At 72.0% G+C, this 57,671-nt stretch carries 45 protein-coding genes and 3 pseudogenes (1 of these 48 only partly in view); 15 read left to right on the top strand and 33 right to left on the bottom strand.

Features of this window, described 5'->3' with window-relative positions; genetic code table 11:
- Positions 1 to 290: 290 nt before the first annotated feature.
- Both ACZ69I_RS30290 and ACZ69I_RS30285 read right to left on the bottom strand, forming a co-directional pair.
- Positions 291 to 1,979 carry a PucR family transcriptional regulator gene (locus ACZ69I_RS30290; RefSeq protein ID WP_470835763.1) on the bottom strand — a complete coding sequence of 563 codons (1,689 nt, stop codon included), beginning with the start codon at positions 1,977 to 1,979 and terminating at the stop codon, positions 291 to 293.
- Positions 1,980 to 2,221: 242 nt separating this feature from the next.
- A complete protein-coding gene (locus ACZ69I_RS30285) occupies positions 2,222 to 4,375 on the bottom strand; it encodes an ATP-binding protein (protein ID WP_470835762.1) in 2,154 nt (717 codons plus the stop codon).
- 323 nt (positions 4,376 to 4,698) lie between these two features.
- On the opposite strand from ACZ69I_RS30285, the gene gabT reads away from it, so the two are divergent.
- The gene (gene gabT / locus ACZ69I_RS30280; RefSeq protein ID WP_467671925.1) at positions 4,699 to 6,033 is read left to right on the top strand and encodes a 4-aminobutyrate--2-oxoglutarate transaminase; all 1,335 of its coding nucleotides are present in this window, start codon (positions 4,699 to 4,701) and stop codon (positions 6,031 to 6,033) included.
- Positions 6,034 to 6,593: 560 nt separating this feature from the next.
- Here gabT and ACZ69I_RS30275 read toward each other — a convergent pair.
- Positions 6,594 to 7,625: an Lrp/AsnC family transcriptional regulator gene (locus ACZ69I_RS30275; protein WP_470835760.1), complete on the bottom strand. Its 1,032-nt coding sequence runs from the start codon at positions 7,623 to 7,625 to the stop codon at positions 6,594 to 6,596.
- Between the two features lie 153 nt (positions 7,626 to 7,778).
- Between ACZ69I_RS30275 and ACZ69I_RS30270 the strand changes: the two genes are divergently transcribed.
- Together ACZ69I_RS30270 and ACZ69I_RS30265 are read left to right on the top strand one after the other, a co-directional pair.
- On the top strand, positions 7,779 to 10,967 hold the full coding sequence (locus ACZ69I_RS30270) for an amidohydrolase family protein (RefSeq protein WP_470835758.1): 3,189 nt from the start codon (positions 7,779 to 7,781) through the stop codon (positions 10,965 to 10,967).
- A 147-nt stretch (positions 10,968 to 11,114) separates the two neighbouring features.
- Positions 11,115 to 11,825: a phosphatase PAP2 family protein gene (locus tag ACZ69I_RS30265; protein ID WP_470835756.1), complete on the top strand. Its 711-nt coding sequence runs from the start codon at positions 11,115 to 11,117 to the stop codon at positions 11,823 to 11,825.
- On the opposite strand, the pseudogene ACZ69I_RS30260 reads toward ACZ69I_RS30265, so the two are convergent.
- From ACZ69I_RS30260 to ACZ69I_RS30225, 8 genes and pseudogenes are all read right to left on the bottom strand, one after another.
- Positions 11,779 to 12,792: pseudogene (locus ACZ69I_RS30260) on the bottom strand (chitinase); the annotation flags it as partial. The gene ACZ69I_RS30265 and the pseudogene ACZ69I_RS30260 sit on opposite strands and share 47 nt — an antisense overlap.
- Before the next feature lie 289 nt (positions 12,793 to 13,081).
- Positions 13,082 to 13,570, bottom strand: coding sequence for a bifunctional DNA primase/polymerase (locus ACZ69I_RS30255; protein WP_470835755.1), 489 nt, complete (start codon positions 13,568 to 13,570; stop codon positions 13,082 to 13,084).
- A 246-nt stretch (positions 13,571 to 13,816) separates the two neighbouring features.
- On the bottom strand, positions 13,817 to 15,235 hold the full coding sequence (locus ACZ69I_RS30250; protein ID WP_470835754.1) for an NAD(P)/FAD-dependent oxidoreductase: 1,419 nt from the start codon (positions 15,233 to 15,235) through the stop codon (positions 13,817 to 13,819).
- Between the two features lie 30 nt (positions 15,236 to 15,265).
- Positions 15,266 to 16,069 (bottom strand): ABC transporter permease, encoded by an 804-nt coding sequence (locus ACZ69I_RS30245; protein WP_467671913.1) that lies wholly within the window; start codon positions 16,067 to 16,069, stop codon positions 15,266 to 15,268.
- On the bottom strand, positions 16,069 to 17,013 hold the full coding sequence (locus tag ACZ69I_RS30240) for an ABC transporter permease (RefSeq protein ID WP_470835752.1): 945 nt from the start codon (positions 17,011 to 17,013) through the stop codon (positions 16,069 to 16,071). The genes ACZ69I_RS30245 and ACZ69I_RS30240 overlap by 1 nt, the downstream gene beginning before the upstream one ends.
- On the bottom strand, positions 17,010 to 18,179 hold the full coding sequence (locus ACZ69I_RS30235) for an ABC transporter ATP-binding protein (RefSeq protein ID WP_470835751.1): 1,170 nt from the start codon (positions 18,177 to 18,179) through the stop codon (positions 17,010 to 17,012). Before ACZ69I_RS30235 ends, ACZ69I_RS30240 begins: the two co-directional genes overlap by 4 nt.
- Before the next feature lie 118 nt (positions 18,180 to 18,297).
- Positions 18,298 to 19,548: a polyamine ABC transporter substrate-binding protein gene (locus ACZ69I_RS30230; protein WP_467671906.1), complete on the bottom strand. Its 1,251-nt coding sequence runs from the start codon at positions 19,546 to 19,548 to the stop codon at positions 18,298 to 18,300.
- A gap of 62 nt (positions 19,549 to 19,610) precedes the next feature.
- Positions 19,611 to 21,113 carry a gamma-aminobutyraldehyde dehydrogenase gene (locus ACZ69I_RS30225; protein WP_470835749.1) on the bottom strand — a complete coding sequence of 501 codons (1,503 nt, stop codon included), beginning with the start codon at positions 21,111 to 21,113 and terminating at the stop codon, positions 19,611 to 19,613.
- A 177-nt stretch (positions 21,114 to 21,290) separates the two neighbouring features.
- Here ACZ69I_RS30225 and ACZ69I_RS30220 point away from each other — a divergent pair, with 177 nt between their 5' ends.
- Complete coding sequence (locus ACZ69I_RS30220) at positions 21,291 to 21,869, top strand: NADAR family protein (protein ID WP_470835748.1); 579 nt, start codon at positions 21,291 to 21,293, stop codon at positions 21,867 to 21,869.
- Here ACZ69I_RS30220 and ACZ69I_RS30215 read toward each other — a convergent pair.
- Positions 21,866 to 23,170 (bottom strand): MFS transporter, encoded by a 1,305-nt coding sequence (locus tag ACZ69I_RS30215; protein WP_470835746.1) that lies wholly within the window; start codon positions 23,168 to 23,170, stop codon positions 21,866 to 21,868. The genes ACZ69I_RS30220 and ACZ69I_RS30215 overlap by 4 nt on opposite strands.
- Before the next feature lie 64 nt (positions 23,171 to 23,234).
- Here ACZ69I_RS30215 and ACZ69I_RS30210 point away from each other — a divergent pair, with 64 nt between their 5' ends.
- A complete protein-coding gene (locus tag ACZ69I_RS30210; RefSeq protein WP_470835744.1) occupies positions 23,235 to 24,554 on the top strand; it encodes an aminotransferase class I/II-fold pyridoxal phosphate-dependent enzyme in 1,320 nt (439 codons plus the stop codon).
- Positions 24,555 to 24,595: 41 nt separating this feature from the next.
- Here ACZ69I_RS30210 and ACZ69I_RS30205 read toward each other — a convergent pair whose 3' ends face one another.
- Positions 24,596 to 25,105, bottom strand: a complete 510-nt coding sequence (locus ACZ69I_RS30205; RefSeq protein WP_470835743.1) for a DUF4190 domain-containing protein — start codon at positions 25,103 to 25,105, stop codon at positions 24,596 to 24,598.
- Positions 25,106 to 25,427: 322 nt separating this feature from the next.
- On the opposite strand from ACZ69I_RS30205, the pseudogene ACZ69I_RS30200 reads away from it, so the two are divergent.
- From ACZ69I_RS30200 to ACZ69I_RS30190, 3 genes and pseudogenes are all read left to right on the top strand, one after another.
- A pseudogene (locus ACZ69I_RS30200) lies at positions 25,428 to 26,551 on the top strand (adenosine deaminase); the annotation flags it as partial.
- A 20-nt stretch (positions 26,552 to 26,571) separates the two neighbouring features.
- Positions 26,572 to 27,252, top strand: coding sequence for a glycerophosphodiester phosphodiesterase (locus tag ACZ69I_RS30195; protein WP_470835742.1), 681 nt, complete (start codon positions 26,572 to 26,574; stop codon positions 27,250 to 27,252).
- Positions 27,253 to 27,275: 23 nt separating this feature from the next.
- The gene (locus ACZ69I_RS30190) at positions 27,276 to 28,196 is read left to right on the top strand and encodes a DUF72 domain-containing protein (protein ID WP_470835741.1); all 921 of its coding nucleotides are present in this window, start codon (positions 27,276 to 27,278) and stop codon (positions 28,194 to 28,196) included.
- Here the strand turns inward: ACZ69I_RS30190 and ACZ69I_RS30185 are convergent.
- The 3 genes from ACZ69I_RS30185 to ACZ69I_RS30175 all read right to left on the bottom strand — a co-directional run bounded on the left by ACZ69I_RS30185 (position 28,138) and on the right by ACZ69I_RS30175 (position 33,792).
- Positions 28,138 to 29,301 (bottom strand): polyamine ABC transporter substrate-binding protein, encoded by a 1,164-nt coding sequence (locus tag ACZ69I_RS30185; RefSeq protein WP_470835739.1) that lies wholly within the window; start codon positions 29,299 to 29,301, stop codon positions 28,138 to 28,140. The two genes, ACZ69I_RS30190 and ACZ69I_RS30185, sit on opposite strands and share 59 nt — an antisense overlap.
- Before the next feature lie 168 nt (positions 29,302 to 29,469).
- Positions 29,470 to 32,070 carry an MXAN_6230/SCO0854 family RING domain-containing protein gene (locus ACZ69I_RS30180; protein WP_470835738.1) on the bottom strand — a complete coding sequence of 867 codons (2,601 nt, stop codon included), beginning with the start codon at positions 32,068 to 32,070 and terminating at the stop codon, positions 29,470 to 29,472.
- Between the two features lie 282 nt (positions 32,071 to 32,352).
- Positions 32,353 to 33,792: a gamma-aminobutyraldehyde dehydrogenase gene (locus tag ACZ69I_RS30175; RefSeq protein ID WP_467671886.1), complete on the bottom strand. Its 1,440-nt coding sequence runs from the start codon at positions 33,790 to 33,792 to the stop codon at positions 32,353 to 32,355.
- A 165-nt stretch (positions 33,793 to 33,957) separates the two neighbouring features.
- On the opposite strand from ACZ69I_RS30175, the gene ACZ69I_RS30170 reads away from it, so the two are divergent.
- The 6 genes and pseudogenes from ACZ69I_RS30170 (at position 33,958) to ACZ69I_RS30145 (ending at position 40,129) form a co-directional block, all read left to right on the top strand.
- Entirely contained in the window at positions 33,958 to 34,503 is a 546-nt protein-coding gene (locus ACZ69I_RS30170) for an Lrp/AsnC family transcriptional regulator (protein ID WP_467671884.1), read from the top strand.
- Complete coding sequence (locus ACZ69I_RS30165; protein ID WP_467671882.1) at positions 34,488 to 35,867, top strand: aspartate aminotransferase family protein; 1,380 nt, start codon at positions 34,488 to 34,490, stop codon at positions 35,865 to 35,867. The genes ACZ69I_RS30170 and ACZ69I_RS30165 overlap by 16 nt, the downstream gene beginning before the upstream one ends.
- Positions 35,868 to 36,064: 197 nt before the next feature.
- Positions 36,065 to 36,758, top strand: a pseudogene (locus ACZ69I_RS30160) (ABC transporter ATP-binding protein); the annotation flags it as partial.
- A 475-nt stretch (positions 36,759 to 37,233) separates the two neighbouring features.
- The gene (locus ACZ69I_RS30155; protein WP_470835735.1) at positions 37,234 to 38,412 is read left to right on the top strand and encodes a hypothetical protein; all 1,179 of its coding nucleotides are present in this window, start codon (positions 37,234 to 37,236) and stop codon (positions 38,410 to 38,412) included.
- 99 nt (positions 38,413 to 38,511) lie between these two features.
- On the top strand, positions 38,512 to 38,916 hold the full coding sequence (locus tag ACZ69I_RS30150; protein ID WP_470835734.1) for a VOC family protein: 405 nt from the start codon (positions 38,512 to 38,514) through the stop codon (positions 38,914 to 38,916).
- A 70-nt stretch (positions 38,917 to 38,986) separates the two neighbouring features.
- Positions 38,987 to 40,129 (top strand): LOG family protein, encoded by a 1,143-nt coding sequence (locus tag ACZ69I_RS30145; RefSeq protein ID WP_470835732.1) that lies wholly within the window; start codon positions 38,987 to 38,989, stop codon positions 40,127 to 40,129.
- A gap of 14 nt (positions 40,130 to 40,143) precedes the next feature.
- Here the strand turns inward: ACZ69I_RS30145 and ACZ69I_RS30140 are convergent, their stop codons facing one another.
- The 9 genes from ACZ69I_RS30140 to rpsB form a co-directional block, all read right to left on the bottom strand.
- Positions 40,144 to 41,178, bottom strand: a complete 1,035-nt coding sequence (locus ACZ69I_RS30140) for an ABC transporter ATP-binding protein (RefSeq protein ID WP_467671875.1) — start codon at positions 41,176 to 41,178, stop codon at positions 40,144 to 40,146.
- Positions 41,178 to 42,869 (bottom strand): ABC transporter permease, encoded by a 1,692-nt coding sequence (locus ACZ69I_RS30135; RefSeq protein ID WP_470835797.1) that lies wholly within the window; start codon positions 42,867 to 42,869, stop codon positions 41,178 to 41,180. Before ACZ69I_RS30135 ends, ACZ69I_RS30140 begins: the two co-directional genes overlap by 1 nt.
- On the bottom strand, positions 42,845 to 43,930 hold the full coding sequence (locus ACZ69I_RS30130; RefSeq protein WP_470835731.1) for a thiamine ABC transporter substrate-binding protein: 1,086 nt from the start codon (positions 43,928 to 43,930) through the stop codon (positions 42,845 to 42,847). The genes ACZ69I_RS30135 and ACZ69I_RS30130 overlap by 25 nt, the downstream gene beginning before the upstream one ends.
- Positions 43,931 to 44,178: 248 nt before the next feature.
- Complete coding sequence (gene rlmN / locus ACZ69I_RS30125; protein WP_467671869.1) at positions 44,179 to 45,285, bottom strand: dual-specificity RNA methyltransferase RlmN; 1,107 nt, start codon at positions 45,283 to 45,285, stop codon at positions 44,179 to 44,181.
- 103 nt (positions 45,286 to 45,388) lie between these two features.
- On the bottom strand, positions 45,389 to 46,498 hold the full coding sequence (locus ACZ69I_RS30120; protein ID WP_467671867.1) for a phosphatidate cytidylyltransferase: 1,110 nt from the start codon (positions 46,496 to 46,498) through the stop codon (positions 45,389 to 45,391).
- Positions 46,499 to 46,530: 32 nt separating this feature from the next.
- Complete coding sequence (gene frr, locus ACZ69I_RS30115) at positions 46,531 to 47,088, bottom strand: ribosome recycling factor (RefSeq protein WP_361720724.1); 558 nt, start codon at positions 47,086 to 47,088, stop codon at positions 46,531 to 46,533.
- 156 nt (positions 47,089 to 47,244) lie between these two features.
- Positions 47,245 to 48,006, bottom strand: a complete 762-nt coding sequence (pyrH, locus tag ACZ69I_RS30110) for a UMP kinase (protein WP_361720721.1) — start codon at positions 48,004 to 48,006, stop codon at positions 47,245 to 47,247.
- Between the two features lie 185 nt (positions 48,007 to 48,191).
- Complete coding sequence (gene tsf, locus ACZ69I_RS30105; RefSeq protein ID WP_389716522.1) at positions 48,192 to 49,028, bottom strand: translation elongation factor Ts; 837 nt, start codon at positions 49,026 to 49,028, stop codon at positions 48,192 to 48,194.
- Between the two features lie 101 nt (positions 49,029 to 49,129).
- Positions 49,130 to 50,059: a 30S ribosomal protein S2 gene (gene rpsB / locus ACZ69I_RS30100; RefSeq protein WP_470835730.1), complete on the bottom strand. Its 930-nt coding sequence runs from the start codon at positions 50,057 to 50,059 to the stop codon at positions 49,130 to 49,132.
- A gap of 428 nt (positions 50,060 to 50,487) precedes the next feature.
- Between rpsB and ACZ69I_RS30095 the strand changes: the two genes are divergently transcribed.
- Positions 50,488 to 51,057: a M23 family metallopeptidase gene (locus ACZ69I_RS30095; RefSeq protein WP_470835729.1), complete on the top strand. Its 570-nt coding sequence runs from the start codon at positions 50,488 to 50,490 to the stop codon at positions 51,055 to 51,057.
- Between the two features lie 111 nt (positions 51,058 to 51,168).
- Here the strand turns inward: ACZ69I_RS30095 and ACZ69I_RS30090 are convergent, their stop codons facing one another.
- The 8 genes from ACZ69I_RS30090 to lepB all read right to left on the bottom strand — a co-directional run.
- Entirely contained in the window at positions 51,169 to 51,726 is a 558-nt protein-coding gene (locus ACZ69I_RS30090; protein WP_467671860.1) for a TetR/AcrR family transcriptional regulator, read from the bottom strand.
- Between the two features lie 104 nt (positions 51,727 to 51,830).
- Complete coding sequence (gene whiG / locus ACZ69I_RS30085) at positions 51,831 to 52,673, bottom strand: RNA polymerase sigma factor WhiG (RefSeq protein ID WP_361720710.1); 843 nt, start codon at positions 52,671 to 52,673, stop codon at positions 51,831 to 51,833.
- A gap of 415 nt (positions 52,674 to 53,088) precedes the next feature.
- Positions 53,089 to 54,249 (bottom strand): DNA-processing protein DprA, encoded by a 1,161-nt coding sequence (dprA, locus tag ACZ69I_RS30080; RefSeq protein WP_470835728.1) that lies wholly within the window; start codon positions 54,247 to 54,249, stop codon positions 53,089 to 53,091.
- Positions 54,246 to 55,865 (bottom strand): YifB family Mg chelatase-like AAA ATPase, encoded by a 1,620-nt coding sequence (locus ACZ69I_RS30075; protein WP_470835726.1) that lies wholly within the window; start codon positions 55,863 to 55,865, stop codon positions 54,246 to 54,248. The genes dprA and ACZ69I_RS30075 overlap by 4 nt, the downstream gene beginning before the upstream one ends.
- Entirely contained in the window at positions 55,865 to 56,272 is a 408-nt protein-coding gene (locus ACZ69I_RS30070) for a YraN family protein (protein WP_467671809.1), read from the bottom strand. Before ACZ69I_RS30070 ends, ACZ69I_RS30075 begins: the two co-directional genes overlap by 1 nt.
- Before the next feature lie 99 nt (positions 56,273 to 56,371).
- Positions 56,372 to 56,680 carry a DUF2469 domain-containing protein gene (locus ACZ69I_RS30065; protein ID WP_005311352.1) on the bottom strand — a complete coding sequence of 103 codons (309 nt, stop codon included), beginning with the start codon at positions 56,678 to 56,680 and terminating at the stop codon, positions 56,372 to 56,374.
- Positions 56,681 to 56,735: 55 nt separating this feature from the next.
- Positions 56,736 to 57,254 carry an NUDIX hydrolase gene (locus ACZ69I_RS30060; protein WP_467671807.1) on the bottom strand — a complete coding sequence of 173 codons (519 nt, stop codon included), beginning with the start codon at positions 57,252 to 57,254 and terminating at the stop codon, positions 56,736 to 56,738.
- A gap of 52 nt (positions 57,255 to 57,306) precedes the next feature.
- Positions 57,307 to 57,671, bottom strand: the 3' portion of a protein-coding gene (gene lepB / locus ACZ69I_RS30055; RefSeq protein ID WP_470835724.1) for a signal peptidase I. It continues 391 nt past the right edge of the window; 365 of the gene's 756 nt are visible here — the last part of the coding sequence; the start codon falls outside the window, past its right edge; it ends in the stop codon at positions 57,307 to 57,309.

The following is a 57,671-nucleotide window of genomic DNA, read 5'->3' as shown; positions in this document are numbered from 1 at the left end:
CCGGGGGGTGGGTGCGCCGTTCCTCGCGCCCCTGGGGGGTGGCTCGTGTCTCTTCGGCTGCGGGTTTGTGGGGGCTGGGTGCGCCGTTCCCCGCGCCCCTGGGGGTGAGCCCCGTCCCTTTCGCTGCGGGTTTGCGGGGGCTGGGCGCGCCGTTCCCCGCGCCCCTGGGGGTGAGCCCCGTCCCTTTCGCTGCGGGTTCGTGGGGGCTAGGCGCGCCGTTCCCCGCGCCCCTGGGGGGCGGGTCCGGGCTGGCTGGGTGTGCCGTTCCTCGCGCCCCTGCGCGAGGCTCGTCAGTCCGAGGGCATTGATGTTGCCTTCAGGGAGAGCCACAGCTCCATGCGGACGTCCGGGTCGTCCAGGGAGCGGCCGAGGATTTCCTCGACCCTGCGCATCCGGTAGCGCAGCGTGTGGCGGTGGACGCCGAGGTCCGCCGCCGCGGCGTCCCACTGTCCGTGCCGGGAGAGCCACGCCCGCAGCGAGGCGACGAGGTCGCCGCGGCCGGTCGCGTCGTGCTCGTGCAGCGCCCGCAGCAGGCCGTCCGCGAAGGCCCGCACCGCGTCGTCGGCGAGCAGCGGAAGGACGGAGCCCGCGGCGAGCTCCTCGTGCTCGACGAGCGCGCGGCCGCGCCGCCGCGCGACGGAGAGCGCCTGTTCGGCCTGTTTGTACGCGGTGGCCGCGGCGATCGGCCCGGCCGGTGCGGAGAGCCCCATCACCAGCTCGGCCTGCTCACCGGAGACGACGGGCTCGCGCCCCGCGACGCCGCGTCCCGCCTCCAGCGCGGCCGCGTACTGCGCGCAGGCCCGCGCGCCCGCCCCGCCGTCCACCACGAGCAGCACGAGCCGTTCCCCGTAGGGGACGACAAGCAGCGCCTCGCCGGAGCGCGCGGCCGCGGCCTCGACGACGTCGACGAGCGCGGCGAGCGGGTCGCCGCCGCCCGAGACCTCGGCCACCGCCGCCAGGACCGCGGCGGAGGCGGGGCCGCCCTCCTGAGCGCCCTCGCCGTTGTCGTCGGCGCCCGCCCGCACCCGGGCCGCCGACGCGGACGCCACCTCGGCGACGACCAGGCGGAAGGGGGCGTCCAGGAGCCCGCCGTACAGGTCACCGGCGACGGTCCGCGCATGGTCCGGCTCGCCCGCGAGCAGCATCCGCAGCACCGCGACGCCGATCCGCTGCTCGGCGGCGTGCAGCGCGCGGGAGCGCTCGGTGGTGAGGGTGAGCAGCGCGATGGCGGAGTGCACCGCGTACCGCTCGGCGGTGCCGAGGGTCGAGGCCGTGCCGACGGCGAGGGCGGCGCGCGGCCTGCGTCCCGTGCCGAGCGAGTGCAGCTCCACGCGGTCCTCGGTGCCCGCGACCACGGAACTGGCGGGCGCCGGGCGCTCCCTGAGGCGTTCGACGTCGGCGGTGAGCCGGGCGGCCCTGCGGGTGGCCCACTCCGGGGCGGTGGCGACGACGGCGCCGGACGCGTCGTAGAGCGCGGCCCAGCCGTCGACCTGTCCGGCGAGCGCGAGCAGCAGCCCTTCGGGGCCGTCGCTCAGCGTCTGCTTGGTCAGTTCGCGCTGGGCGGCGAAGCCCGCCGTCACGGCGCGGTACTGCTCGGCGGCGATGGCGGCGGACACGGCCTTGCTGATGGCGAGGAACGGGGTGCGCCGGGGCACCTCGATGAGCGGCAGACCGGCGTCGGTCGCGGCGTCGAGCAGCGCCTTGGGGATGTCGGGGTAGTGCACGCCGACGGCGAAGCCGAGCCCGACGACACCGGCGCCCGCGAGCCGTTTCACGTAGCGCCGCATGGCTTCCGGGTCCTCCGCGTCCAGCTTCAGCGCGGTGATGAGGAGGAGCTCACCGCCCTCCATGTAGGGCACGGGGTCGGCGAGTTCGCTCGCATGCGCCCAGCGCACGGGGGCGTCGAGCCGTTCCTCGCCCGCGCGCACGGTCAGCTTGAGCGCGGAGTGGTGGACGAGCGAGGCGAGCGTGGGCGGCATGGGACCTTCAGGTCTGCGGCAGGCGGGGCGGGCGGGCTTCCCGGCCCCCGGGGTGCGGGCGCCGGGTGTGGATCTTCGCGATGTGGATCTTTTGGCCGGTCCGTATGAACGACCTGTGTCGATTCTGCCTCACCGTACGGTGCGCCAGGGACCGAACACCACGTACGGGACGATCCGGAAGCCCGCCCGCGATGGGACCCTCCGGGTACCCCTCCCCCGTGGCTTCAGACGCTCCCGCGGCCTCAGGCCCGCAGGTCCACGAGGAGCGGGGGCGCGTACTCGCCCCGCACGTCGGTCAGCGAGAGCACCGCGTGCCCCGGCGGCACCCCGTGTGCCAGCTCGGAGGCGGACCACCGCTCGCGCTCGACCTGACGGACGGTGACGGCGCGGGCCGTCGGGGCGTTGCCGGTGATGACCCGGCGCAGCACGTGCACGGTCTTGCCCAGTGGGGTCTCGGCGATGATCTGCCGGTCGGTGACATCCCGCGCCTCTGTCCACTCCTTGCCCCAGACTTCCGCGAAGTCCTGGCCGTCCCACGGGGTGAGCCCGGAGAGCGCCATGCGGCAGCCGGTCGCGCCGAGCAGGGGGGTGCGCAGCGGACGGGGTACGTCGTCGAGCGTACGCAGGGTCATGACGACGCCCGCGTTGGCGGACCGCAGCCGCTGGATGCGGCGTACGGACTCCGGGGTGACCGTGCCGGACGCGTCGTCGAGGACCAGGCAGGCGAAGAGCGAGCGGTCCTCGCGGGCGGCGGCGCTCGCCGTGAACTGGGCGAGGACGAGGCGGGCGAGGATCCGCGAGGCGTCGGCGTGGCCGCGCTCGGGGAGGTCGATGCGGACGCGGACGGGGTGGTCCAGGGCGCGCAGCGAGAACGGGGTGCTCCGGCCCGAGGTGTCGAAGAAGGCGGCGAACGCGGGCCGGTCGAGCAGCGCGATGCGGTCGGCGAGGACCGCGCCGGGGTCCCCGGGGTGACCCAACTGGCGTTCCCGGGCGTCGAGTTCGCGGATCATGGCGTCGTGGCCCGCCTGTTGCAGTGCCTTGCGCAGCGCGCCGAGCGGGCCGGGCGAGCCGTCGAGCAGGGCGCGCAGTTCGGGCACCGAGGGGAAGCGCCGGTGGACGGCGAGCCAGGGGCCGAGGAGCTGGGCGAGGCAGGTCGTGGAGCGGCGGCTGTCGCCACTGGGGTGCGGGTCGACGAGGTCGCCGACGAGGGCCTCGGCGAGCACGGCCGCGGCCTCGTCCGGGTCGTCGGTGCCGCCGTACAGGTCGAGGTCGTAGAGGGAGTCGGGGTGGCCGACCCGCACCACCACGTCGTAGTCCTCGGCGGGCCCGAGCCCCGCGCCCGCGGCGCCGACCACCACGACGGCGGCCCGCCCGGCGAGGGCGCCCAGGCACAGCGACTCGGCGAGCGGCCACACCACGCGGGCGGTCTTGCCGGACCCGCCGGGGCCGACGGCGACCAGCGAGGTGCCGAGCAGGTCGGGGCCGAGCGCGAGCCCGGTGCCCCGGTAGGCATAGGGGTTACGGGGATCGTCGACCGTCGTCCCGATCCGCACCTGCGCCGTGGCGAGGTCGTGCCGCGCGGCGCGCTGGGGCAGGTCCCGGTCGCCGGACGGATGCATGCAGGCGGCGGCCCCGTCCCGGACGACCGCGTCGCTGAAGGCAGCGAGCGGGCTGCGGCCGGCCCGCACGGACCGCCAGGCCCGCGCGATCCGGGCGTGGTCGACGTCCCGCATGAGACCGGACCGCGCGTCGGCGGCGAGCCGGTCGGCGGCGTCCTGGGCGCCCGCGGCGCGCAGCTGCGGCCAGTGGGCGGGGTCCTCCTCGGGCGGGGGCGGCGGCGCGGGGGCCTCGCGGCGGCGCAAGCGCGGGGCGACGAAGCGGCGCCAGACCTCGGACCAGCGGCCGAGCTTGCCGACCCCGATCATGATGGCGAGCGCGATGAGGACGTAGTAGCCATACCACATGATGGCGTTGCCGATGCGGTCGCCGCTGTAGAGCCAGGCGTCGGGCAGGAACAGTTCGATGGGCAGCACCCACCAGCCGCCGAGGTAGCCGTTCCAGAGCAGCGACCAGAGCAGCCAGCCGACCAGGAACGAGATGAGCGCGCCGCTGAGCAGCTGCCGGGTCGGCACGACCTCCGGTTCCTGCTCCGGCCGCGGCGTGTGCGCGAAGCGCCAGATGCCGGGCGCCGTCGCGGGCCGCGGCGCCCGCAGCCAGGCGAGGAAGGCCGCCCCGTCCGGCAGCGGCGACGCCCCGGGAGCCTGCGCGGGCCGGGGCGGGACCGCGGGTGCCCCGCCCCCCGGACGGGGCACCGCGGACCCGGGCGGAGGCGCCGCCGGGCGCGGCACCGGTGTGGCGTGTGTGCCGCGAGCGTCGTGCGTGCCGTCGGAGTCCATGCCCCTTGCCCCCTGACCAGCCGAACTGTCGTTTCGCGGGTCAATCTAGTGCCCCGGCAGGGGCAGTTCACCGGATACGCGCCCGGACCTGCGGCGATCCGGTATCCGCCGGTCCGCATCCGGCCCGGTATCCGGCCCGGTGCCCCGTTCGCCCGGCAGCCGCCGCACGGCGCGGCTCGCTATGTCCACCACGGACAACCGCCGCGCCCGACGACTCCCCGATGGAGCATGCCCGCCCCCCGGCCTCGCCCCTAACCTGCGAAGAAAGCAGTAGAGCGTCCGCATCGGCGTCCGTATCGTCGCCCCACCCCCCAGGAGCCCCCATGACCGCCCTTCCGCAGGAGCGCCGCGTCGTCACCGCCATCCCCGGTCCGAAGTCGCAGGAGCTGCAGGCCCGCCGTACCGCCGTGGTCGCCGGTGGCGTGGGCTCCGTGCTGCCCGTCTTCGCCGCGCGCGCGGGCGGCGGGATCATCGAGGACGTCGATGGCAACCGTCTGATCGACTTCGGCTCGGGCATCGCCGTGACGTCCGTCGGCGCGTCCGCGGAGGCCGTGGTGCGCCGGGCGTCCGCGCAGCTGGAGCAGTTCACCCACACCTGTTTCATGGTCACGCCGTACGAGGGCTACGTCGCCGTCGCCGAGGCGCTCGCGGAGCTCACGCCGGGTGACCACGAGAAGAAGTCGGCCCTGTTCAACTCCGGCGCCGAGGCCGTCGAGAACGCCGTCAAGATCGCCCGCGCGCACACCAAGCGCCAGGCCGTCGTCGTCTTCGACCACGGCTACCACGGCCGCACGAACCTCACGATGGCGCTGACCGCCAAGAACATGCCGTACAAGAACGGCTTCGGCCCGTTCGCGCCCGAGGTCTACCGCGTCCCGGTCGCCTACGGCTACCGCTGGCCCACCGGCGCCGAGAACGCCGGTGCCGAGGCCGCCAAGCAGGCCATCGACATGATCGGCAAGCAGGTCGGCGCCGAGAACGTCGCCGCGATCATCATCGAGCCCGTGCTCGGCGAGGGCGGCTTCATCGAGCCCGCCAAGGGCTTCCTGCCGGAGATCGTGAAGTACGCGAACGACAACGGCATCGTCTTCGTCGCCGACGAGATCCAGTCCGGCTTCTGCCGCACCGGCCAGTGGTTCGCCTGCGAGGACGAGGGCATCGTCCCGGACCTGATCACCACCGCCAAGGGCATCGCGGGCGGCCTGCCGCTCGCCGCCGTGACGGGCCGCGCCGAGATCATGGACGCCGCGCACGCGGGCGGCCTCGGCGGCACCTACGGCGGCAACCCGGTGGCCTGCGCCGGTGCGCTCGGCGCCATCGAGACGATGAAGGAGCTCGACCTCAACGCCAAGGCGAAGAACATCGAGGCCACCATGAAGGCCCGCCTGTCCGCCATGGCCGAGAAGTTCGACATCATCGGCGACATCCGCGGCCGCGGCGCGATGATCGCCATCGAGCTCGTCAAGGACCGCACGACCAAGGAGCCGCACCCGGAGGCGACCGCCGCCCTGGCCAAGGCCTGCCACGCGGAGGGCCTGCTCGTGCTGACCTGCGGCACGTACGGCAACGTCCTGCGCTTCCTGCCGCCGCTCGTCATCGGCGACGACCTCCTGAACGAGGGCCTCGACATCATCGAGGGCGCCTTCGCCCGCGTCTGAGCACCCGGCGCCCGGCCCCTGTCCGGGCCGGCGTGCGAGGCCCGTACGGATCCCCGTACGGGCCTTTCGCATGGCCGGAAAAGGCCACTGACGTGCACGGACCGCGCGCGGCGGCGGTGGTGTGACCGGATGCGGTCGTCGGGGCGTGTGAAGAAGGTGTGGGGGCCCCATGTCGGGTTGCTGTTCCGTCTGTCGGCCCGCCACGACCTGCCGTACGGTTTCTGCAGATGAGAGAAACACCCGCTCACAGGGGACTGTGGGCGGCACCATGGCGGAGCTTCCCCGGCCCCGCTCTGGTCGTGCCCTTGCGCACGTCCGGGGTCTGCGACTCCGGAACTCCTCACCGATCGGACGGCCGCCCGCCCCAAACCCCCCGGGGCGCGCGGACCACCGGTCCGGAAGGCCGCCTCGGCGCCCCACCCGACGGACTCGCGCAAGCAGACCGGCTCGGACGGGCCCCCGGCCGGTCGACCACCGAAGGGCTAGCGCACTCCCCCCCTTGCGCTAGCCCTTCGGCGCTTCCTCCCCCGGTGGCCCGGCACGGCTCCGCGCCCGCGTCCTCACACCGGGCCCTGGCCGGACCGCCGCCCCTGCGCGTCGAGCAGGTACCCCGCGCGCTTGACGGTGCGCAGCGTGACGCAGCGGTCCGCGATCTGCACCCCTTCGAGCCCGTCCTCGATCCGCGCCTCGAGCCGGGTCACGTCGGTCAGCTCCCGCGTCCAGACGCACATCGCCAGGTTGTACGTCCCCACGGTGGAGACCACCAGACGCGCCTCCTCCAGGCGCGCCAGCTGCGCGGCCACCCCCGCGAGGCGGCGGGCCGGGACCCGGATGAAGTACCAGGCCTGCACGGCCCTTCCGGACATCGCGCGGGCGACGTCCGTCCACAGCAGCACCCGCTGCTGGGCGAGCAGCCGGTGCACCGCCTCCCGCGCCCGGCGCACCGGGACCCCCGTGCGGGCGGCGATCCGGGTGGCGGGCATGCGCCCGTCCTCGTGCAGCGCGGCGAGCACCTCGCGCTCGAACCCGGTCAGGGCGCCGCAGGCGGCGGCATCGCGGGGGCCGGGGCCGGTGAACCGTTCGAGCTGCTCCGGCGGGAGCTCCCCGAGTCGCCACTCGCCCGCGTCCCGGGTGAAGGAGGTGACGAGCTGGGTGCGTACGGCCCGGACCTCGGGGCCCGCGCCGAGCCGGGTCAGGACGTAGTCGGCGAGGCCCGCCTCGTCGGCCGCGCCCACGCCGAGCAGCAGGTTGCGCCCGCCCGACGCGATGTCGAGCGTGCGGCACTCGCGGTCGCGGGCGAGTTCCTCGGCCAGTTCCAGGGGGTTGCCCGCGCACTCCACCTCGACGACGGCCCTGCGGCCGAGGCCGGGCGAGGGCTCACTCGCGGTGACCCAGGCCAGGCCCGCCGCCCGCAGCCGGATCCACCGGCGGGCGACGGTGACGGCGTCCACGCCGAGGACGGACCCGATCTTGGCCCAGGAGGCCCGCGGTTCGACCTGGAGGGCGTTCACGATCTGCCGGTCCAGGCGGTCGACACCCTGACCCGCCAGGGGTGACTCGCCGCCGCTCCCCCTCGGCGCATCGGTACTCACAACCGCCTGTATAGCGCGCCTTCCTGCGCGCTGCTGATCAATTTCGCCCGGATCCTGCACCGCACTCCTCGCCGCCCGACCGCTGGACGAAGATCGCGATCCGTGGCCGCTGCACTCCACCGGCCCCACCAACAGGCCTTCGCTGGAGGAAAGTTGACCATCCCCGAGTTCTCGCGGCGTCGTTTTCTGCGGACGACCACAGTGGTGGGCGCGGCGGCCACGACCGGCGCGCTGGCGGGCGCAGGACCCGCACACGCGGCGCCCGCCGCCGGTCCGGCCGGTCCCGCCGCCACCGCGGGCGCCGCCGGGACCTCGCTGCGCTTCACCGCCGCCACCACCGGCTCCGCCTCCCTCGCGGGCGACCGGCTGGTCGCCGAGGTGCAGGGCGTGCTGTGGTCCCTGCCGCGCAAGGGCGGCGAGGCCGTGCCGCTCACCCCGGCGGACCTGGAGCCGACGCGTCCGGTGCACTCGCCCGACGGGCGGTCCATCGCCGTCTGCGCGTTCCGCTCGGGCACCTTCCAGATCTGGACGCTGAAGCCGGACGGCTCCGAGCTGACCCAACGCACCGAAGGCCCGTGGGACTGCCGCGGCCCCGCCTGGTCGCCGGACGGCAAGCGGCTCGCCTTCGCCTCCGAGCGCGACGGCGATCCGGTCGCCGGCGCCCCCTTCCGCATCTGGACCCTGGAGCTGGCCACCGGCGAGCTGACCCGGCTGACCGGCCGCCCCGGCCAGCGGGGCCCCGTCCAGGACGGCGCGTGGGAGGACTTCGACCCGGTCTGGTCCCCGGACGGCAAGCGGGTGCTGTTCGTGCGCGCCGCGGTGACGTCGGGCGCGCTCGACGCCCGCACGATCGTCTCCGTGGCCGCCGACGGCAGCGGCCCCGTCACCGTGGAGCACACCGACACCGGCACCGACCAGCTCCTCGTGCCCGCCGTCTCCTCCGACGGCACGCTCGCCTACCTACGGACGGCGGCCGCGCCCAACGCGGGCTGCACCCTCGTCGTGGCCGGCGAGACCGTGGCGGTGGGCGGCGACATCGCGCCCGTACCGCCCCGCTGGATCTCCGCCAAGGAGCTGCTCCTCACCGTCGACGGCCGCTTCACCGTCGTACGGCCCGCCGCCCCCGGCACCCGTGAGGACATCCCCTTCACCGCGCCCCTGCCCCTCGACCGGCCGGACTACCGGGTCAAGTCCTTCGACCTGGACGGCACCGGGAGCCGCCCGGTGCGCGCCTTCGACCTGCCCGCGCTCTCCCCCGACGGCAGGCAGGTCGCCTTCACCGCTCTCAACTCCCTCTGGATCGGCGACGTTTCGGGCGGCAGGGCGCCGCGCCGGGTGACCCGGGCCAAGGCGACCGGATACCTCTACGCGGCGGCGTGGACGCCCGACGGCAAGGCCCTGCTCTACTCCGACGACCGCGACGGCATGCCCGCCGTCCGGCGACGGGAGCTGGCCGACGGCAAGGAGACGGTGATCGCCTCCGGCGGCCGGATCCTGCCGGCGCTCTCCCCCGACGGCAACCGCCTCGCCTGCTTCGACCTCGCGACGAACCTCCTGGTACGGGACCTGCGCACCGGCGAGGAGAAGAAGCTGGCCGCCAGTCCGCCCGGCGGCGAGATCTCCGGCCGCCCCAGCTGGTCCCCCGACGGCCGCCGGGTCGCGGTCAGCGTCCGCAATCGCGTCAACCAGCGCTTCCGTGAGGGCTACAACCTCATCCGGGTGATCGACACCACCGACGGCTCCGCCGCGACGCACGCGGTGGCGCCGCACACCTCCATCTCCGACCGCACCAGCAACGGCCCGGTCTGGTCCCCGGACGGCCGGTACATGGCCGCCGTCGTCGAGTCCGCGCTGTGGCTGCTGCCGGTGCGCCCCGACGGCACCCCCGACGGCAAGCCCCGCACCTTCCCCGGCGAGGCCGCCGACCACCCCACCTGGTCGGGCGACGGCCGCCACGTCCTGTACCTGTCGGCGGGCCGGCTCCGCCTCCTCACCGTCGCCGACGGCAGCGTCCGCACCGTCAAGCTGCCGCTCGACCACCGGCGCCCCGCGGCCGAGGACACCGTCGTCCACGCGGGCCGCTTCTGGGACGGCACCGGCGACGACGACAGCGTCCGCGAGGACGTCGACATCACCGTCCGCGGCGGCCGCGTCACCGCCGTCGAACCGCACCGCCCCGGCCGTGCCGCCGCCCGCCGCGTCGACGCCGCGGAGCACACCGTGATCCCCGGCCTGTGGGACGCCCACATGCACCCGCAGCCGAACGTCTACGGCGGCAGACAGGCCGCCCTGTTCCTCTCCTACGGCGTCACGAGCACCATGTCGATGGGCGGCGCCGGATACGAGGGGGCCCGGCTGCGCGAAGCCGTCGCCGCCGGTGAGATGGCCGGGCCCCGGCTGGTGACCGCGAGCGAGGTGCTCGACGGGACGCGGGTCGCGTGGGACAACCGCGTCCACGCGACCCGCGAGGGCCTGCGCCGGACCCTCTCGCGCGGCAAGGCCCTCGACTGGGACTTCGTCAAGACCTACGTACGGGCCCCGGGCTGGGTGATGGAGGAGGCCGCGCGCTTCGCGCACGAGGAGCTCGGCGTGCGCTGCGGCAGCCACAACCTCTCCCCCGGCATCCAGCTCGGCCACGACCTGACGACGCACCTCCAGGCGACCCAGCGTGCCGAGTTCGGCCACGCCACCACCGCGGGCGAGCTCGCCTATCAGGACGTGACGGAGATCTACACCGCCACCGGCGACTTCCACCTGGTCGCCACGCCGTTCTCGGCCGCCCCGCTGATCGGCGCGGCCCCGGACCTCGCGAAGGACCCCCGGGTCACCCGCCTCATGCCGCCGTGGGAGACCTCCCAGGTGCGGGACCTGGCCGCGCAGCCGCCCACCGACGCGCAACTGGCCACCCTGACGCGGGAGATCGACATCTACCGCAGGATCGCGGCGGCCGGCGGGCTCATCGCCATCGGTACGGACTCCCCGGGCATCCCGACCGGCCTGGGCGTGCACATCGGTCTGCGCGCTCTGCGGCGCGGCGGCATGTCGGTCTCCCGGACGCTGCGCACGGCGACCTCCGCGCCCGCGCGGATCTTCGGCCTCGACCGCGACCTCGGCACCCTCGAGGTCGGCAAGCTCGCCGACCTCGCGGTCATCGACGGGGACCCCTTCACCGACTTCGACTCGCTGGTGCGGACGGTGTCGGTGATGCGGGGCGGCGTGCCGTACGAGCAGCGGGAGCTGGTCGACTCCGTTCCCGCGGTGCGGGTCGCGGCGAAGGACCGGGCGCACTGGGAGCGTACGGGCGCGAGGTTGCGGAGCCAGTGCTGCGAGCACGGGCACTGAGGGCCTGTCGCCAGGTGCTGAGGGCTGTCGCCGGGCGCTGAGAGCCCGTCCTCCCCGAACCCTCGCCCGTCCTCCTCGAATCCCCGCCCGCCCGCGCGCCGTGCCCCGCACGCGCGGGCGGGCGATCATTCCTGCCAGGCTGGGGCCATGTCTGCTTCCCCGCCCCCGGGCCCCCGGGGCGTGCCCGCCGCGCCGGAGAGCCGGGCCCCCGCACCACGGCGGCCCGGCCTCTCCCTCTCGCTGTGCGCCCTGCTCCTCGCGCTCCTCACCTGGCAGGTCGTGGCCGACGGGCCGCTGCGCCGCGCCGACGAACGCGCGGCGCGCACCCTCGCGGGCAGCCGCCTGCCGGACCGTGCCGCCGAGCTCCTCGCCGACCTCGGCAACATCACGGTGGCCGTGCCGGTCCTCGTCGCCGTCCTCGCGTACACGGCCTGGCGCGGGCAGCGGTCCGGCACCCACCGCTGGTGGCTGCCCGCGGCCGCCGCGCTGGCCGCGATGGCCGCGGTGCCCCTGCTCGTGGCCCCGCTCAAGGCACTGGTGGACCGGCCGGGCCCGCCCGGTTCGGCCGGTCACGAGGGCTACTTCCCCTCGGGCCACGCGGTGACCGCCGCGGTCGCCTACGGCGCGGCGGTCCTGCTCGTCCTGCCGTGGCTGCGCGGCGCGTACGGCCGCCGCGAACTGGTCATCGGCTGCTGCCTGTTGAACGTCGCGGTCGGGTTCGGGCTGGTGCGACGCGGGTACCACTGGCCCCTGGACGTGGTGGCGGGCTGGTGCCTGTCCGTGGCGCTGCTGCAGGTGATGCTGGTGGTGCTCAGCCGAAGTACGCGTCGAAGTTCTTCGAGAACTCCCGGTTGTTGAAGCGGTCCCAGTTGATCGACCAGGTCATCAGGCCGCGCAGGTCCGGCCAGGTGCCGTGGGTCCGGTACGACCCGCAGTCGGTGCCCTTGGTCAGGCAGTTCAGGGCCTTGTTGACCTCGCTCGTCGGCACGTGCCCGTTGCCCGCGTTGACGGACGCGGGCATGCCGATGGCGACCTTCCGGGGCGGCAGGGGCGGGAAGACGTTGTTCTTGTCGCCCGCCACGGGGAAGCCGGTGAGCAGCATGTCGGTCATCGCGACGTGGAAGTCCGCGCCGCCCATGGAGTGGTACTGGTTGTCCAGGCCCATGATCGGTCCCGAGTTGTAGTCCTGGACGTGCAGCAGCGTGAGGTCGTCGCGCAGGGCGTGGATGACCGGGAGGTACGAGCCCGCGCGCGGGTCCTGGCCGCCCCACTTCCCGGTCCCGTAGAACTGGTACCCGAGCTGCACGAAGAAGGTCTCGGGCGCCATGGTGAGCGTGAAACCGGCTCCGTACCTTGCCTTGAGGGTCTTCACCGCGGAGATGAGGTTGACGATCACCGGGGTCTTGGGGTTCCTGAAGTCGGTGTCGTCGGCGTTGAGGGAGAGCGAGTGGCCCTCGAAGTCGATGTCCAGGCCGTCGAGCCCGTACTCGTCGATGATCCTGGAGACCGAGGAGACGAAGGTGTCGCGGGCCTGCGCCGTCTTCAGCTGGACCTGGCCGTTCTGGCCGCCGATGGATATGAGGACCTTCTTGCCGGCCGCCTGCTTGGCCTTGACGGCGGCCTTGAACTCGTCCTTGGTCTCCACGTTCGGGCATTCGGTCTTCGGGCAGAGGCCGAAGCGGATGTCGCCCGAGGTCACGGAGGTCGGCTCGCCGAAGGCCAGGTCGATGACGTCCCAGCTGTCGGGGGTGTCGGCGAGGCGGGTGTAACCGGAGCCGTTGGCGAAGCTGGTGTGCAGATAGCCGACGAGGGCGTGGTCGGCGAGGGCCGGCTGCTCGGGAGCCGCCGTCGCACGGGTGGAGAGCAGGCCGGACGCGGTGAGCGCGCAGGCGGCGACGGCGACCACGGCGAGACGTCTGACGCGGCTCGCGCGGCTGGTGCGGGGCAACAAGGAGCGGTCCACAACTGCCTCCGGGCATGGGGGGATGGGAGGGCGGGTCGCGCTTAACTTGGTCCAGACCAATTGAGTTGTCAAGGTATCCGACGGCACGCTCCCGCCGGACCGCTCGAGCACGTTCCCGGCGCCGGGCGGCACGCCTCTCGCCTCCGGCGGATCACCCCGCCCCCTCCCCGTCCCCGTCCCGCGCCAGCCTCGCCGCCGCCTCGTGCATCGCCATTTCCAGCAGCGCCGGGTCCGTCAGCGTGCCCGAGCCGTCCGGCGGGACCAGCCAGCGGATGCCGCCGGTGGCCCGCCCCGGGTAGGGCACGACGATCCAGGTGCCGCTGCCGACGCCGCGTACCCCCGTACCGAGCCAGCGGGAGGCCGTGCCCGGCGGCACGAAGAACCCCGTGCGCTCGTCGCCGAAATCGGCGAGCACGGGGCCGGGGCGGTCGATGCAGCGGCTCAGCACGTCGAGCGTGGGATAGCCGAGTTCGGCGGGCAGGATCAGCACGTCCCAGCGCCGCCCGGCGGGCAGCAGCGCGACCCCGCGCGGGTTGCGCTCCCATTCCCGGCGGCAGGCGTCCGGGTCCGGCGCCGCGGACGCCAGCCATTCGACCGCCGCCCGCGCTCCGGAACCACCCGGACCAGTCCAGCCAGTCATGACAGAACCTCTCTCCTGTACGACAACAGTGCGTGTCATGGGGAGAGGGGCTTCGGGGCGCGGCATTACGCGGGTTCCGGCCGCCCGTTGGTGGTGCGAGGGGCACGGGGGGCGAGCGGGGCGTGCGCCGGTTGATCACGCCCCGCTCAGTGGCCCGCCGCCCGCCCCGCCCCGCGCCCGCCCGGTCGCTCGCTCGCTCGCTTGCTTGCTTGCTTGCTCGCTCGATTGCTCGCTTGCTGCGTCCAGTCAGCTGTCGAAGCCGAGGCCCAGTTTGTCCATCGTCTTGAGCCAGAGGTTCCGCTTGCCGCCGTTGGCGTCGGACCGGGCGAGCGACCACTTGGTCAGCGCGACGCCGGTCCACGCGAAGGGCTCGGGCGGGAACGGCAGCGGCTTCGTACGGACCATCTCCAGGTCCGTACGCTCCGTCCGCTCGCCGGACAGCAGGTCCAGCATCACGTCCGCGCCGAACCGGGTGGCCCCGACACCGAGGCCCGTGTACCCCGCCGCGTAGGCGACGCGGCCCTTGTGGGCCGTGCCGAAGAACGCCGAGAAGCGCGAGCACGTGTCGATGGCGCCGCCCCACGCGTGCGTGAAGCGCACCCCCTCCAGCTGCGGGAAGCAGGTGAAGAAGTGTCCGGCGAGCTTCGCGTACGTCTCGGGCCGGTCGTCGTACTCGGCGCGCACCTTGCCGCCGAACGGATAGATCGCGTCGTAACCGCCCCACAGGACGCGGTTGTCGGCGGAGAGCCGGAAGTAGTGGAACTGGTTGGCGCTGTCGCCGAGCCCCTGGCGGTTCTTCCAGCCGATCGCCGCCAGCTGCTCGTCGGTCAGCGGCTCGGTCATCAGCGCGTAGTCGTAGACCGGGACGGTGTACGGGCGCAGGCGCTTGACCAGCGAAGGGAAGATGTTCGTGGCGAGCGCGACCTGCCCGGCGAAGACGCGGCCGTACGGGGTGCGGATCGCCATCCCCGCGCCCGCGGACGCAAGTTGGAGCGCGGGCGTGTGCTCGTAGACGCGTACGCCCTTCTCCAGACAGGCCCGCTTCAGGCCCCAGGCCAGCTTCGCCGGGTTCAGCATGGCGACGCCGTCGCGGTCCCAGAGGCCGCCGAGGAACGTCGGCGAGTCGACGTGCTCCCGCAGGGCGTCCGCGTCGAGCAGCTCGGCGCCGCCCGCCAGGCCGTGCTCGGCCATCTCCTCGTACATCTCGCGGAGTTCGGCCAGCTGGTGCGGCTCGGTGGCCACGTCGATCTCGCCGGTGCGCTCGAAGTCGCAGTCGATGGAGTACCGCTTGACGGCCGCCTCGATCTCGTCGAGGTTGCGGGCGCCGAGCTCCTCCAGCTTCGCGATCTCACCCGGCCAGCGGGCCAGACCGTTGGCGATGCCGTGGGTGAGGGAGGCGGCGCAGAAGCCGCCGTTGCGGCCGGAGGCGGCCCAGCCCGCCTCGCGGCCCTCGACGAGGACGACGTCGCGGTGCGGGTCGCGCTCCTTGGCGATGAGCGCGGTCCACAGGCCGCTGTATCCACCGCCGACGACGAGCAGGTCGCAGCGTTCGTCGCCGGTCAGGGCGGGCTCGGGGGCGGGCCTGCCGGGGTCGTCGAGCCAGTACGAGAGGGGCCGGGCATCGGCGAGGGACGAGGTCCAACGGGTCATGGCGCCTGGGGCCATGATTTCCACTCCTTCGGAAACAGAGAAGCGCTATTTCGCTTGCTTGGTGCGGCGCTTGCCGACGAGCATTCCGGCGAGCACGAGCAGTACGGCCACGAGGAACATCGCCGTACCGATCACATTGATCTGAACGGGCGTGCCCCGCTGCGCGGATCCCCAGACGAACATGGGGAACGTCACAGTCGAGCCCGCGTTGAAATTCGTGATGATGAAATCGTCGAAGGAGAGCGCGAAGGCGAGCAGCGCGCCCGCCGCGATGCCGGGTGCGGCGATCGGCAGGGTGACCCGCAGGAAGGTCTGCACGGGGCCGGCGTAGAGGTCCTGCGCGGCCTGTTCGAGACGGGGGTCCATCGACATGACGCGCGCCTTGACGGCGGTCACCACGAAGCTGAGGCAGAACATGATGTGGGCGATGAGCACGGTCCAGAAACCGAGCTGGGCGCCCATGTTGAGGAAGAGCGTGAGCAGCGAGGCGGCCATCACGACCTCGGGCATCGCCATCGGCAGGAAGATCAGCGAGTTCACCGCGCCGCGCGCCCGGAAGCGGTAGCGCACGAGCGCGAAGGCGATCATCGTGCCGAGCACGGTCGCGCCGATCGTCGCCCAGGTGGCGATCTGCAGGCTCAGGCTGAGTGACCCGCACATGTCGGCGACGCCGCACGGGTCCCGCCACGCGTCGAGCGAGAATTCCTGCCAGGAGTAATTGAAGCGCCCCTTCGGCTTGTTGAAGGAGAACACCGTCACGACGACGTTGGGGAGCAGCAGATAGGCGAGTGTCAGCAGACCCGCGATGACGACGACATTGCGCCGCAGCCAGCGGAAGAAAGCGGCCATCAGACGAGATCCTCCGTCCCTGACTTGCGAATGTAGAAGGTCACCATGAAGAGGATGGCGGCCATGAGGATGAAGGAGAGCGCGGCGGCCGTCGGGTAATCCAGAATGCGCAGGAACTGCGTCTGGATGACGTTTCCGACCATGCGGGTGTCGGTGGATCCGAGCAGGTCCGCGTTCACGTAGTCGCCCGCCGCCGGAATGAAGGTGAGCAGCGTGCCGGAGACGACGCCCGGCATGGAGAGCGGGAAGGTCACCTTGCGGAAGGTCGTGGACGGCCTGGCGTACAGGTCGCCGGCGGCCTCGTGCAGCCGCCCGTCGATGCGTTCGAGGGAGGTGTAGAGCGGCAGGATCATGAACGGCAGGAAGTTGTACGTGAGTCCGCAGATCACCGCAAGGGGCGTGGCGAGCACCCGGTCGCCGTCCGTGACGCCCAGCCAGCTGGTGACGTCCAGGACGTGCAGGGAGTTGAGGGCGCCCACGAGGGGGCCGCCGTCCGCGAGGATCGTCTTCCACGCGAGGGTGCGGATCAGGAAGCTGGTGAAGAACGGCGCGATGACCAGGACGAGGATGAAGTTGCGCCAGCGGCCCGCGCGGAACGCGATGAGGTAGGCGAGCGGATAGCCGAGCAGCAGGCACAGGATCGTGGCGGCGCCCGCGTAGAGCACCGAGCGCAGGAACTGCGGCCAGTAGTCGGTCAGCGCGTCCCAGTAGGTGGCGAAGTGCCAGGTGACCTTGAAGCCCTCTTCGAGGGAGCCGGTCTGCACGGAGGTCGACGCCTGGTAGACGAGCGGCAGCGCGAAGAAGACGACCAGCCAGAGCAGGCCGGGGAGCAGCAGCCAGTACGGGACGAGACGGCCGCGTGTGCGGGTCCTGCGCGGGGCCGGGGCGCTGTCGTCGGGTGCGGCCCCGGGGTCCTTGGGTGGCGCGTCGGTCACGGTGGTCATGCGGAGGCTTCCTCCTCGACCTTCTCGACGCCCGCCGCGACGTCCTGTGCGGCGTCCAGGGCGAAGGTGTGCGCCGGATTCCAGTGCAGGACGACCTCGGCGCCCGGGGTGAGGCGGCCGTCGCGCTCGATGTTCTGCGCGTACACCTCGAAGGAGGGGCAGACCGGGCTGTGGACGACGTACTGCGTGGAGACGCCGATGAAGCTGCTGTCGGCGATGCGGCCGGTGATCCGGTTGCGGCCCTCGGGTATCCGCCCCGCGTCGTCGGCGTGCGTGAGGGCGATCTTCTCGGGGCGTACGCCGACCAGGACCTTGTCGCCGGTGGCGGTGGGACCCGTACATCGGGCGGCGGGCAGCGTCAGCTTGCAGTCGCCTGCCTTGACGGTCAGGTCGTCGCCGCTCCTGGCGCCGCCCCCCTGGATCTCCGCCTCGATGAAGTTGGAGGTGCCGAGGAAGTTGGCGACGAAGGTGGTCCGCGGGTTCTCGTAGAGGTCGGCGGGGGCGCCGAGCTGCTCGACGCGGCCGCCGTTCATCACGGCCACGGTGTCGGCCATGGTCATGGCCTCCTCCTGGTCGTGCGTGACGTGCACGAAGGTGATGCCGACCTCGGTCTGGATGCGCTTGAGTTCCAGCTGCATCTGGCGGCGCAGCTTCAGGTCCAGGGCGCCGAGCGGCTCGTCGAGGAGGAGCACCTTGGGGTGGTTGATGAGCGCGCGGGCGACGGCGACGCGCTGCTGCTGGCCGCCGGAGAGCTGGTGCGGCTTCTTGCGGGCCTGCTCGCCGAGCTGGACCAGGTCGAGCATCTCGCCGACCTTGCCCTTGACCGACTTGATGCCGCGGCGGCGCAGGCCGAAGGCGACGTTCTCGAAGATGTCCAGGTGCGGGAAGAGCGCGTACGACTGGAAGACGGTGTTCACGGGCCGCTTGTACGGCGGCAGGGCGGTGACGTCCTGGTCGCCGAGGTGGACCGTACCGGAGCTGGGCTCCTCCAGACCCGCGATCATGCGGAGCGTGGTGGTCTTGCCGCACCCGGACGCCCCGAGCAGCGCGAAGAAGGAGCCCTGCGGCACGGTGAGGTCGAGCGGCTGCACGGCGGTGAAGGAGCCATAGGTCTTACTGATCCCGGCGAGACGGACGTCGCCGCCGTGTTCTTGAGCAGTGGTCATGGTGGGTCCAGGGGAATCGAGGGGAAGCGACAAGGGGCGCCCCTCCAGGGGCGCGGGGAACTGCGCGGCACGTCACGACGGGCCCGCAGCCGGACTGCCGACCGGCACCGTTCGAGCGCTACGCGCCCGTGAGCTTCGCGAACTTCTCTTCGTACGCGGTCTCTTCCGCGGGCGTGAGCGACCGGAACGCCCGGGACTTCTCCTTCATCTCCTTGTCGGGGATGATCAGCGGATTGGCCGCGGCGTCCTCGTCGATCCTCGCGAGCGCCTCCCGCACACCGTCCACGGGGCAGACGTAGTTGATGTACGCCGCGAGGCGAGCCGCGGGTTCGGGCTCGTAGTAGTAGTCGATGAGCCGCTCGGCATTGCGTTTGTGGCGCGCCTTGTTCGGGACGAGGAGGTTGTCCGTGGACGTGATGTAGCCCCGGTCCGGGATGTGGAAGTCGATGTCGGGGTTGTCGGCCTTCAGCTGCACGATGTCGCCGGCCCAGCCGAGGCAGGCGGCCATGTCGCCCTTGGCGAGGTCCGAGGTGTAGTCGTTGCCGGTGAAGCGGCGGATCTGCTTCTTGTCGACGGCTCTCTGGAGGCGGTCGATGGCCGCGTCGAAGTCGTCGTCGGTGAAGTCGGCGGGGTCCTTGCCCTGGTCCAGGAGGGTCATGCCGACGGTGTCGCGCATCTCCGAGAGGAACCCGACGCGCCCCTTGAGCTTCGGGTCGTCCAGGAGCTCGGAGACCGAGGTGATCTTCTTCCCGCCGGTGGCCTTCTTGTTGTACGCGACGACCGTGGAGATGCCGGTCCACGGGTACGAGTACGCGCGGCCCGGGTCCCAGTCGGGGTCGCGGAACTGGCTGGAGAGGTTGGCGTACGCGTGCGGCAGGTTGGCCGGGTCCAGTTTCTGGACCCACCCGAAGCGGATGAGCCGGGCCGCCAGCCAGTCGGTGACGCAGATGAGGTCGCGTCCGGTGTCCTGGCCCGCGGCGAGCTGCGGTTTGACCTTCCCGAAGAACTCGACGTTGTCGTTGATGTCCTCGGTGTACTTGACCTTGATCCCGGTGCGCTTCGTGAACGCCTCCAGGGTCGGCCGCCGGTTCTCGTCCTTCTCGTCGACGTCCATGTACTCGGTCCAGTTGGAGAAGGCGATGTGCTTCTCCCGCGCCGAGTGGTCTTCTGACGAGACCTCGCCCGGCTTCTTGCCGGCCGCGGGGATCCCGCAGGCGCTCAGCGCCCCGAGTCCGCCGACCGCGAGCGCGCCGCCTGTGCCGGCGCGCAGCAGGGAGCGCCGGGACAGGGCGGCCCTGCCGTTCGTGAAGCTGCGGTGCATGGCGGCCAGTTGGGCCGGGGAGAGGCTGTCGGGCTCGTACTGCTCCATGCGCGTGGTTGCCCTTTCGGGAATTGGGCGGCCGCCGGTCGTGCGGCCTGGTGACGACGTGACTATCGGTCCCCGAAGATCGTGCGGTGCCAGTCCTTGCGGACCACCGCGGTGTTGTCGAACATGACGTGCTTGACCTGCGTGTACTCCTCGAATGAGTACGCGGACATGTCCTTTCCGTAGCCGGACGCCTTGTAGCCGCCGTGCGGCATCTCGCTGAGGATCGGGATGTGGTCGTTGACCCACACGCACCCGGCCTTGATCTCACGGGTGGCGCGGTTGGCACGGAAGACGTCGCGGCTCCAGGCGGAGGCGGCGAGGCCGTACGGGGTGTCGTTGGCGAGCCGGATGCCCTCGTCGTCGGAGTCGAAGGGCAGCACGACGAGCACCGGTCCGAAGATCTCGGCCTGCACGATCTCGCTGTCCTGCGCGGCGTCCGCGATGAGGGTGGGCCGGTAGTAGGCGCCGGGGTGCGCGAGCGCCTCGCCGCCGGTGACCACGCGCGCGTAGGACCGGGCCCGGTCGACGAATCCGGCGACGCGGTCGCGGTGCGCGTGCGAGATGAGCGGCCCCATGTCGGTGCTCGGGTCGAAGGGGTCGCCGAGCCGCACGCTCTCCATGAGGTCGGCGACGCCCTGCACGAAGGCGTCGTAGAGGGGGCGCTGCACGTACGCGCGCGTGGCGGCCGTGCAGTCCTGCCCGGAGTTGATGAGCGCACCGGCGACCGCGCCGTGCACGGCGGCCTCCAGGTCGGCGTCGTCGAACACGACGAACGGCGCCTTGCCGCCGAGCTCCAGGTGCAGCCGCTTCACCGTGGCGGTGGCGATCTCGGCGACGCGCTTGCCGACGCCGGTGGACCCGGTGAAGGAGGTCATGGCGACGTCGGGGTGGCCCACGAGGTGCTCGCCCGCGTCGCGTCCGGCCCCGCTGACGATGTTGACGACACCGTCGGGGATGCCCGCCTCGGTGGCGGCCTGCGCGAACAGGAGCGAGGTGAAAGGGGTGAGTTCGGCGGGCTTGAGGACGATCGTGTTGCCCGCGGCGATGGCGGGCAGCACCTTCCAGGCCGCCATCTGCAGGGGGTAGTTCCAGGGAGCGATGGACCCGACGACACCGATGGGCTCGCGCCGTACGTACGAGGTGTGGTCGCCGGTGTACTCGCCGGCCGACTGGCCCTGGAGGTGGCGGGCCGCGCCCGCGAAGAAGGCGGCGTTGTCGACGGTCCCGGGGACGTCGAACTCGCGGCTCAGCTTGATCGGCTTGCCGCACTGCAGCGACTCGGCCTGCGCGATCTCCTCGGCGCGCGCCGCGAGGACGCCCGCGAACCGGTGCAGGGCGTCGGAGCGCTCGCCCGGGGTGGCGGCCGCCCAGCCGGGGAACGCCTCGGCGGCCGCGGCGACGGCGGCGTCCACGTCGTCCCGCCCGGCGAGCTCGTACGAGTGGACCTCCTCGCCGGTGGCGGGGTCGACGACGGCATGGCCGGCGCCCGACGTCCCCTTGGTCAGCCGCCCGGCGATGAACTGCGCGCCGTCCGCGAAGTGTTCCCGCGCCTGGAAGTTGTGCATGACGCTCTCCTCCGCCGCCCTCCCCGTCCCGCGGGGGTCGGCGTAGCTCCAGATCGATTTGAGTGCCGATCCTGACAGAGCCCCGGTAGCCCAACAAGTGATTCCGTTGTTGCCTTTTGGTTACGCGACGAAATCTGTCGACCAGGTGTCGAGTCGACCCGGAAAACCCAGGACGGAATGTCAGTGGTGCGTGCCAGACTCGCGTGCATGACGAAGATCGACTCGGTGGAGGCGCTGGTCGGCGCGGTGCGCGCGGGCGAGAAGGTGAAGTACCTGCACTTCTGGGGCCACACCCCGCGGCGGGACGGCACGCTGGGTCCGAGCTGCCTGAGTCAGTGGTGGCCGTCGCCGTTCACGGTGGACGGTGTGGAGTACGCGACGGCGGAGCACTGGATGATGGCGGCCAAGGCCCGCCTCTTCGGCGACGCGGACGCGGAGCGGGCGGCCCTCGCGGCCCGCACCCCGGCGGAGGCGAAGAAGGCGGGCCGCCTCGTCCGGGACTTCGACGACGCGATGTGGGTGCGCGAGCGCTTCGCCATCGTGGTCGAGGGCAGCACCCACAAGTTCGCGTCGGACCCCGCGCTGCGGGACTTCCTCCTGGGCACGGGCCGCCGGGTCCTGGTCGAGGCGAGCCCCCTGGACCGCGTCTGGGGCATCGGCCTGGCGGCGGACGACCCCCGGGCGGAGGACCCCGCAAAGTGGCGGGGGCCGAACCTGCTGGGGTTCGCCCTCATGGAGGCGCGGGAGCAGGTCTAAGGCCGGGGCACCTCCACGACGGGGTCGACCGAGGTCCGACCCGCTTCGGTGCCCCGCCGGTCCAGCCGCCTCCCGACGAGACGCCTCTGCGCCGCCACCGTCACGATCACGCCCGCGCCGAGGACCGGCCAGGCGAGCGGGCCCGCCGCGATCACCGCGGTCACCAGCAGCGGTCCGCCGCTGCGCTGGGCCGACGAGGACAGGCCGTGCACACCGAGGTAGGCACCCTGGGCGTCGTCGGGGGCGAGCGCGATCGAGAGCTCCCAGGAGGCGATGGCGTGCAGTATCTCCGCGAAGGTGAGGGCGACGGCCGCGACCGTGAGCGCGGCGACGGCGAGCCACGCGCCGCCGAGCGTGGAGACGCTGAGCGCCGCGCACCCGACGACGAAGCAGCCCGCGAGCGGGACGAGGAGCGCGCGGGCCCGCTCCGGGGTGCTGCCGAACCGGGACAGCGGCACCTGACAGCCGACGACCAGCACGCAGTTGAGCACCATGAGGAGCGGCGCGAGGCCGTGCGGGGCGTCGGTGGCGTGGACGATCCACAGGGGGATGCCGACCTGGAGCACCGCGTCGTCGAGGAAGAGGGCCGCTTCGGTGACGGTGAAGAGCAGGTAGGGGCGGTCGCGCCAGGGGTTGGACGCCGGGGCGGCGGGCGCCGGGGCGGTCCCGGTGGCCGTCGATTCGGTGACCAGCCGGGACGGTGAGGGCGGCTCGGCGCAGCGCAGGGTGAGGGCCGCGGCGGCGAGGAAGCTGACCACGTTGCCGACGAGCAGTGCCTGGTAGGCGTGGGTGGTGCCGACGGCGAGGGCGAGCGCGCCGGCCAGACCGCCGAGGGCCCAGCCCGCGTTGGAGACGGTGCGCTGCACGGCCTGGTACGTGGTGCGGTCCGGGCCCGCGACCCGGGCGGCGTACAGCTTGGTGAGCACGTTGGCGCCGCGGTCGGCGAGGCTGTTGACGGCCGAGTACAGCAGGAGCAGCGCGAGGTTGTCCGTCGTGAGCAGCGCCAACAGCGCGACGGCCTGCTGGAGTTGGGCGCCGATGATGATGCGGGTGACCGGGAAGCGGTCGGCGAGGTGGCCGGCGAGCGGGGCGCCCGCGATGCCGACGGCGCCGGAGACCCCGAGCAGGACGCCGACCTCGGCGACGGACAGGCCGGTGACCAGGGTGAAGTAGAGGGCGGCCGCCCCCATCCAGAGTCCGGTTCCCGCCTTGTTGATCAGAGCGATCCAGAGCATGCGGCGGCCGTCGGCGCCCCCTGGTATCCGTACGTACAACGCGGCCCGCCGTTGACTGAAGCTCACCCATCCCCCTGGACGTGCTGGTATCCACTTGACCCGGATTTTGTACCGGTACATAATTACTTACGTGGCAGCACAATATGTGATCAGTGGTTCGACCGCCAAGGGCATTACCGCGTCGGTCGAACAGGCCGTGGCCGACGGCGGATTGGCGCCGGGGGCCGCGCTGCCTCCGGTGCGCAGGCTCGCCGACGATCTGGGGGTCAGCGCGGGCACGGTCGCGACGGCCTACAAGGAACTGCGGCAGCGCGGGATCGTGGTGACCCGCGGCCGGGGCGGAACGGTCGTGGCACAGGCCCCCGCGGTGGGGACCCGCAGGCCGCCCAGGGCACCGCAAGGCGTGCGCGACCTGGCGGGCGGGCACCCGGATTCGGCTCTCCTGCCGGTCCTGACGCCACCCGCCCGGGTGGAGCCGGTGGGCGGATCGCACCGCGCGGCGCCGCGCCTCCCGGGCCTGGAGGAGCTGGCCCGGGAGTGGTTCGCGCGCGACGGGGTGCCGGCGGACCGGGTGACCTTCGCGCACGGGGCGCTGGACTGCATGGCCCGGCTGCTCTCGGTGGAGCTGAAGCCGGGTGACACGGTGGCCGTGGAGGACCCGGGCTTCCACCATCTCCTGGACCTCGTACCGGCGTTGGGGCTGCGCATGGCGCCGGTGGCCGTCGACGACGAGGGCATCAGGCCGGACGCGCTGCGCGGCGCGCTGCGGGCGGGTGCCAGGGCCCTGGTGTGCAGCCCGCGCGCGCAGAACCCGATGGGCGGCCGCTTCACGGCGGCGCGGCGCGCCGCGCTGCTCGACGCCCTCGACGGCCACCCGGACGTCCTCGTCATCGAGGACGACCACAACGCCGAGGTGGCGGGGGCGGCCCCGCACTCACTGGCGACCGGCGGACTCCCCCGCTGGGCGCAGGTGCGCACCGTCTCCAAGCACCTGAGCATCGACCTGCGGTGGGCGGCCCTCGCGTGCGACGCCACCACGCTGGCCAGGCACGAGGGGCGGATGCTGCTCACCTCGGGGTGGGTCAGCCACGTCCTGCAGGAGACGGTCGAGCGGACGCTGACCGACCCCGCGGCTCGCGAGGTGGTGGGCCGGGCCGAACGCGCCTATACGGAACGGCGCGAGGCGCTGATCCGTGAGCTCGACCGGCACGGGATCGCGGCGCGGGGGGCGAGCGGGATGAACGTGTGGGTGCCCGTACGGGACGAGTCCGCGGTGGTCAACGGGCTGCGCTCGCGCGGGTGGTGGGTGGCCGCGGGCGCGCGCTTCCGCATCGCCACGCCCACCGCCGTGCGCATCACCACGTCCGCGCTCGTGGCGGCGGACGCGGCCCGCCTGGCCGCGGACTTCGCCGCGGTGCTCGACGAGTCGGAGGCCACGTACGGGGGGTGAGAGCCCGTGCCGCGCTCCCGGCCGGGCCCGCGCGGAGCGGCTCAGACAGCCGACGTCGCCGAGTACCCCGGGTCGTCCGTCGAGGAGGAGTCCGCGTCCGTGTAGTCGTCCGGCAGCACGATCAGGAGCACCAGGAACGCCACGCCCAGGGCGATGCCCGCGGCTCCGCAGATGATCCCGGCGAGGGCCTGCCCACCGTTCGTCGCCTCGCCCCGCCGCGCCTTCCCGCGCCCCACCGCGCCGAAGATCACCGCGAGGATGCCGAGGACGATCGCCAGCGGCCACAGGCAGAAGCCGACGGCCGCGATGATCCCGAGGACGAGCGCGGTCACGCCCATGCCGTTCGCGGGCGCCATCGGCATGGCGGGCCAGCCGTACCCGGGGCCGCCCTGACCGCCGGGGTGCCCCGGATAGCCGGGGTACCCGGGATACCCCTGGTACCCGGCGGGCCCGGGCTGCCCCTCGTACCCCGGAAAACCACCGGGTCCCGGATGCCCGTACCCGTACGGCACCTGCCCCGGCCCGTCCGGCGCGATCGGAGGCGGCGGCACGGGTTCGCCCGGCGCCGCGAAGGGGTTGCCGCCCTGCGGATGCGGCGGCGGAGAGGCAGAGGGAGGAGAGGCAGAGGCAGAGGAAGGAGTGGCAGAGGGAGAGGGAGAGGGAGAGGGAGAGGGAGGCGGGAAGGTGTTCGGCCCCGGCGAGCCCTCCGCGGGCGGCGCCCACGGATCCCGCTCCTCCGGCGCCCCCGGCGCCCCCGCGCCGGACACGGCATCGTCCTCGGACTTCGCGGACATGACGGGTCACCTCTTTCGTACGTTCCGTCATGCTACGGCCCCGGCTTTCCCCGCGACGACCACCGCCGCGACCCCCGCCGCCTACGATGATCCCGACCCATCGATCAGCCGATCAAACCCGTTCCTGGGGAGGAAACCGTGACCGAGCAGCAGAAGACCGCACCCGCGACAGCCGGCGACCCGCACGCCTTCATCGCCGGACTGCCCAAGGCGGAACTGCACGTGCACCACGTGGGCTCGGCCTCCCCCCGCATCGTCTCCGAGCTGGCCGCCCGGCACCCCGACTCCGCGGTGCCGACCGACCCCGAGGCGCTCGCCGACTACTTCACGTTCACGGACTTCGCGCACTTCATCAAGGTCTACCTGTCCGTGGTGGACCTGATCCGCACCCCGGAGGACGTGCGCCTGCTCACCTACGAGGTGGCCCGCGACATGGCGCGGCAGAACGTCCGCTACGCCGAGCTGACCATCACCCCGTTCTCCTCCGTCCGCCGCGGCATCGACGACCGTGCCTTCATGGACGCCATCGAGGACGCCCGCAAGGCCGCCGAGAGCGAGTTCGGCACCGTGCTGCGCTGGTGCTTCGACATCCCGGGCGAGGCGGGTCTCGAAGCGGCCGAGGAGACGGTCCGGCTGGCCACCACCGACACGCTGCGGCCCGAGGGCCTGGTCTCCTTCGGCCTGGGCGGCCCCGAGATCGGCGTCCCGCGCCCGCAGTTCAAGCCGTACTTCGACCGGGCCATCGCCGCGGGCCTGCACTCGGTCCCGCACGCCGGTGAGACGACCGGCCCCGAGACGGTCTGGGACGCCCTGAACCACCTGGGCGCCGAGCGCATCGGCCACGGCACCACCTCCGTCCAGGACCCGAAGCTGCTCGCCCACCTCGCCGAGCACGGCATCCCGCTGGAGGTCTGCCCGACCTCGAACATCGCGACGCGCGCGGTCCGCACCCTCGACGAGCACCCGATCAAGCAGTTCGTGGAGGCCGGGGTGACCGTCACCGTCAACTCCGACGACCCGCCCATGTTCGGCACGGACCTGAACTCCGAGTACGCCGTCGCGGCCCGTCTCCTCGGCCTCGACGAGCGCGGCATCGCGGACCTCGCGAAGAACGCCGTGGCGGCGTCCTTCCTGGACCCGGCGGGCAAGGCGCGGATCACGACGGAGATCGACACGTACACGGATACGTGGCTCGCCCGGTAGGACGGCACCACAATGGGCCCATGCGCACCGTGACTGCTGTGGCCCACCGAGGCGATCCCTACCGCGTCCGCGAGAACACGCTCCCGTCCCTGCGCTCCGCGCTCGACCGGGGCGCGGACGCGGTGGAGGTCGACGTCCGCCTGAGCAGCGACGGCGTGCCCGTCCTGCTGCACGACGCGACGCTCAAGCGTCTGTGGGGGTGCGACCGGCCGATCGCCGCCCTCTCCGCCGCGGAGGTGGACGGCCTCACCGAGGGCGGCGTGCCGACCCTCACGGCGGCCCTCGCGGCCACCGAGGGGCACCGGCTCATGATCGACCTGCCCGGCGCCTCCTACGAGGACGTGCGCGCGGTCGTCGGGACCGTCGCGGAGTGCGGCGCGGCGGAGCGGGTGTACTACTGCGCGGGCGGGCAGGCGATGCTCGCCGTCCGCGCGGCCGATCCGGGCGCGGAGATCGCGCTGACCTGGACGACCCTGGCCCCGCCCCGCCCGGTCCTGCTCGACGCGGTGAAGCCGCGCTGGCTCAACTACCGCTTCCCGCTGGTCGACCGCGAACTGGCGGTCCACGTGCGCCGCCGCGGCATGCTCCTCTCGGCCTGGACCCCCGACACGCGCCGCTCGATGCGCCGCCTGCTCGACGTGGGCGTCGACTCGATCACCACCAACCGCGTCGACGTGCTGGCTTCCCTGCGCACCTCCTGAGCTCCTCGGGGTACCCGGCCCCCATGAGCGAGATTCTGGTGGGGACCTGTTCGTGGACGGACCGCGCGCTGCTGGCCAGCGGCTGGTACCCGCGGGGCCTGCGGGACTCGGCGGGAAGACTGCGGCACTACGCCGACCGCTTCCCGCTCGTCGAGGTCGACTCGACGTACTACGCGCTCCCGCAGCTCCGCAACAGCCACCTGTGGGCGGAGCGCACGCCGGACGGCTTCCGCTTCGACGTGAAGGCGTTCTCGATGCTCACCGGGCACCGGACCCGGCAGGAGGCGCTCCCGCCCGACCTGCGCGGGCGACCGGCGGGCCCCGGGCTCGTCGACGCCGTGTGGCAGCGCTTCCGCGACGCGCTCGAACCGCTGCGCGCCGCGGACCGGTTGGGGACCCTTCTCTTCCAGTTCCCGCCGTGGTTCACCCCCGGCAGCCGGGCGGAGGACGCCCTCGCGCGGTGCGCGCGCCGCACCGCGGGCTGGCCGGTGGCCGTCGAGTTCCGGCACCCGGACTGGTGGAGCGAGGACCAGGGCCCCCGTACGGCCGCGCTCCTGACGGAGCTGGACCTGGCAGCGGTGGCGGTCGACACGGCACAGGGTCTGCCCCACTCCATGCCCCCGGTCACCCCGGTCACCGCTCCCCGGCACGCGGTGGTCCGCTTCCACGGCCGGAGCGAGGTGTGGGGCACCGGCTCCAAGGAGGACAAGTTCCGGCACAGCTACACGGAGGCGGAGCTCACCCAGTGGCTGCCGCGCATACGCGACCTGGCGGAGCGGGCCGAGGAGGTCCACGTCCTGTTCAACAACTGCTGCGCGGACGCGTCGGTGCGGGCGGCCGAGACGATGAGCCGCCTGCTCGCGCGAGAGGACACCGGCCCCCTTCCTACAACCCCACCAGAGAATTCCACCGCTTCGCGAACTCCGTCCGCTCCTTCGACGTGATGTCCCGCGCGATCACGAGCCGCTTGCGCATCGCGTCGTCCGGGAAGACCAGTGGGTCCTCGGCGAGGGCGGCGCGGTCCTTGTCCTTGGAGGAGGCGAGGACGACGCGGGCGGCCGGGACCGGGCAGACGTAGTTGACCCAGGCGGCGAGCTCCGCCGCCACCTCCGGCTGGTAGTAGTGGTCGATGAGCCGCTCGGCGTTGCGCTTGTGGCGGGCCAGGTTGGGGATCATCAGGGACTCGGCCCACAGCTCCGCGCCCTCCTCGGGGACGACGAACTCGATGTCCGGGTCGTCCGCCTGGAGCTGGATGACGTCGCCGCTGTAGGCCTGGCAGGCCAGCACGTCGCCGCTGGAGAGGTCCTTGATGTAGTCGTTGCCGGTGAAGCGGCGGATGTGGTGGCTGTTCACCAGCTTCTCGACCTTGTCGCACATCCGGTGGAAGTCGTCCGCGTCCCATTTGGTGATGTCCACGCCGTCGCCCTGGAGGAGGAGCGCGAACGCCTCGTCGAGGCCCGAGAGGAGCGTGACCCGGCCCTTGAGGTCGTCGGCCCACAGGTCGGAGACCTGCTTGATCTCGCGGCCGACCTTCCGCTTGTTGTACGCGATGCCGGTGATGCCCGACTGCCACGGGACGGTGTACTTGCGTCCCGGGTCGAAGTGCGGGGAGCGCAGGAGCGGGTCCAGGTACTTGGTGACGTTCGGCTGCCGGGCCCGGTCCATCTCCTGCACCCAGCCGAGCCGCACGAAGCGGGCGCACATCCAGTCGCTGATGACGATGAGGTCGCGGCCGGTCTCCTGGTGGTTCATCAGGGACGGGCTGATCTTGCCGAAGAACTCGTCGTTGTCGTTGATCTCCTCCGTGTAGCGGACGTCGATGCCGGTCCGCTTCTCGAAGGCGTCCAGCGACGGGCGCTTCGTCTTGTTCTCGTCGTCGGTGTCGATGTACAGCGGCCAGTTGGCGAACGTCAGCTTCTTGTCGCGCGCCGAGCGGTCGCCCGCGGAGCGTTCGTCCGGCGCGATGTACGCGGCGGGCACACCGCACCCCGCGAGCGCGCCGACGGCGGCACCGCCGCCCAGGACGCGCAGCAGGGAACGGCGGGACACGGAGGAGGCTATGGGGTTCGCTCGCACCCCGGCAGCATGCGCCCGCGCGCGGGGCGCCCGCAATGGACGCAGCGTCGAGCCGCACCGCGTGGAGCCGACACCTTGTCGATCACCCGGCGCCGGGAACCCGGCGGCTCCGCGGCCCCTGCGAGCCCCGCCCGGCGTACGTCACGCGGGCTCCAGCCACGCCGCCAGGTCCCCCGCCGTCACCCGCTCCAGCGGCGCGGTGTCGACCGGACCGGGGTAGAGCCGGTACGCCGTGCCGGACGCGGCGGTGTCCGCGCCCTCCTGCTCGCCGTGCAGCAGCGCGAGCAGCACGCGCCGGTCCGCGAGCTCCGGCTCGGCACACAGCGCGTCCGGCTCCCAGCCGTCGCGGACGCGCAGCGCGAAGTCGGCGCGCGGCTCGTCCTCGGCGCGGCGGTAGCCCCACAGAACGTGGCCGCGCCCGCGCACGTACACCACGCCGTCGGTGCGCGCGGCCGCCGTCCAGCAGGCCAGATCCCACAGGGTGGCCCGGCCGCACGGGTCGAAGGTGTCGAGCAGGTCGTTGCCCATCCGCCCGAACCGCCGCTTGTACCGCCACACCGAGTGGTTGCCCTCACCCGTGGCCACGGTGACGTCCGCCCACCACGCGCGCCGCGACCGCAGGTCGACGACCATCGGCACGCGCAGCCTCGCGTCGCCCGCGAGGTCGAAGCGCTGCCGGATCGTGCGCGGGTCGTAGACGGCCCGCTCCTTGCCCTCCACCGCCATGAACCCCGCGAAGGCGTCCGTCAGTTCGTCGAAGGGCACGTCGTTGTACGAGAGAACGGCGGGCACCACGAAGCACACGCCCGCGTTCGCGAGCCGCGGCAGGTCGAGGTCCAGGTACTCCGTGGCGCCGTTCGGGGCGGGCGCGGAGGTCAGGTCCCCGGAGTGCTGGGCGGCGCCGCCCGCGTACCGCAGCTGCGTGTAGTCGCAGAGGCCGACGAAGCGCCACTGCTCGTCGTAGAGCGCGACGGACAGGTCGAGGTCGACGCGGGTGCCCTTGGGCTGCGTCCAGTGCAGGAAGAGCCGCACCTTCTCGCTGTCTTCGGGCATCGGCAGGGAGCTGCCGCGCGGTACGGCGACCAGCGAGGCCGCGGACGCCCGCTCGGCGAACGGCACGGGCAGATCGGCGAGCGAGGCGTCCAGGACGGCCACGTCGTACCGCTCCCCCGCCCGCTCGGCGAGGCGCCGCACGGCCTCGGCCTCGATCAGCTCTCCGGCGCGGCCCGCGACCCGGGCGGGCAGCGGCGGCCGGTGGTCCTCGGTGGCGAACGCCCGGGTGACGCGCCCGCGCGGGAAGAAGACGCGGCGCCGCCCCGGCACGGCTCGGACCTTCATCCGGCCGTACGCGCCGAGCAGCGGGCCGGGGCCGGAGCGCGGCAGGGCGCCGGCGAGCGCCTCGCCGACCGCGGGCGGCAGCGTCGTCGAGCCGGAGCGGGCGAGCAACACGTCGAGGCGGCGCAGCAGTTCGCCGGGGCGCTCGCTCAGGAGCCGGACGGCGGCCGGGACGTCCCAGCGGGCGAGCGCCTCCTCGACGCGCCCCTGCCAGGTGACGATCCGCAGCCGGTCGCCGACGACGCGGACGTCCGCGTGGCGGGCGGCCTCGGCGAGCAGCACCTCGCCGAGCGGGCCGGCGCCGACGCGGGTCCCGCGCAGGGCGGCGAAGGCGAGCGCCACGCGCGCGTGGCGGCGGGCGTACTCGAAGGGGTGCAGGATTTCACCGACGTGCTTCCACGCGCGCGGATGGCGGGCCATGTCCTCGGCGAGGCGCCGGAAGTCGAACCCGTCGAGCAGGGCGAGGAGTTCGCGGCGCACGGGGCGCGGCAGTCCGCGCAGGCGCGGTATGCCGAGCAGGTCGGGGTCGCCTCCCGAACGTACGACGAGGAGGCGCAGCACGTCCGTGGCGGTGTCCGCGTGCCGCGCGATCAGCGGGCGCACGGCGGGCAGTTCGAGCAGCGGCGCGAGGGCGAGCGCCTTGCTCTCGCGCAGCGGGATCCCGGCGGGCAGCCAGTCGGCGGCGTCGGCCGGGCGCACGGTGGCGAGGAGCAGCACCAGGTCGTCGTGGTCCTGGGGGTTCAGGGGCGTGCGGCGGGCGAGGAGGGCGGCGAGTTCGGCCGCGGCGTCGCCGGGCGCGCCGAGCCGCAGGGTGCGCAGGACCGCGCCGCCGTCGCCGCCGAGGCCTGCCCCGGTGTCGAGCCAGGGGTCGGTGGGCCCGTCCGTCTCGTAACGCTCCTCGCAGACGGGGCAGGCGTACCAGACGCAGCACTCCTCGCAGCAGCCCCAGTTGTCGACCTTCTCGACGCAGCCGTCGCACAGCAGGTGCGCGCAGGGCCCGAGCACGCGCACGCGGGCCTTGGTGCCCCCGCAGCTCATGCAGGGCTGGTGCGGCTGCGCGGCGAGGTACGCGGCGACGGTGTCGGTGTAGTGGTTGCGGGCGTGCTGGTAGGGGATCTCGTCGGGGAACCGGCGGAAGAGCGGCGCGTGGTGCCGGTCGGAGCCCATCAGCGCGTCGACGTCGGCGAGCAGCTTGCGGCCGGTGGCGGCGAGGCCGTCGACGGGGAGCGCGGTCAGGGCGCGGCGCAGCGGGGCGGTCAACAGGTGGCCCCGGTCGGCGAGTTCGGCTTCGAGGACGACGACGGCCGCGGCGGTCACGGCGGTGCGTCCGGTGCCTTCGGGAACGTACACGCTCTGCCGGCGGCGCAGCAGCAGCCCGGCGAGGTCGTCGTTCGTCGTCGTCAGCATCAGGTCCCACCCCCGGCGCGCAGAAAAAGAAGCGCGGGGGCGGGGAGTGGGTGCGCTACGGATCTTTTACAGAGATGAGGAAGAAGGAAGCACACCGCGGAGCCGCCCCCGCGTACGCAACGGTACGCGGGGGCGGAATGCGAGTCACATGATTATCGCCGGGCAGGGACGCCCCTCAGGGGGCACGGGGAACCGCGCGACCAGCCCCCGGGAGCCCGCGGAGGCCGACGGCGAGCGGCCCGGCAGATGAGCATGGCGAACCGCCCACGCCGCCCGGGGCGACTAGCCCTCGATCGACGTCATCACGTGCTTGATGCGCGTGTAGTCGTCGAAGCCGTACGACGAGAGGTCCTTGCCGTACCCGGACTTCTTGAAGCCGCCGTGCGGCATCTCAGCGACGAGCGGGATGTGCGTGTTGATCCAGACGCAGCCGAAGTCGAGGACCTTGGACATGCGCATCGCGCGCGCGTGGTCCTTGGTCCAGACGGAGGAGGCGAGCGCGTAGTCGACGCCGTTCGCGTACTCGACGGCCTGCGCCTCGTCCGTGAAGGACTGCACGGTGATGACGGGGCCGAAGACCTCGTTCTGGATGATCTCGTCGTCCTGCTTCAGGCCCGACACCACGGTCGGCGCGAAGAAGTAGCCCTTGTCGCCGACCCGCTGGCCACCCGCCTCGACCTTGGCGTGCGCGGGGAGCCGCTCGATGAAGCCGGTGACCTGCTTCAGCTGGTTGGCGTTGTTGAGCGGGCCGTAGAGCACGTCCTCGTCGTCCGGCTGACCGGTCTTCGTGTCGGCGGCGGCCTTGGCGAGGGCCGTCACGAAGTCGTCGTGGATGGACTCGTGGACGAGCACGCGCGTGGCGGCCGTACAGTCCTGGCCCGCGTTGAAGAAGCCCGCCATCGAGATGTCCTCGACGGCCTTGGGGATGTCGGTGTCCTCGAAGACGACGACGGGCGCCTTGCCGCCGAGCTCCAGGTGGACCCGCTTGAGGTCCTTGGAGGCGGACTCGGCGACCTGCATGCCGGCGCGCACGGAGCCGGTGATGGAGGCCATGGCGGGGGTCTCGTGCTCGACCATCAGACGGCCGGTGTCACGGTCGCCCGTGACGACGTTGAAGACGCCGGGCGGCACGATGGAGCCGATGATCTCGGCCATCAGGACGGTCGACGCGGGCGTCGTGTCCGACGGCTTCAGGACGACGGTGTTGCCCGCGGCGAGCGCCGGGGCGAACTTCCAGACGCCCATCATCATCGGGTAGTTCCACGGCGCGACCTGCGCGCAGACGCCGATCGGCTCGCGGCGGATGATGGAGGTCAGACCCTCCATGTACTCACCGGCCGCGCGGCCTTCGAGCATCCGGGCCGCACCCGCGAAGAAGCGGATCTGGTCGACCATGGGCGGGATCTCCTCGGACCGCGTGAGCCCGGTCGGCTTGCCGGTGTTCTCGACCTCGGCCGCGATGAGCTCCTCGGCCCGCTCCTCGAACGCGTCGGCGATCTTGAGCAGGGCTTTCTGCCGCTCGGCGGGCGTCAGGTCGCGCCAGGCGGGGAACGCGTCGGCGGCGGCCTTCATGGCGGCGTCGACGTCGGCCTGACCCGACAGCGGCGCGGTCGCGTACGCCTCGCCGGTCGCCGGGTTGATGACCTCGGTGGTCCGTCCGTCGGCCGCGTCCCGGAATTCTCCGTTGATGTAGTTGCGCAGACGGCGCAGCTCGGTGGTCACTTCCGCGGCCCTCCAAGTCAGATGTCCAGTGGATGAGACACCCACCCTAGTCGTTGCACCGACGCTTTCAACATACCCAGCGGCCCAGAACTGCGGAATCCGTGACGATTGAAGTCTCAGACAACGAATTTCATCGATCTGGCCTTGCGGAAGTGACGAGACGTCGTGCAGAGTGAGCTCGTGGCCAGTCGCAGCGCAGACCCCAGCAGCCCCCGCGGCTCCCGCACCGGAAACCCGGGCGGAAGCGGCAACGGGAACGGCACTCCCCCCGTGGACGCCGTCTCTCTGGCGATCATCGAGCAGCTTCAGGAGGACGGACGCCGTCCGTACGCCGCCATCGGCAAGGCCGTGGGCCTCTCCGAGGCGGCCGTGCGTCAACGCGTCCAGAAGCTGCTCGACCAGGGCGTGATGCAGATCGTCGCCGTCACGGACCCGCTCACCGTGGGCTTCCGCAGGCAGGCGATGGTCGGCATCGACGTCGAGGGCGACGTGGACCCGGTCGCGGACGCGGTGGCCGCCATGCCGGAGGCCGAGTACGTGGTGATGACCGCGGGCTCGCACGACCTCCTGGTGGAGATCGTCTGCGAAGACGACGACCACCTGCTCGAAGTCATCAACAAGCGCATCCGCGCCCTCCCCGGTGTGCGCTCCACCGAGAGCTTCGTCTACCTCAAGCTCAAGAAGCAGACCTATATGTGGGGAACCCGATAGCCGTGAGCAAGGACCTCAGCCGAACCGCGTACGACCACCTGTGGATGCACTTCACCCGCATGTCGGACTACGAGAACGCACCCGTGCCCACCATCGTGCGTGGCGAGGGCACCTACATCTTCGACGACAAGGGCAAGAAGTACCTCGACGGCCTCTCCGGCCTGTTCGTGGTCAACGCCGGTCACGGTCGTCACGAGCTCGCCGAGACCGCGTACAAGCAGGCGCAGGAGCTGGCCTTCTTCCCGGTCTGGAGCTATGCCCACCCGAAGGCCGTCGAGCTGGCGGAACGTCTCGCCGACTACGCGCCGGGCGACCTCAACAAGGTCTTCTTCACCACCGGCGGCGGCGAGGCCGTCGAGACCGCGTGGAAGCTGGCGAAGCAGTACCACAAGCTCACCGGCAACCACACGAAGTACAAGGTCATATCCCGCGCGGTCGCCTACCACGGCACCCCGCAGGGCGCCCTGTCCATCACCGGTCTGCCCGCCCTGAAGGCCCCCTTCGAGCCGCTCGTCCCGGGCGCGCACAAGGTGCCGAACACGAACATCTACCGCGCCCCGATCCACGGCGACGACCCCGAGGCCTTCGGCCGCTGGGCCGCCGACCAGATCGAGCAGGAGATCCTGTTCGAGGGCCCGGAGACGGTCGCCGCCGTCTTCCTGGAGCCGGTACAGAACGCGGGCGGCTGCTTCCCGCCCCCGCCCGGCTACTTCCAGCGCGTGCGGGAGATCTGCGACAAGTACGACGTGCTGCTCGTCTCGGACGAGGTCATCTGCGCCTTCGGCCGCCTCGGCACGATGTTCGCCTGCGACAAGTTCGGCTACGTCCCGGACATGATCACCTGCGCCAAGGGCATGACGTCGGGCTACTCCCCGATCGGCGCCTGCATCATCTCGGACAAGCTCGCCGAGCCGTTCTACAAGGGCGACAACACGTTCCTGCACGGCTACACCTTCGGCGGCCACCCCGTGTCGGCCGCGGTGGGCGTCGCCAACCTCGACATCTTCGAGAAGGAGGGTCTGAACCAGCACGTGCTCGACAACGAGGACGCGTTCTACCAGACCCTGCGCAAGCTGCACGACCTGCCGATCGTCGGCGACGTCCGCGGCAACGGCTTCTTCTACGGCATCGAGCTCGTGAAGGACAAGGCCACCAAGGAGACGTTCAACGACGAGGAGACCGAGCGCGTCCTGTACGGCTTCCTCTCCAAGGCGCTCTTCGAGAACGGCCTGTACTGCCGCGCCGACGACCGCGGCGACCCGGTCGTCCAGCTCGCCCCGCCGCTGATCTCCGACCAGAGCACCTTCGACGAGATCGAGGGAATCCTGCGCCGGGTCCTCGAAGAGGCGTGGACGAAGCTCTGAGCCCGACCTGTGTTGTCGTGTGATCGAGTGATCAACACCGCCCCCGGGGGCGCCCGTTCGAGTGAGAACGGGCGCCCCCGGGCCGCGTCGTTTCCGGGCACGTCCGCCCGAATCCATAGCGTGCCCAGTGACCGATCGGCCCCGCCTTCGTTCCCCCGTACGGGGGATTCGAGCTGATCTGAACCGAGGTGTACGCCATGGTGGCCCCGCCGGACAACGACGTGCTGTGGGCACGCGCACTGCACGTCAAGCACAACGGCTCCCCCGCCCTCACCGGCGTCTCGCTCGGTGTCCGCGAGGGCGAGATCCTCGCCGTCAACGGCCCGCGCGGCTCCGGCAAGACGACGCTCCTGCAGTGCCTGTCGGGGCAGTTGCTCCCCCAGCAGGGCGAGGTGTGGTTCAACAGCACCCCCGTCCACACGATGGGCCCGCTCGTACGCGAACGCCTGCGCCGCGACCGGTTCGGCTGGATCGACCCCGAGCCGAGGCTCGTCCCCGAACTCACCGTCTGGGAGAACGTCGCGCTGCCCCTGATGCTGCGCGGCGCATCGCACCGGGTCTCCAAGCCCGCCGCCCTGGAGTGGCTCGACCGCCTCGACATCGGCATGTGCGCCCGCAAGCGCCCGCACGCCCTGCTGCAGTCCGAGCGCCAGCGCATCGCCATCGCCCGCGCCCTGGTCACCACGCCGTCCGTGCTCTTCGCCGACGAGCCCACCGCCACCCTGCACCGCGCCGACCGCGCCCACGCCCTGCGCACCCTGACGACGGCGGCCCGCTCGCACGGCATCACCGTCGTCCTGGCCACGCACGACGCGGACGTCGCCACGCTCGCCGACCGAACGGTGACGCTGCTCGACGGGCGGCGCGTGAACACGGTGCATCTGCCGGGGGCGGAAGGGCTCGCGGAGATCGTGGGGGGTGGGGGGCGGAGGGCTGCCTCGGGGGTGGCTTCGGGGCCGGTCTCGGGGCCGGTCTCGGGGACGGCTTCCGGTGCCGGGGCGAGCGACGCCGAGGAGGCTGCCGGAGCGTCCGGCGGGACCGCCACCGCGGCTGGCGACGGGCCGCCGAGCCCAGCCGAGGTCACGGGCCCAGCCGAGGTCACGGGCCCAGCCGAGGTCACGGGCCCGGCCGATACGCCGGAGACTCCCGCGACGGCCGCGACCCCCGCGCCAGCCGATGCGCCCCGGGTAACCGACACGCCCGGCGCACCCGACGTGCCAGCCGCGCCGGCCCCGGCCCACGGCTCCGCGGCCGCCGGTGCGGCCGAGGCCATGACCACGGCCGACACCGCCATCACCGGCACCACTGGCGCCACCAGCACCGCCAGCACCCCCGCCATCACCCCCGTCACGGAAGGCCGGGCCGCGTGCTCGCTCTCCGTCTAGCCCGCGGGGCGCACCCCCTCGTCCAGCTGCGGCGCCTCCTCGTGGCCGCCGCGTCCGCCGGCACCGGCTTCCTGCTGCTGTGCACCCTGGCGTACGCGATGGAGCACCCGGGAACGGGAGCCGTGCTGCGTCTCGCGTGGTGCCTCGCGCCGATCACCGCCACCGTGTACTTCGCCGTCGCCGTGGCCCGTACCGACCCCGGCACCCGGCCGCGCAGCGGGCTCTCGGCGGTGGGCCTCGGCCCCGGCCGCCTGATGGTGCTCGCGGCGATCTCCACGGCCGTGTCCTGCGTCCTCGGCTCCATGGTGGCCCTGCTCTTCTTCCTGCACCTGCGCGGTGACATCAGGGGCCTGCCCTTCGACGGGGCGGCGACCGACCTGCTCGCCGGGGGCGAACCACTGCCGCTCGCGGGCGCGCTGACCCTGCTCGCGCTCGTCCCGGTCGCCGCGTCGGCCGCGAGCGCCCTCGTACTGCGGCCGCGGCCCGTCAGGACCACCGGTACGCCGGACGGCTCGGAGCCCGCCACGGACCCGGACACTCCGGCCCGGCCGCCGGGCGGCCTGCCCTGGGGCGTCGCGCTGCTCGCGGCGGGCCTCGCCGTCGAGACGTACGCGAGCGGCTCCGCCGGCCGTGCGCGCGGCGGCTTCCCGATGCCGGGCGGCGGCGCCGACGGCAGCCCGGTGGGCGTCCTCGCGGGCTGGGCCCTGACCGCCCTCGGCCTCGTGCTCGCGGGCCCCGGCCTCACCTATCTCAGCGGGCGCATCCTGCAGGCGGTACGGCCCGGCGCGGTACGGCTGCTCGCCGGACGTGTCCTCCAGGAGGAGGCGCGGCGCATCGGGCGGCCGCTCGGTGTGCTGTGCGCGGTGGCGTCGGGCGCGTACGCGTCGCTCATCCTGTACGCGGGGCCGAGCCCCCGGGTGGGCCCGCTCACCACGCTCGGCGGGCTGCTCGTCGCGGGCTGCGCGGTCCTGACCCTGGCCACGGCGGCCGTCGAGGCCAAGCAGTCCCGCTCGCACACGACGGGCGCGCTGCTGCGGCTCGGGGCGCCCGCGACGCTCCTTCGCGGCTCGGCGGCGCTTCGCGCGGGCGCGCTCGCCGTCGTGTTCGGGCCCCTGACCTGGATCGTCGCGGAGCTGGCCGCGCTGCCGCTGGCGCGCTGAGGGAACGTCGCGAGAAAAGTTCCCGCCGGGCGATGAGTTCCGAGTCGAACGGACGTCTAACCCTCCGTAAGACACACGCACTCACCGGGAGAGACCCTCATGTACCAGCAGATGATCTTCGTGAACCTGGCCGTGTCCGACGTCGCCGCGTCGAAGGAGTTCTTCACGGAGCTCGGCTACTCGATCAACCCGCAGTTCTCGACCGACGAGTGCGTGTGCGTGACGATCAGCGACACCATCATCGCGATGATGCTGAGCAAGGAGCACTACGCGAACTTCACGCAGAAGGAGATCGCGGACGCCACGAAGACCAGCGAGACCCTGCTCTGTCTGAGCGCCGAGAGCAGGGAGAAGGTCGACGAGCTCGTCGACAAGGCGATCGCCGCGGGTGGCACCGCCGGCAAGGTCCAGGACTACGGCACGATGTACGGCCGCGCGTTCGACGACCTGGACGGCCACACCTGGGAAATCATGTGGATGGACCCGGCCGAGATCCAGGGCTGAGACGCCGGTCGGAACGGCCCGGCGCACCCGCGGGACGAACGCCGCCGGGCCCCCTGCTTAGCATGGGCGGATGCAGCCGACTCCCGAACGCGCGTCCGCCCCGCACCTTTCCGACGAGGACCGTGAGATCGAGACTCTCGCCGAGTTCGACGAGGTCTGTGGCCGCGGCGCCCTCACGGGATGCCGCGTCCAGGCCGTCGACCTGACGGAGCGGACCTCCGCGCTCCTCGCGGCCGATGTCGCGGGCGCCGTCTTCCTCGGCTGCCCGATGCGCGAGGACGCGGCGGCGAAGGTGCGGGCCGGCGGCGCGCTGGTCTTCCCGCCGGTCCCGGGGCTGCCGTTCAACCCGTACCGCGGTCTGCTGTACTCCCCCGACGACCTGTTCGCGAGCCTCGCCGACGGCGGGTACGAGGCGACGCCGGACGCCCACGCGTACGCCTGGTTCCAGCGGACCAAGGCCGACGGTGACGTCTTCTCGTCGATGCTGCGCGCCATCCACGACGACTCCATCTCCGACGCCCTCGACGAGCACCTGGTCGGGGCCCGGGTGGTCGGCGTCATGGGCGGCCACGCGATGGCCCGCGGCACCGACGCCTACGCGGGCGCGGCGCGGCTCGGCCGGGCGCTGGCTCGCGCGGGGTTCACCGTCGCCACGGGCGGCGGCCCCGGCGCGATGGAGGCCGCCAACCTCGGCGCCTACGCCGCTCCCCTCGACGACGGCATGCTGGACGACGCCCTCGAACTCCTCGCCAAGGCACCGTCGTTCACACCGTCGGTCACCGACTGGGCGCAGGCGGCGTTCACGGTCCGCGAGCGGTGGCCCGCCGGTGGCTCCTCCGTGGGCATCCCCACCTGGTTCTACGGCCACGAGCCGCCGAACGCGTTCGCCTCCCACCTCGGCAAGTACTTCGCCAACGCCACCCGCGAGGACGGCCTCCTGGCCCGCTCGAACGCGGGCGTCGTCTTCCTGCCGGGCGCGGCGGGCACGGTCCAGGAGGTCTTCGACAACGCCACGCCCAACTACTACGAGTCGCGCGGCGAACCCACCCCCATGGTCCTGGTCGACCGCGCCCACTGGACCGAGCACCTGCCGGTGTGGCCGCTGCTCCGGTCACTGGCCCGCGACCGCTCGATGGAATCGCGGATCGCGCTGGTGGACCGGGTGGGGGACGCACCGGCCGCCCTGCGAAGGCTCGGAGCGGCGAACGGGTAAGGGGTCCCTCCCCGTCACCCGCCCCCGAGCACCACCACGTCCCCCGCGTCGAACGCGACGCCCACCGTCTCGCCCACTCCCGGCGCCTCGCGCAGCGCGCAGGCCGCCTCCAGGCGTGGGCCCTCCTTCGGCTGGAGGCGCACCGCGACGTGCGTGCCGCGGAACGTGCGGGCCACCACCTCGCACGGCAGCCCGTCGTCGAGGGACACGAGCCGCACCCCGGCGGGGCGCACCAGGATCCTGTGCCGTCCGGCGGCCGTTCCCGCCGGTACCGGGATCCTGCCCCACACGGTCTCGGCGGCGTCGCCCTCCACCGTCGCGTCGACGACGTTGTCGAAGCCGAGGAAGCGCGCCACGAACTCGTCCGCCGGGTGCTGCCACACCTCAAGTGGCGTGCCGGACTGGGCGATCCGGCCGTCGCGCATGACGACGACACGGTCGGCGAGCGCGAAGGCCTCGCCCTGGTCGTGCGTGACGGCGAGCACGGTGGTGCCCAACTCGTCGAAGAGTTCCCGCAGTTCGACGACGAGGCGTTCCCGCAGCGAGCGGTCGAGCTGACCGAGCGGCTCGTCGAGCATCAGGAGGCGGGGCCGCGGGGCCAGCGCACGCGCGAGGGCGACCCGCTGCTGCTCGCCGCCCGAGAGCGAGGCCACCGCGCGCCGCTGCGCGTTCGGCAGCCCGACGAGCTCCAGCAACTCGGCGACGCGGTCGGCCTGTTCGGCCCGCGACGCGCCGTGCATGCGCAGCCCGAACGCGACGTTCCCCGCCACGTCGCGCTGCGGGAAGAGCTGGTGGTCCTGGAACATCAGGCCGACGCCCCGCTTGTGCGCGGGCACCCCGCGCTGGTCGCGCCCGCCGAGGAGGACCTGCCCGCCGTCGAGCCCCTGGAGCCCGGCGACCACCCGCAGCAGCGTCGACTTGCCGCTGCCGCTCGGCCCGAGCACGCAGACGATCTCGTGCTCCTCGACGTCGAGGCCGACGGCGTCGAGCGCGGCCCGCGCCCCGAAACGCACCGTCGTCTCCCGCAGGCTCAGCAAGGCGTCCGTCATCAGAACTCCCCCGTCGTCCGGCTCGTCCGAAGGCGTTCCAGGAGCAACAGCGACACCGCGCACACCACCATGAGAATCGTCGAAAGGGCCATCGCCTGGCCGTAGTTGAGGTCCCCGGCCCGGCCGAGCAGCCGCGCCACGGCGACCGGCAGCGTCGGATTGTCCGGCCGCGCGATGAAGACGGTCGCCCCGAACTCACCGAGCGACACGGCGAAGGCGAACCCGGCGGCGATCAGCAGCGCTCGCCGCACCATCGGCAGGTCGACCTCCCGCCACGCCCGCAGCGGCGACGCCCCGAGCACCGCGGCGGCCTCGCGCAGCCGCCCGTCCACCGCGCGCAGGACGGGCAGCATGGTGCGGACGACGAAGGGCACACCGACCAGCGCCTGGGCCAGCGGCACCAGGATCCAGCTGGCCCGGAGGTCGAGCGGCGGCTCGTCCAGGGTGATGAGGAACCCGAATCCCACGGTCACCGCGGAGACCCCGAGCGGCAGCATGAGCAGCGCGTCGAAGCCGCGGACGAGGCGCCCGGCGCGGCGTGTCAGCGCGGCGGCGGCGAGCCCTCCGACGACGACCGCGATGGCGGTGGCCACGACCGCGTACTGGAGGGAGTTCCAGACCGCCTCGATCGGCGGCACGAGGAAGGCGCCGCCGTCCGCCGAGGTCAGCTCCTCGTAGTACGTGAGGCCGAAGCCGTCGGGACCGTCGAAGGAGCGCTGGATCAGCACCCCGAGCGGCAGCAGGATCAGCAGCGCGATCGTCGCCATGACGAGTCCGAGCAGCGTCCACTGCCCGGCGCCGCGCGGCCGTCGCGCGACGGCCGCGGCGTCCACGAGCTTCAGCGCGCTCTCGCGCCGCCGCACGGTCCACGCGTGGACGGCGAGGATCAGCCCCACCGCCACGAACTGCACGATCGTCAGGACCGCGGCCGTCGGCAGGTCGAGCAGCTGGGCGGTCTGCCGGTAGATCTCCACCTCGAGGGTGGAGTACGCGGGTCCGCCGAGGATCTGCACGACGCCGAAGGAGGTGAAGGTGAAGAGGAACACCATGAGCGCGGCAGCGGCCACCGCCGGTCCGAGCGCGGGCAGCGTCACCGTCCGCCACGCCGTCCAGCGCGAGGCGCCGAGCATCCGCGCGGCCTCCTCCTGCCGCGGGTCGAGCTGCGACCAGAGCCCGCCGACCGTGCGGACGACGACCGCGTAGTTGAAGAAGACGTGCGCCAGCAGGATCGCCCAGACGGTGGTGTCCAGGCGGACGCCCCACAGCTCGTCGAAGAGCCCGCCCCGCCCGATCAGCGCGAGGAAGGCGGTCCCGACGACGACCGTCGGCAGCACGAACGGCACGGTGACGACGGCCCGCAGCGCCTGCTTGCCGGGGAAGTCGAAGCGCGCGAAGACGTACGCGCCGGGGAGCGCGATCAGCAGCGTCAGCGCGGTCGACGCGAGCGCCTGCCAGGTGGTGAACCACAGCACGTGCCGGATGTCGGACTGCCCGAGCACCTCCGTGATCCGCCCGAACCGCCAGACGCCGTCGACGTGCAGCCCGCGCGCGACGATCGCCGAGACCGGATAGGCGAAGAAGAGCGCGAAGAACGCGACGGGTCCGGCCATCAGACCGAGCCGCGCCGCGCTTCCCCGGCCGGAGCCCGCGCGGGAGCGGGACTTCGTTACTTCAGTACGAGCGAGGTCCACGACTTGATCCACGGCTCGCGATTGTCGGCGATCTTCTTCGGGTCCATGGTCTGCGGCTCGTCGACGCGGACGCCGTGCTCGGTGAACAACTCGGGCAGCTTCGTGCCCTCGCGCACCGGGTTCACGAACATGTTCAGCGGCATGTCCTCCTGGAACTCCTTGCCCGCGAGGAAGTCCAGGAGCGCCTTGCCGCCCTTGGTGTTCTTGGCGTTGCCGAGCAGGCCCGCGTACTCGACCTGGCGGAAGCAGGTGCCGGTCGCGACGCCGGTCGGCGCCTGCTTCGGCTGCGGCTTGCCGAAGAGCACCTCGACGGGCGGCGACGAGGCGTACGAGACGACGAGCGGCCGGTCGCCCTTGGCCTTCTTGCCTCCGGCGGACCCGGAGAACTCCTCGTTGTAGGCCTGCTCCCAGCCGTCGACGACCTTGACGCCGTTGGCCTTGAGCTTCTTCCAGTACCCTTCCCAGCCCTTGTCCCCGTACTTCGCGGCGGTGCCGAGCAGGAAGCCGAGGCCGGGCGACGAGGTCGAGGTGTTCTCGGTGACCAGCAGGTCCTTGTAGGCGGGCTTGACCAGGTCCTCGAAGGACTGCGGCGGCGCGAGCTTCTTGTCGGCGAAGTACTTCTTGTCGTAGTTCACGCAGATGTCGCCGCTGTCGACGGGCGTCACGCGGTGCTTGTCCCCGTCGACCCGGAACTCCGGCTTGATCCGCGCCGAGCCCTTGGCCTCGTACGACTGGAAGAGGCCGTTGTCGAGCGCCCGCGACAGGAGCGTGTTGTCGACGCCGAAGAAGACGTCGCCCTGCGGGTTGTCCTTGGAGAGGATCGCCTTGTTCACGGCGGCGCCGGCGTCGCCGTCCTTGAGGACCTTGACCTTGTACCCGGAGCGCTTCTCGAAGTCCTTCAGCACGTCCTTGGAGACGTTGAAGGAGTCATGGCTGACGAGCGTCACGCTCTTGGAGTCGGACGCCCCGGAACCGCCGTCGCCCCCGCCGCACGCCGAGACGGCGACGAGCCCGAGGCCCACCGCCACCGCGGTGAACGTGACCTTCTTGGTGGTGCTCACTGAAACTTCCTCCTGGGTGTCCAGGAAGAGACGCGGCCCCGCCCGCCGGCCGGGTGGCCGCGGGCAGGGCGCTACAGCTTGAGTCGTGCCCGAACTCCCTACCCGGAATGACCCGGGCGAGGTTCAGAGGGTCTGCGGCCCACCTGTCCAAGGTGCCGCACTCTCAGCGCTGTGGCGCTCCCCTGTCGGAAATATGCAGATGTGTGTACGAGGCGTACGCCCGCACGCCCGTCAGACTACCTCTCGGCCTACCGCTCGGCCGCGGCGAGCTGGCCGCACGCTCCGTCGATCTCCTGGCCCCGGGTGTCCCGGATCGTGACCGGCACGCCGTGGGCGGCGATGGCCGCCACGAACGCCTTCTCGTCCTCGGGGCGCGACGCGGTCCACTTCGAGCCCGGCGTCGGGTTCAGCGGGATCAGGTTCACGTGCACCGGCTTGTTCTTGAGCAGCCGCCCGAGCCGGTCACCACGCCATGCCTGGTCGTTGATGTCGCGGATCAGCGCGTACTCGATGGAGAGGCGGCGGCCCGACTTGGCCGCGTACTCCCAGCCCGCGTCGAGCACCTCGCGCACCTGCCACCGCGTGTTCACGGGGACGAGGGTGTCGCGGAGCTCGTCGTCCGGCGCGTGCAGGGAGATCGCGAGCCGGCACTTGAAGCCCTCGTCGGAGAACCGGTGGATGGCGGGCACGAGCCCCACCGTCGACACCGTGATCCCGCGCTGCGACAGGCCGAGGCCGTCCGGCTCGGGGTCGGTGAGGCGGCGGATGGCGCCGGTCACGCGGTTGTAGTTGGCCAGCGGCTCGCCCATGCCCATGAAGACGATGTTGGAGAGCCGCGCGGGCCCGCCCGGAATCTCGCCGTCCCGGAGCGCGCGCATGCCGTCCACGATCTGGTGCACGATCTCACCGGTCGACAGGTTCCGGTCCAGACCGGCCTGCCCCGTGGCACAAAACGGGCAGTTCATCCCGCAGCCCGCCTGGGAGCTGATGCACATGGTGACCCGGTCCGGGTACCGCATCAGCACCGACTCGACCAGCGTCCCGTCGAAGAGCCGCCAGAGCGTCTTGCGCGTCGTGTCGTCGTCACAGCTGATGTGCCGGACCACGGACATCAGATCGGGCAGCAGCGCCTCGCGGAGCTTCTCGCGCGCACCGGCGGGAATGTCGGTCCACTCCGCCGGGTCGTGCGCGTACCGCGCGAAGTAGTGCTGCGAGAGCTGCTTGGCGCGGAACGGCTTCTCGCCGATGGCGGCGACGGCTTCCTTGCGCTCGGCGGGCGTGAGGTCGGCGAGGTGCCGCGGGGGCTTCTTGGCTCCGCGGGGCGCGACGAAGGTGAGTTCTCCGGGTACAGGCATGGTCCTTCCAGTGTCGCAGACATACGACAAGGGGCTCGCCGCCCTGTGGACAACGAGCCCCTCACCTACATACAGGCAGGTCAGACGGCGTACACCGGAACGCTCAGGCCGACCCCACGAAGAGCACGAGCAGCAGCCAGACCACCGGCGCCGTCGGCAGCAGCGAGTCGAGGCGGTCCATGATGCCGCCGTGACCCGGCAGCAGCGTGCCCATGTCCTTGATGCCGAGGTCCCGCTTGATCATCGACTCGCCGAGGTCACCGAGCGTGGCGCTCACCGCGACCGCGAAGCCGATCACCAGGCCCTGCCACCACGCGCCGTCGTCGATCAGGAACTGCAGGCACAGCGCGCCCGCGGCCATCGCGAAGGTGACCGCTCCGACCAGGCCCTCGCGGGTCTTGCCGGGGCTGATGCGCGGCGCCAGCTTGTGCTTGCCGAAGCGCCAGCCGATCGCGTACGCACCGGTGTCGCTGACCACGGTCAGGAGCAGGAACGTGAGCACCCGCTTCGGACCGTCGTCCGCGGTGAGCATCAGCGCCACGAACGTGGCGAGGAACGGGACGTAGAACGCGGCGAAGACCCCCGCCGTCACGTCCTTCAGATAACCCTCGGGGGGCTCCGTCATGCGCCAGACGAGGACCGCGAGCGCGGTGAGGGCCATCGCGACCCACGCGCCCTCGGCCCCGCGCACGTACCCGGCGACGACCATCGCCGCGCCGCCCACCGCGAGCGGCACGAGCGGCGCCTTGATGCTCTTGCGCTCCTCGAGCCGCGAGGTGAGCTCCCAGAGGCCGACCACGACGGCGACCGCTATGACGCCGACGAAGACGGCCTTCACGATGAAGAGCGACGCGATGATCACCGCGCCGAGTCCCACACCGACTCCTATGGCCGCACCGAGATCGCGGCCCGCGCTCTTCTTCTGCGGTGCCACCGGGGCGGGCTGCGGCTGAGGTGCGCTGGGCATGGGCTCCTGCGGAGGCTCGTCACGGAACAGGGGGCCGCCCATCGGAGTGGCCCCCCGGTCGTCGTCCTGGTCTCCGCCGTTCACGGGTACGTCGGGCACGATGGGCATGGGCTGCGTCTCAGACGGAAACAGCGCGTCCTGCGCATCGTACGCGGGACCTGGCGGGGTCGCCCCCTGACCAGGTCCGTGGTCGGACGGCCCCCAATACCCGGCTCTGGGCGGCGCCCCCCAGGAAGAGTCGTTCACGGATCGGTTTCCTGATTCCTCGGACTCGAGACTCAGACTTCGAGCAGCTCGGCTTCCTTGTGCTTGAGCAGCTCGTCCACCTGGGCGACGTACTTGGCGGTGGTGTCGTCGAGCTCCTTCTCGCCGCGGCGGCCCTCGTCCTCTCCGATGTCGCCGTCCTTGATCGCCTTGTCGAGGGCCTCCTTGGCCTTGCGACGGATCGACCGGATCGAGATCTTGGAGTCCTCGGCCTTGGTCTTGGCGACCTTGATGTACTCCTTGCGGCGGTCCTGGGTCAGCTCAGGGAACGTCACACGGATGATGTTGCCGTCATTGCTCGGGTTGACGCCGAGGTCGGAGTCCCGGATCGCCTGCTCGATGTTGCGCAGCGCGCTCTTGTCGAACGGGGTCACCACGGCCATCCGCGGCTCCGGCACCGAGAACGAGGCCAGCTGGTTGATCGGCGTAAGGGCGCCGTAGTAGTCAGCCACGATCTTGTTGAACATCGCCGGGTGCGCACGGCCGGTGCGGATCGCGGCGAAGTCCTCCTTGGCGACCACGACGGCCTTCTCCATCTTCTCCTCGGCCTCGAGGAGGGTCTCTTCGATCACCACTTGCTCCTGCGTGTCTTGAGTAGGCCCGGCCGGCACGGGGCGGCCGGCTGCGTCGCGTGTCTTTCCTGCACGGTGTCCGACCGGCAGGGCTTTGTCCATCCCCTCAAAGGCCGTCTCGCGTACGTCCCTTGAGGCTGGTCCAGGTCCCGGAGGTCAGGCCCGGTTTCCCTGGTCGCCCACGAGTGTGCCGATCTTCTCACCCTTGACCGCCCGGGCGATATTGCCTTCGGAGAGCAGCTCGAAGACGAGGATGGGCAGTTTGTTGTCCCGGCACAGCGTGATCGCGGTCATGTCGGCGACCTTCAGGTCCTGGGTGATGACCTCGCCGTAGCCGAGCGCGTCGTACTTCACCGCGTCCGGGTTGGTCCTGGGGTCGGAGTCGTAGACCCCGTCCACGCCGTTCTTGCCCATGAGGAGCGCCTCGGCGTCGATCTCCAGGGCGCGCTGCGCGGCGGTGGTGTCGGTGGAGAAGTACGGCATGCCCATGCCCGCGCCGAAGATGACCACACGGCCCTTCTCCAGGTGCCGCACGGCACGCAGCGGAATGTACGGCTCCGCGACCTGCCCCATGGTGATGGCGGTCTGGACGCGGCACTCGATGCCCTCCTTCTCCAGGAAGTCCTGGAGGGCGAGGCAGTTCATGACCGTGCCGAGCATGCCCATGTAGTCGGAGCGGGCGCGGTCCATGCCCCGCTGCTGGAGCTCGGCGCCGCGGAAGAAGTTGCCGCCGCCGATGACGATGGCGATCTGCGCGCCGTCACGGACGACGGCCGCGATCTCGCGGGCGATGGCGTGCACCACGTCAGGATCGACCCCGAGGCCGCCTCCACCGGCGAACGCCTCGCCGGAGAGCTTCAGCAGGAAGCGTCCGGCAACTTTGTCGTCGTCACTCTTCGAGTCGGCCTTGGTGGTCATGTGGTTCTCGCTTCTCTTACTTGGCACACATGCGAAGAAGGCCACTGCCGGTGGGGTGTCGTTCGCATCCCATGCTCGGCAGTGGCCTCCTCGTCAGATCCTGCGGTCGTACATCGCGCACGAGGACCGTGCGCGGGCGACCGCTGTCGACCCTAGCGGGGTCTACCGTCGATCGCGGTACGGACTCAGATGCCGACCTTGATGCGCGAGAAGCGCTTCAGGGTGACACCGGCCTCGGCGAGAACCTTCTCGACCGACTTCTTGTTGTCCAGCGCGTACGGCTGACCGAGGAGAGTGGCCTCCTTGAAGAAGCCGTTGACGCGACCCTCGACGATCTTCGGCAGCGCGGCCTCGGGCTTGCCCTCGGCGCGGGTGGTCTCCTCGGCGACGCGACGCTCGGTCTCGACGACCTCGGCCGGGACGTCCTCGCGGGAGAGGTACTTCGGCGCGAAGGCGGCGATGTGCTGGGCGATGCCCTTGGCGACGTCGGCGTCGGCCTTGTCCAGCTCGACGAGGACACCGATCTGCGGGGGCAGGTCGGGCATCGTGCGGTGCATGTACGCGGAGACGTAGGCGCCCGAGAACTGCGCGAAGCGGTCCAGGACGATCTTCTCGCCGAGGTTGGCGTTGGCCTCGTCGACGTACGCCTGGACGGTCTTGCCGGCCTCGATCTCGGACGCGAGCAGCGCCTCGAGGTCGGCCGGGGTCGTCTTGGCGATGTGGGCGGCGAGGTTGTTCGCCACGGCCTGGAACTTGTCACCCTTGGCGACGAAGTCCGTCTCGCACTTCAGCTCGACGATGACACCGGAGGTGTTGTCGTCGGCGATGAGGGAGACCACCGCGCCGTTCTCGGCAGAGCGGCCCTCGCGCTTGGCGACGCCCTTCTGACCCTTGATGCGGAGCGCCTCGACGGCCTTGTCGACACTGCCATCGGCCTCGTCGAGCGCCTTCTTGCAGTCCATCATGCCGGCGCCCGTGAGCTCACGGAGCTTCTTGACGTCAGCGGCGGTGTAGTTCGCCATGATCGAAAATTCTCTCTCGAAGTCTGAAAGATCTACGGAGGTCTACGGGTGAACGGCGGGGGCCGACCGGGCCCCCGCCGTCAACTACCGAACCTGTGAGGTCAGGCCTGCTCGGCGTCCGCGGCCGCGGCGGGGGCCTCGGCCTGCTCGGCGTCGGCGGCCTTCTCCGTCTCGGCGGACTTCTGAACCTCGGCCTCGGCCTCGGCAGCCTTCGGCTCCTCGGCCTTGACGGCGTCGTCGGAGTCGGCCTTCTTCTCACCCTCGAGCAGGTCGCGCTCCCACTCGGCGAGCGGCTCGCCGGCGGCCTTCTCGCCCGGCTTCTGGTCGCCCGTGGCCACGCCGGAACGGGCGATGAGGCCCTCGGCGACGGCGTCGGCGATCACGCGGGTGAGCAGGGTGACGGAGCGGATCGCGTCGTCGTTGCCCGGGATCTTGTAGTCGACCTCGTCGGGGTCACAGTTGGTGTCGAGGATGGCGACGACCGGGATGTTGAGCTTCCGGGCCTCGCCGACCGCGATGTGCTCCTTCTTGGTGTCCACGATCCAGACGGCGCTGGGCACCTTGGACATCTCGCGGATACCGCCGAGGGTCTTCTCCAGCTTGGCCTTCTCGCGGGAGAGGACGAGCAGCTCCTTCTTGGTGAGGCCGGACGCGGCCACATCCTCGAAGTCGATCTGCTCGAGCTCCTTCAGGCGCTGCAGGCGCTTGTAGACGGTCGAGAAGTTGGTGAGCATGCCGCCCAGCCAGCGCTGGTTGACGTAGGGCATGCCGACGCGGGTGGCCTGCTCCGCGATGGCCTCCTGCGCCTGCTTCTTCGTGCCGACGAACATGACCGTGCCGCCGTGGGCGACGGTCTCCTTGACGAACTCGTAGGCGCGGTCGATGTACGACAGCGACTGGAGCAGGTCGATGATGTAGATGCCGTTGCGCTCCGTGAAGATGAAGCGCTTCATCTTCGGGTTCCAACGACGGGTCTGGTGACCGAAGTGGACGCCGCTTTCCAGCAGCTCCCGCATCGTGACGACGGCCATGGCCGTTCTCCTTGAGAATCTCGGTTGTGCCGCGTGTGCCGGACGGCACTCGCGCCTGACGCCCGCTCCGCGCCTTGCCCACGAGGGACCGAGAGGCGCTGACACCGGCTGTTTCATGGCCTGGTGCCGGGGCGTGCGAAGTCGACCCGGTGACCCGGATCGCCACGAGAAGTGTACGGGACCCGCGGGGTGGCGGGTGACGCCGCCGTCGCTGCCCAGGTGACGGCGGTCCGCGGGACGGCCTCGGCCTCCGTGGCAGCCCCCACGGCCGCACCCCGCCGGGTCCCACGACAGCTGCCACGACAGCTCCCACGACCGAGGGACGCCGTCGTCCACGACCGGGTGACGCCGTTGTCCACAACCGCCCGGTCATCCACAGATCCGGACCATGATCCACACGGCGGGGCCCGGCGCGGGACGGTTCTTCCATGCGCCTTGAACTCCTGCTGCCGGTGCTGGCAGCCCTGCTCGCAACCGCTCTGCCCGCGCCTTCGCCCGCGCCCTCACCTTCACCTGCGACCCCGCCCCTGGCCGCCGCCTGGCCGGTGGGCACTCGCCCCGAGGTCGTCCGCGCCTGGGACCCGCCCTCGACCTCGTACGGCGCGGGTCACCGTGGCGTGGACCTCGCCGCGCCGCCGGGCAGTGCGGTACGGGCCGTGGCCTCGGGCCGGATCACCTTCGCGGGCCGGGTGGCGGGCAGGGGCGTGGTCTCGGTGGAGTTGGACGGCACGGGTGATCCACCCCTGCGCACGACGTACGAACCGGTGAAGGCGTCGCTGAAGAAGGGCGACGAGGTGGCCGCGGGCGACGTGGTCGGCACGCTGGAATTCCCGACGGGCCACTGCCCGGGAAGCTGCCTCCACTGGGGCCTGCTCAGAGCCGGGGCCTACCTGGATCCCCTGCCCCTGCTGCCCCCATGGCTCCTGCACCGGGGGCCGTCCCGCCTGCTGCCGGTGACCATCGGCAGGGAACATCAGGAGGTGAAAGCCGATGGGTGAGCGCCAGACGGCGCACACAGGCGGGCGAACGCCGATAGTGAGCCAGCGAGCAAGCACAGGCGGGCAAGCACAGGCGGGCAAGCACAGGTCACACGCGGTCACACGCGGGCTTCAGCCCCGCACACCACGCAGAGCCATGGCCACGGCCGCCTCGGTGATGGCGGTGGGCTCCTCCGCGGCGCCCAGCTCGATCCGCCGCACCGCCGCGTCCACGATGCCCTGGAGCAGCATCGCCGCCATCCGGGGCTGCTCGTGCCCCAGGTCCTCGAGCGCCTCGACGATCATCGCGATGAGGCCACCGTGCGCGGCGCGGATCTTCTCCCGGGCCCCGGCGTCGAGCTCACTCGCGGAGATGGCGACCACGGCCCGGTGCCGCCGGTCCCCCACCAGGGCCAGCTGCCGCCGGACATAGGCCTCGACCTTGCCCTCCGCCGATGCCGCACCCTCCATCGCCGCCGAGACCTCCGCCGCCCAGACGGGGAAGTCAACCTCGCACAGCTCCTCCACCACGGCCGCCCGTGACCGGAAGTACTCGTACACGGAGGACCGGGCGAGCCCGGTGCGCTCGGCGAGGGCGGGGAAGGTCAGCGCCTCCGTACCGCCCTCGGACAGCAGGGAACGCGCGGCGTCCAGCAGGGCGCCGCGCTGCATCGACCGATGCTCGGCCACTGAGGCCGCTCGAATCCTTGGCACAGCTCCACTTTACGGACGGGACGCCGCGCGCGGGAGCCGCTCCCGTGCGCACTCACTCGGGCAGGGACGATTCAGCGCGCTCAGCGTCCAAAACTCGCCAGCTTCGCCCGCAGCTGCAGCACGGACTTCGTGTGGATCTGGCTCACCCGGCTCTCGGTCACCCCGAGCACGTTGCCGATCTCGGCGAGGGTCAGGCCTTCGTAGTAGTAGAGCGTCACGACGGTCTTCTCACGCTCCGGCAGCGTGTTGATCGCCCGCGCGAGCAGCCGACGCAGCTCCCGGTCCTCGGCGACCTCCACCGGGTTGTCGGCCGCGTGGTCCTCGAGCGTGTCCATCAGGCTGAGCCGGTCGCCGCCCTCGCCGCCGACGTGCAGCAGCTCCTCCAGGGCCACCACGTTCGCCAGCGACAACTGGCTGAAAACCGCGTGCAGTTCCTCCAGCGCGATGCCCATCTCGGCGGCGACCTCCCCCTCCGATGGAGTCCGCCGCAACTGCGCCTCCAGCGTGGCGTAGGCCCGCTCGACATTGCGCGCCTTCTGCCGCACGGACCGGGGGATCCAGTCGAGCGCCCGCAGTTCGTCGATCATCGCGCCGCGGATGCGCGTGATCGCGTACGTCTCGAACTTGATGGACCGCTCGATGTCGAACTTCTCGATCGCGTCGATCAGCCCGAACACCCCGGACGAGACGAAGTCGGCCTGCTCGACGTTGGGCGGCAGCCCCACGCTGACCCGGCCCGCGACGTACTTCACCAGCGGCGAGTAGTGCAGGATCAGCTGCTCCCGCAGCCGTCCGTCGCCCGTCTCCTTGTACGACCGCCACAGCTCGTCCAGCGACGACGGCGCGGGAGGCCGCTCCCGTTCGCCGCTACGAGCGGCGGGGGGAACCGCTGCCCGGTCGGACCCTGAGGTGTGCTGGGGCATTCGTCGCCTTGAGCCGTTCTGCCGTGAACCGGTCATGTCGCGTGACCCGGGGAGGTCACCTGAGCTGGGGAGGTCGCGTGTACGGGGAAAGTCGCGTGTACGGGGGACGTCGCGTGGATCAGTGGCCGCGCGCGCACCGGCCGGGTCGCCGGTGTCGCTCGCGCCGGTGCGATGGGGAGCGTGCGTGGAATGAATGAGGTTGTCCGTCTGGTTGCCGTCCGTGCCGGAATCCTTGTGAGCGTAGCGTGACTGAAGTGTTGCAGTGAGCGAAGAGTAGGGGATCGCGCGGGCGCAGATACGTTCCGCTGGGCGCCCCGGGGAGTCGACGCGGTCGCTCTGCGTGACGGCCTTGAACCGTCAACTCCGCGATTTCCCAAGGCTGTCGGGGGTCATCCGTCCGGCGGAACACGCTCGGTCACGATCCACCTCCCTCGGCGAAGACAGGCGGATTCACCTGGCGTGTCAACTGCCAGCCGTCGCCGTGTCGTTCGACGAACCCCAACGACTGAAGCTCGTACAGTCGACCTATCGCGTCGTCCTCGGTCGTCCCCGCGCCGACCGCGACGTCCCGCACCACAGCACGCCCGCGTGCGGGCAGTGCGGCCAGGACGCGCTGGGCTCCGGGAGTGAGCAGGTCGCGCGGCACGACGGGGCCGCGCCTGGCCGGTGCGAGCTCCCCCATGTCACCCACCAGCTCAACGACTTCGGCGGCATCGGTGACCAGGACACCGTCCCCCCGCAGCAGTTCGTGCACCCCGGCGGAGAGACCGCTGGTCGCGGGCCCCGGAACGCCCATGGCGAAGCGCCCCAACTCCTGAGCGCTGCGCGCCGTGGCGAGCGCCCCGCTGCGGTAGGCGGCCTCGACCACCACCGTCCCCCTGGTCAGCGCCGCGATCACCCGGTTCCGCTGGATGAATCTGCTCGGCGTCGGATGATCGCCCGGCGGTAACTCACCGACGACCAGACCCTGTTCCGCGATCCGGCCGATCAGCTCGGCGTGCCCGCGCGGGTAGGGCCGGTCGACGCCGCAGGCCAGCACGGCCACGGTCGCACCACCGGCCCCGAGCGCCCCTCGGTGCGCGGCACCGTCCACCCCGTACGCCCCGCCGGAGATCACGACCCAGCCGCGCTCCGCGAGCCCCGCGGCGAGTCCTGCCGCCATGTGCGCGCCGTACTCCGTGCAGGCACGCGCCCCGACGACCGCCACCGACCGCAGCGCCCACATCCGCAGGGACGGCCGCCCCCGGACCCAGAGCCCGACCGGCCGCGCGTCCCCCAGGTCGTCCAGCGTCACCGGCCACTCCGCGTCCCCCGGGCACACGAACCTCCCTCCGACGTCCCTCGCCACCTCCAGATCCCGCTCCGGCCGCACCTTCGCCGCCCGAGCCCGCAACCCCTCCCACCGCCGCACGGACACCCCCACCAGCGGTTTCTCCTCCCCACGGAGCCGACGCAGCACCTCACGGGGCCCCATCTCGCGCAGCCACCGCCCACCGGTCGCGTCCCCCGGCTCCAGGACCCGCGTCAGGGCGACCCGGGCGTGCCGTTCGTCCTCGGCGGGCGAGTCCGCCGTCACGTCGGCGCCCCGATCGCCATCGGCACGCCGCGTGAGACCCCGGTGCGCAGTTGCAGCGCCAGCGCGACGTCCTGGGCAGTGGGCCTGCCGTGACCCGCGAGGTCCGCGACGGTCCAGGCCACCCGCAGGACGCGGTCCAGGCCGCGGGCGGTCAGGAAGCCCCGCGCCAGATCCAGTTCGGCCGCGTCCAGCGCACCGGGGTCGGCCGGCCAGCGGGTGCGCAGGGCGTGCCCGGGGACCTCGCTGTTGGTCCGCCAGCCGGTGCCGGTCAGCCTGGCCGCCGCTCGCTCCCGGGCGGCGCGCACCCGGTCGGCGACGGCCCGGGTGGACTCTCCTCGTGTGCCGTACCCGGCAAGCTCGGACCGGGTGACGGGTTCCGCCACGACCTTCAGGTCGATCCGGTCGAGCAGCGGGCCGGAGAGCCGGGCCTGATAGCGGCGGATCACGGAGGCCGGGCATTCGCAGCCGTCACCCAGCAGGGTGTGCCGACCGCACGGGCAGGGGTTCGCCGCGAGCACCATCAGGAACTTCGCGGGCAGGCGCACCACCCCCGCGCTGCGCGCGATCACCACATGCCCCGATTCGAGGGGCTGGCGCAGGGAGTCCAGGGTCTGGCTGCTGAACTCCGGCGCCTCGTCGAGAAACAGCACGCCGCGATGAGCGAGGGACACCGCCCCCGGTCGCGGGATCCCCTTGCCGCCGCCCACGAGCGACTGCATCGTCGCGGAATGGTGCGGTGCGCAGTAGGGCGCGATGTCCACCAGCGGCTTGCCCGGGGGCAGCATGCCCGCCACCGAGTGGACCGCGGTGACCTCCAAGGACTCCTCCCTGGTCAGCCGGGGCAGCACGGCCGGCAGGCGCTCCGCGAGCATCGTCTTTCCGGCCCCCGGCGGCCCTTGCAGGAAGAGGTGGTGCGCACCGGCCGCGGCCACCTCGACGGCGGTCCTGGCCGGTCCCTGGCCGACGACGTCGGCGAGGTCAAGGCCGTGGGTGTCGTCCAGGGCGTCGCTGAGGCCCGTGCCGATACCGGTGCCGGGAACGCAGAGTCCCGCGAGCATCGGATCGGGCCGACCCGTCTCGTCCGGCTCCTCCATGGGAACCGGCTCGTCGGTGAGCACCGCGATGAGCTGCCGCAGGCTGCGCACGCCGAGAACGGATACGCCCGGCACGAGGGAGGCCTCGGCGGCCGTGCACTCCGGGACGACCACTTGCTCATACCCGGCATCGGCCGCCGCGAGGACCGCGGGAAGCACTCCACGGACCGGCCGCACCCGGCCGTCGAGACCCAGCTCTCCGATCATCACGATGTCGGCGAGGACCTTCGGGTCGATCCGCTCGGCCGCCCCGAGGACGGCGCAGGCCACCGCGAGATCGAAGCCGCTGCCGCCCTTCGGCACCGATGCCGGGCTCAGCCCGACCGTGAGCTTCTTCTGGGGCCATTCACCGCCCGAGTTGACCACGGCGGCCCTGACCCGGTCGCGGCTCTCGGTGAGGCTCTTGTCCGGCAGACCCACCAGCGTGAACGCCGCGACACCCGGCTCCAGATCGGCCTGCACCTCGACGACCACGCCCTCGACGCCGACCAGTGCGACGGAACACGTCCGCGCGAACCCCATCAGGCCACCCCCCGCGCGTGCTCCACCACGGGGACGCCGCGCTGCGGGATCAGGACGCCGATCAGATCGATGCGGACGCCGCCGGGCGGTGGTCCGCCGCGCTCCTCGATCCAGCGCTCGGCCAGTCTGCGCAGCCGCTCCGCCTTGGTCCGGCCCACGGCCGCCATCGGATGCTCGAACGGCGCGGCGCCGGCCCGGCCAGCCCTGCGCGTCTTGACCTCGCAGACGACCAGGGCCTCACCGTCCATGGCCACGATGTCGATCTCACCGGTTCTGCCCGCGCGCCAGTTGCGCTCCAGAACCGTCATCCCCGACTCGACCAGCCGCCGCGCGGCCAGATCCTCGCCGTACCTGCCGATCGCTCCCCGTGCGTTCATGTCGGCACCACCTCCGGCACCCACAGTCACGCTTCAGGCCGCACCTATTGGATCTTGGTGCACAACTCACCGGTTGTGGAAAACTCCGCCACCCCTGGGAGTGAACTCCACCGCGCTCCGGCTCGCCGCTCAGCTGCCCGGCAGTTCGAGATCGCTCTTGTTGAGCTCCTCGATGTTCACGTCCTTGAACGTGAGGACCCGCACTTGTTTGACGAAGCGGGCGGGCCGATACATGTCCCACACCCAGGCGTCCGCCATGGACACCTCGAAAAAGACCTCACCCTGGACCGAATGCACCTGCATCTCGTAGTCATTGGTGAGGTAGAAGCGCCGTTCGGTCTCGATCACATATTTGAACAGACCGACGACATCGCGGTACTCCCGGTAGAGCTTCAGCTCCATCTCGGTCTCGTACTTCTCGAGGTCCTCGGCGCTCATGGCATGTTCCCCTTCAGCCGTGCGTCCCCCTATTGTGCGTCAGCCCCGCGAACCGCTACACGATTTCCGTGTCGAGGATCTCGGGCCGATCCGGGGGCCCCTCGTCGAGCAGTCTGCGAAGCAGCCCGGCGAGCCTGGTCGGATACACCGTCTCATGAGCCTCGGTCAGTTCTCGGCACGTCCACCAACGTGCTCCGGCGACACTGCGCCTTTCCAGCTCGGTGAGCCCTTCGGCGGCGGTCGCCGTCTGTGACGTACGCGCCAGGTAGTACCACTCGTCCTGCTCCCAGCGCCGCCCGGCGAACGGAAAGGCGCAGACCCGCCGCCACAGCACGGGCCCGAGCTCGACCTCCGTGATGCCGGTCTCCTCCCGCAGCTCACGCAGGGCGGCCTGCTCCCGGGTCTCGTCGCCCTCGACACCGCCGCCCGGCGTGAACCACCAGTCGTCCGCCGGGTCCCCCGGCTCGTATCCGTGCAGCAGCAGGATGCGGTCGCTCGGGTCGAGCAGGATCACCCGCGCCACCTTGCGCAGCGGCCGCCCCGAAAGCGACGCCCCGGCATCCCCGGCGGTCACGGTCTCCTCGGCAGAGGACAACTCGGCCGACGCGCCCTCGGCGGATGTGCCCTCAGCCGACACTCGCGGCCTCTCGCGTACGGTTCCCGCCGCGTCCGCGGCCCAGACGCTTGGCCACCGGGCCGTACGCCGCACCGCCGAGGACGAGCACCATGCCCACCACGATCGCGATCACCACCATGCGCAGCGGCCCGGGCTGCGAAATGCCGCCCGGCATGTCCGAGAAGCCCTCGGGCCGTGCCAGCATGCCGAACTTGTCCATCGGCCAGGCCACCGCGTCGACCCGCGCCCGCACGGCGCTGCGCGGCACCGAACCGTGGTCCCCGTCGCCCAGGTGCACGCTGGAGTCCAGGGAGCCGCTGCGCTCGTCGCCGAGCAGGAAGAGGCGGCCCTTGGGGACGGTGGTGGTGGGGATGC

This window comes from Streptomyces sp. NPDC036815 (assembly GCF_055609205.1).
Note: the sequence above shows the minus strand (reverse complement) of the source record. Positions and strands in the feature narration are given on the sequence as shown.

What these genes read in the sequence shown, in the direction of transcription:
- ACZ69I_RS30240 (WP_470835752.1), bottom strand. Translation starts at nt 17,013, where the DNA reads ATGACCACCGTGACCGACGCGCCACCCAAGGACCCCGGGGCCGCACCC.
- ACZ69I_RS30145 (WP_470835732.1), top strand. Translation starts at nt 38,987, where the DNA reads ATGCAGCCGACTCCCGAACGCGCGTCCGCCCCGCACCTTTCCGACGAG.
- ACZ69I_RS30255 (WP_470835755.1), bottom strand. Translation starts at nt 13,570, where the DNA reads ATGACTGGCTGGACTGGTCCGGGTGGTTCCGGAGCGCGGGCGGCGGTC.
- tsf (WP_389716522.1), bottom strand. Translation starts at nt 49,028, where the DNA reads ATGGCGAACTACACCGCCGCTGACGTCAAGAAGCTCCGTGAGCTCACG.
- rpsB (WP_470835730.1), bottom strand. Translation starts at nt 50,059, where the DNA reads ATGGCCGTCGTCACGATGCGGGAGCTGCTGGAAAGCGGCGTCCACTTC.
- ACZ69I_RS30150 (WP_470835734.1), top strand. Translation starts at nt 38,512, where the DNA reads ATGTACCAGCAGATGATCTTCGTGAACCTGGCCGTGTCCGACGTCGCC.
- ACZ69I_RS30225 (WP_470835749.1), bottom strand. Translation starts at nt 21,113, where the DNA reads ATGCACAACTTCCAGGCGCGGGAACACTTCGCGGACGGCGCGCAGTTC.
- ACZ69I_RS30195 (WP_470835742.1), top strand. Translation starts at nt 26,572, where the DNA reads ATGCGCACCGTGACTGCTGTGGCCCACCGAGGCGATCCCTACCGCGTC.
- ACZ69I_RS30245 (WP_467671913.1), bottom strand. Translation starts at nt 16,069, where the DNA reads ATGGCCGCTTTCTTCCGCTGGCTGCGGCGCAATGTCGTCGTCATCGCG.
- ACZ69I_RS30140 (WP_467671875.1), bottom strand. Translation starts at nt 41,178, where the DNA reads ATGACGGACGCCTTGCTGAGCCTGCGGGAGACGACGGTGCGTTTCGGG.
- ACZ69I_RS30190 (WP_470835741.1), top strand. Translation starts at nt 27,276, where the DNA reads ATGAGCGAGATTCTGGTGGGGACCTGTTCGTGGACGGACCGCGCGCTG.
- ACZ69I_RS30285 (WP_470835762.1), bottom strand. Translation starts at nt 4,375, where the DNA reads ATGGACTCCGACGGCACGCACGACGCTCGCGGCACACACGCCACACCG.
- pyrH (WP_361720721.1), bottom strand. Translation starts at nt 48,006, where the DNA reads ATGACCACCAAGGCCGACTCGAAGAGTGACGACGACAAAGTTGCCGGA.
- ACZ69I_RS30095 (WP_470835729.1), top strand. Translation starts at nt 50,488, where the DNA reads ATGCGCCTTGAACTCCTGCTGCCGGTGCTGGCAGCCCTGCTCGCAACC.
- ACZ69I_RS30065 (WP_005311352.1), bottom strand. Translation starts at nt 56,680, where the DNA reads ATGAGCGCCGAGGACCTCGAGAAGTACGAGACCGAGATGGAGCTGAAG.
- ACZ69I_RS30075 (WP_470835726.1), bottom strand. Translation starts at nt 55,865, where the DNA reads ATGGGGTTCGCGCGGACGTGTTCCGTCGCACTGGTCGGCGTCGAGGGC.
- gabT (WP_467671925.1), top strand. Translation starts at nt 4,699, where the DNA reads ATGACCGCCCTTCCGCAGGAGCGCCGCGTCGTCACCGCCATCCCCGGT.
- ACZ69I_RS30265 (WP_470835756.1), top strand. Translation starts at nt 11,115, where the DNA reads ATGTCTGCTTCCCCGCCCCCGGGCCCCCGGGGCGTGCCCGCCGCGCCG.
- ACZ69I_RS30290 (WP_470835763.1), bottom strand. Translation starts at nt 1,979, where the DNA reads ATGCCGCCCACGCTCGCCTCGCTCGTCCACCACTCCGCGCTCAAGCTG.
- ACZ69I_RS30235 (WP_470835751.1), bottom strand. Translation starts at nt 18,179, where the DNA reads ATGACCACTGCTCAAGAACACGGCGGCGACGTCCGTCTCGCCGGGATC.
- rlmN (WP_467671869.1), bottom strand. Translation starts at nt 45,285, where the DNA reads ATGCCTGTACCCGGAGAACTCACCTTCGTCGCGCCCCGCGGAGCCAAG.
- ACZ69I_RS30230 (WP_467671906.1), bottom strand. Translation starts at nt 19,548, where the DNA reads ATGGAGCAGTACGAGCCCGACAGCCTCTCCCCGGCCCAACTGGCCGCC.
- ACZ69I_RS30180 (WP_470835738.1), bottom strand. Translation starts at nt 32,070, where the DNA reads ATGCTGACGACGACGAACGACGACCTCGCCGGGCTGCTGCTGCGCCGC.
- whiG (WP_361720710.1), bottom strand. Translation starts at nt 52,673, where the DNA reads ATGCCCCAGCACACCTCAGGGTCCGACCGGGCAGCGGTTCCCCCCGCC.
- ACZ69I_RS30250 (WP_470835754.1), bottom strand. Translation starts at nt 15,235, where the DNA reads ATGGCCCCAGGCGCCATGACCCGTTGGACCTCGTCCCTCGCCGATGCC.
- ACZ69I_RS30220 (WP_470835748.1), top strand. Translation starts at nt 21,291, where the DNA reads ATGTCAGTGGTGCGTGCCAGACTCGCGTGCATGACGAAGATCGACTCG.